Genomic DNA, 53,428 nt, shown 5'->3' with positions numbered 1-53,428 from the left:
CCGACCCGGCCTGCCCGACCCACTGCGCCCGACCCGGCCTGCCCGACCCACTGCGCCCGACCCGGCCTGCCCGACCCACTGCGCCCGACCCGGCCTGCCCGACCCGCTCTGCCCGACCCGCTCTGCCCGACCCGCTCTGCCCGACCCGCTCTGCCCGACCCGCAAGCGGCGCACGTCCGCAACCTGGCACGATTACGACGTGCGCGGCCGGCCTGGCGTCAGCGGCTGGCCGGGGCCTGCGCCGTGTGCTCCGCCGGGGCGTCGTCCGGATCGACGACACGCTCGCCGTGCCAGGAGCGCCACAGGGCGGCGTAGGGACCGTTGGCCGCGACCAGCTCGGCGTGCGAGCCCAGTTCGGTGATGCGGCCGTCCTCGACGACGGCGACACGGTCGGCGTCGTGGGCCGAGAAGAGCCGGTGCGCGATGGCCACCACGGTGCGCCCCTGCAGCACAGCGGCCAGGGAGCGTTCCAGGTCGCGGGCCGCGCGGGGGTCGATCAGCGAGGTGGCCTCGTCGAGCACCAGCGTGTGCGGGTCGGCCAGCACCAGCCGGGCCAGTGCCAGCTGCTGTGCCTGCGCCGCCGACAGCGGATGCCCGCCGACCCCGACCATGGTCTCGAGCGCCTGCGGCAGCGCCTCGGCCCAGTCGAGCGCGTGCACAGCGGCCAGCGCGGCGCGCACCTCGTCGTCGCCGGCGCCCGGCCGCACCATGGCGATGTTGTCGCGCACCGTGCCGATGAAGACGTGGTGCTCCTGCGTCACCAGCGCCACCTCGGTGCGCAGCCGGTCGAGCGGCAGGTCGTGCAGCGGCACGCCACCTACCCGGATGGTGCCGCCGGTCGGCTCGTGCACGCCGGCCAGCAGCCGGCCCAGTGTCGACTTGCCCGCCCCGGACGGGCCGACCACGGCGAGCCGCTCCCCCGGTTCGAGAGTCAGGTCGAGGCCGTGCAGCACCTCGCGACCGGCCACATAGGAGAATCGGACTCCCCGCACCTCGATCCGTGCGCCCACCGGCTCGGCCCCGTGCGGTTCGGGCTCGGCGGCATCGGCCGCGACCCCGAGCAGCCGGGCCAGGGACGCGGCCCCGATCTGCACCTCGTCGAGCCAGCCGAGCAGCCGGTCGAGCGGGTCGATCAGCATCTGCACGTAGATCACCGCGGCCGTCAGCTGCCCCAGCGACACGGAGCCACGCAGGTAGAGCCATCCGCCGACCAGCAGCGTGGCGAACACGGGCAGCACATAGCTGATGTCGATGACGGGGAAATACGCCGTACGCAGGAACAGCGTGTATTTCTCGGCGACCCAGGACCGGCGCAGGTCGGCGTCGGACCGGTCTGTACGTTGCCGGCGGCGGCGCAGCGCGTCGACCGTACGCGCGCCCTCGACCGTCTCGGCGAGCCCGTCGGTCACGGTCGAATAGACCGCGTTCTGCCGCAGGTAGGCCGCCGGCGCCCGGCGCAGATACCACCTCGTGCCGACGACGATGATCGGCACCGCGATCAGCAGCGGGACCGCGAGCACCGGACTGGTGATCACCATCGCCGCGACCACCAGCACGACCGTGATCAGGCCGATCATCGTCTCGGGCACGGCGAGGCGCACCGACCGCGACAGCGCATCGACGTCCCGGGTGGTGCGGGTCAGCAGGTCGCCCGAGCCCGCGCGCTCGACAGTGGAGAGCGGCAGGGTGAGCACCCGGTCGACGAAGTCTTCGCGCAGGCGGGCGAGCACCCGCTCGCCGAGCCGGGCCGAGGCCAGATGGGCGAACCTGGTCAGCACCGCCTGCAGCACCACGAACCCGGCGATGGCAACGGCCAGCCGGTCGACCACCCCGACACCCTCGTCGTGCCGGATGGCCTCGACCAGGTCGCCCAGCAGTTTCGGCCCGACCAGCCCGGCAACGGCTGCCAGCACGTGCAGCCCGAGGGTGATCCCGAGCGCGCGTGGATAGCGCCGGATCAGCTCGCGAGCATAGCGCCGCACCTGGGCGCCGTCGGCCACCGGCAACAGGTTGGTCACTTGTCCTCCTCGCGCAGCACCGTGCGGGCGTAGCCCGGCTCGTTCGTCAGCAGAGCGTGGTGGCTGCCCTCGGCCACCACGCGGCCGTGCTCGACGAAGAGCACGCGGTCGGTGCGGTCGAGCACCAGCGGGCTGGACGTGCAGATCACCGTCGTGCGGCCGGCACGGGCGGTGATCAGCCGGTCAGCGATGCGCGCCTCGGTGTGCGCGTCGACGGCGCTGGTCGGCTCGACCAGGATCAACACATCGGGATCCGTGACCAGCGCCCGCACCAGCCGCAACCGCTGCTGCTGGCCGCCCGAGAACGTGCGGCCCCGCTCGGCGACCTCGCTGTCGAGACCGCCGGGCAGCGCCTCGACGATGTCAGTGGCGGCCGCGGTGTGCAGCGCCGCGGGCAACCGGCCGCTGTCGTACGGGTCGAGGTCGGCCCGCAGCGGACCGGTGAACAGGCGGGCGTCGTTGTCGGCCACCAGCACGCGTTCGCGGACGGTGGTCAGCTCGAACTCGCTCAGCGGCACGCCGCCGACGGTGGCGCCGTCGGCGTAGCGGCCCAACCGGTCGGCGATGACGGCCGCTTCAGCCGGCACGGAGGCGACGATCGCGGTGATCTCGTCGGGCCGGATCGTCACGCCGGACGACGGGTCGGCGAGTTCGCCACGGAACCGCTCGGCCGGGACAGCCACCGCGGGATCGGGCAAATCGGTGGTCACCCGCAGCATGCCCACGACCCGGCGGGCCGAGACATGGCCGCGGGTCAGCTTGTCGATCGCCTCGGTGAGCTGCCGCAGCGGTGTGACCAGGAAGGCCGCGTACGCGTAGAAGGAGACCAACTGACCCACGGTGATCCGGCCGGTGAGCGCGAACCGGGCCCCGAGCCAGGTGACCAGCACCAGGAAGATGCCCGGCAGCAGCACCTGGGCCGCCTCGAGCAGCGACTCGACCCGGGCCGTGCGCACCCCGGCCGCGCGCAGCTTCTGCGACTCGTGCCGGTAGCGCTCGCCCAGTACCGCCTCACCGCCGATGCCGCGGAGCACCCGAAGACCGCCGACCAGGTCGGCCGCCCGCCCGGTGAGAACGCCCTGCTGTTCCCGCGAGGCCGCCTGGCGGCGGTGCAGCGGACGGATCAACAGGCCGACCACCGCCATCAGCAGCGGCACACCGAGCACCACCACGAGGCCGAGCGGCACCGAGGTGGTGAGCAGGACGACCGTCACCGTGACGACCGCGACGAGCGAGCCGGTGCCGCGGGCGGTGATGTCGATCGCGGACCCGATCTGGCGGATGTCGGACGTGCCGATCGCCACGACCTCGCCGGTGTCGAGGCGGCGGGCGAGCGCCGAGCCGAGCCGCCCGGCGTGGCGGACCGTGACCTGCACCGTGGTGAACATGGCGCCCAGGAAATTGACCACCGCGAACCGGTGCCGGGCGATGCCGAACGCGGCCTGCCCGATGCCGGCCGCCAGCAGCGCCAGGCTCCAGATCAGCAGGGCGCGGCGGTCGCGGCCGGTGGCGGCGTCGATCGCCCGGCCGACGATGGCCGGGACCAGGGCCTGGCAGAGCATCCAGAGGACGGCGAGCGCGACGGCCGCGTAGAGCGGCCGCCAGGCACGGCGGATCAGCCATCGCAGGTAGGCGACGGCGGACCGTTCGTCGGGGACGCCGGGGTCGGCGTCGGGGAGATTTCGCATCGTGGCCCCGACGTTACGGGCGGGGTCCGACAGTTTGCGACGGCTTTTCCGCCCGCACGAACGACCTAGCGATCGACCGGTGTGAAGTCCCATACATGGGGCGCGCGGGCGATCAGCTTGGCCGGTGGGGCCGGCAGATCCTGCGGGGTGTTGCGCCACTTCGAGATCACGACGATGCGGTTGTCGGTGGACGAGTAGATGTCGCTCGACACGTGCTGCGGCAGCACCTCGATGCGGGGCACCGCCACGTCGCAGACCCACGCCAGCAGATCGTCGAAGCCGCTGCGCGAGGCCCGTATCTCCCACATCCGAGCGATCATGGGAGTTTCCTACCCCGCCACGCTGACCGCGGTCAATGGCATGGACGAATCGGCCGGCAGATCGAGACGACTCGGGGCGACGCCGGCGGCGACCAGACGAGAACCGAGCGCGGCCACCATCGCGCCGTTGTCGGTGCAGAGCGACGGCCGGGGCACGCGCACCTCGATGCCGTGCTCGGCCGCGCGCTCCCCGGCCAGCACCCGCAGTCGCGAGTTGGCCGCGACGCCACCACCGATCAGCAGCGTCCGGATGCCGTTGGCCCGGCACGCGTCGATCGCCTTGGCCGTGAGCACATCGCACACTGCTTCCTGGAACGAGGCCGAGACGTCGGCGACCGGCACCGGCTCGCCGGCGCGCTCGCGTGCCTCGACCCAGCGGGCGACCGCGGTCTTGAGCCCCGAGAACGAGAAGTCGAACCGGTGGGCGGCGAGGTCTTTCGGCGCGGTGAGGCCACGGGGGAAGACGATTGACCGCCGGTCACCCTCTTCCGCCATACGGTCGATGATCGGACCACCGGGGAAGCCGAGCCCCAGCAGGCGCGCCACCTTGTCGAACGCCTCGCCCGCGGCGTCGTCGATAGTGGCCCCGAGCGGGGTGACGCCGCTGGTGAGGTCGTCGACCAGCAGCAGCGAGGAGTGTCCACCCGAGACGAGCATCGCGATGGCCGGCTCGGGCAGCGGACCGTGCTCGAGGGTGTCGACGGCCACATGGGCGGCGAGGTGATTGACGCCATAGATCGGCTTCTCGGCGGCCAGCGCGTACCCCTTGGCCGCCGCGACCCCGACGAGCAGCGCCCCGGCCAGACCCGGCCCGCTGGTCACCGCGATGGCGTCGACGTCGGCCAGAGTCACTTTCGCCTCAGCCAGGGCGCGCTGCATGGTTGGGACGAGCGCCTCGAGATGGGCGCGGCTGGCCACCTCGGGCACCACGCCGCCGAACCGGGCGTGCTGATCCACACTGGACGCGAGCGCGTCGGCCAGCAGGGTGTGTCCGCGCACGATGCCGACACCGGTCTCGTCGCAGGACGTCTCGATGCCGAGAACGAGGGGTTCGTCAGCCATTGCGCATCATCACCAGGGCGTCGGTGTTGCTGGGTTGGTAATAGCCGCGCCGGACTCCGACGGGCTCGAAATCGTACGTCGCGTAGAGGTGCTGGGCCGGGGCGTTGTCGACCGCGACCTCGAGCAGGGTCTGCTTGATCCCGAGCCGGCCGGCCTCGGCCAGCAGCGCCTCGAGCAGGGCGCGTCCGGTGCCGCGGCGCTGGCCGGTGCGGCGGACGGCGATGTTCTGCACCCAGGCCTCGTCCTGGGTCGCGGCCAGACCGGCGTACCCGAGAAGCTCTTCGCCCTCGGTGGCGACGACGTAGAAGTTTCGCTGCGCCAGTTCGTTCCAGAACATGGCGCCCGACCACTTCTCGTCGCCGAACAGATCCGCCTCCAGCGGCAGCACCTCGGCGATGTGCCACCAGCGGAAACGTTCGATCAGCATCAGGTCAGCACCGGTTTGCGGCCCGCCGGTTCGACCGCGTCGGGCCGGCGCAGATAGAGCGGGGTGAGCAGGTCGCTGGGCGCGGCCGCCCGGATCCGGTCGGCGGCCAGCGCAACGAGAGCGGCGCCGGGCGGGTAGAGCAGGTGCTCCTCGACCGGTACGCCGAAGATCTCGCCGTACTTGAGGACGCCCTCGCCCGCGGCCCGGTCGACCAGCCCGTGGACGTTCGACTCGCGGACCACCGGCTCGCGGCCGGTCACGTCGACACCGTCGTCGCGGGCGGTGGCCTGGCCGATCAGGTTGTCGGCCTCGGCGCGGGCCAGCGCGGCGGCCACCCGGGCGGCGTCGGCGCCGGCCAGTGCCGTGGCGGCCTCGAGGATCTCGGACTCGGCCAGGGCCGCGGCCTCGGTGGCCCGGCGGTTACGGGCACGGCTGGTGGTCGCGGTGCCGGCCCGCACGATCCCCGCGGCCACATCGGCCGGGCGGGCCACGTCGGGACCGAGGACGCGGACGCCGTCGAGGTAGGTGGCGAAGTAGACCTCACGCCGCCGGGCGTCGGTTGCGATCAGCACCCGCCCCGGCCCGGCGGCCCGGCCCAGACCGTCCAGGGAGCAGACGCCGTACGTCGGGATGCCCAGCGCCTGCCCCATGCTCGCCGCCGTGGCCAGTCCGACGCGCAGCCCGGTGTAAGGCCCGGGCCCCAGGCCCGCGACGATGGCGCCGAGGTCGCCCGGGCGCACCCCGGCCTCGGCCAGCGCGCCCTCGATCTCGGGAGCGAGCTTCTCGCCGTGCGCCCGGGGGTCGACGGTACGCCGCTCGGCCACCCCGACCAGCCCGTCAGCAGTCACCTCGACCAGGGCGGCGGTGGAGGCGGGGGTCGCGGTGTCAAGAGCCAGCACAAGCACGCACCGACCCTAACGCGCTGCCACCTCCACCCGACGCACCGACCACCCGGTCAGGGCTGGTAATGGCCCACCTCACCGCGGTCAGCCGGCAGCCGGCTCGGTCCGCGGGTCCCACTCGATGAGCCGGCGGCCACCGTCGGCCAGGGCCTTGTTGGCCGCGCTGAACGGGCGGGAGTCCAGGAAGCCCGCTCGGTTGAGCGGGCTCGGATGGCCGGCCTCCAGCACCACGTGGGCCGGGTTGGTGATCAGCGCGGCCTTCTTCCGGGCGTAGCCGCCCCAGAGCAGGAAGACCACCCGGTCGTCGCGGGCGTTGAGAGCGCGGATCGTGGCGTCGGTGAAGGCCTCCCAGCCCTTGCCGCTGTGCGAGGCCGCCGCCCCGGCCCGGACCGTCAGGACCGCGTTGAGCAGCAGCACGCCCTGCCGGGCCCAGCCTGTGAGATCGCCGGCCTTCGGCGGGGCCACCCCGACGTCCGCGGCCAGCTCCTTGAAGACGTTGCGCAGCGAGGGCGGGATCCGCGTACCCTCGCGCACGCTGAAGCTGAGCCCGTGCGCCTGCCCCGGGCCGTGGTACGGGTCCTGGCCGAGGATCAGCACTCGGGTCTGCTCGGGCGGGCAGAGCCGGTAGGCCGCGAAGAGGTCCTCGATCGGCGGATAGATGGTGTGCTCCGCGTATTCCGCGGCCACGAACTCGCCCAGCGCGGCCGTCGCCTTCTCGTCGAGAAAGCCGGCCAGCTCGGCCCGCCAGTCGGCCGGCAGCATCTCCGCCAGATTCACAGTCTCCCTTTCCGGTGTCGGCCGCGAGCGCACGGCCTTTGTTCCGCCGCGCGAGCGCACGGCGTAGCTGTCTCAGCCGGCTGGGTGTTTCCCGGTGAGCTGCGACAGGCGCGTCGCCCAGTCGCCGCCGTGCGGCACCAGCTCGACCACCCGGGTGTCGTCGTCGAGGCGGTCGATCCGCACCTGCAGGTATTCGTCGTTGAGCTGCTCGACCAGGCCGGCGCCCCACTCGACCACGGTGACCGCGTCGTCGGCCGAGGCGTCCAGATCGAGGTCGTCGATCTCGGCCCGCGGATCGGGGCTGTCGCCCAGCCGGTACGCGTCGGCGTGCACCAGCGGCGTGCGGCCCCGGTGCACCCGGGCGATGACGAACGTCGGCGAGGTGATCGGCCCGGCCACCCCGAGGCCGGCTCCGATGCCCTGCACCATCGCGGTCTTGCCGGCCCCGAGCGGGCCGGTCAGCAGCACCAGGTCGCCCGGGCGCAGGATCGACGCGAGCCGCCGCCCGAACTCACGGGTGTCGTCGACGGTGGGCAGCTTCACGAGATCTTCTCCAGGAACGGCAGCAGCGCGGCGTTGACCTCGTCGGCCTTCTCGAGCATCACCACGTGGCCGCTGTTGTCCACCTTGACCAGTTCGGCCTCGGGCAGGCGCCGGAGGATCTCTTCCGAGTGGGTCACCGGGGTCAGGTAGTCCTTCGTGCCCACGATCACCAGCACCGGCACCCCGCGCAGCGCCGACAGAGCCGGGAAGCGGTTGTGGGTGTAGAGCGTGCGCAGGTATTTCGTCAGCGTCTCGACCGAGGTCTTGGAGTTCATGCTCTCCACGAACGTGACCAACGAGGGACTGGGCTTCGGCTCACCGAACCCGTAGCGCCGGGTCAGCAACCAGGCCAGGTCGGACGACACCACCCGGGCCCGGTCGATCTTGGTGCCGCCCAGGTGGGCCGCCTTGCCCCAGAGCGGGAAGAACGGCGCGCTGGCCCGGGCCACGAGCGTCGGCAGCCCCAGCCTGGTCTTGTCGATCAGACCGGCCGAGGTGGACATGAGCACGACGCCGGTGACCCGCCGGCCGAACCATTCCGGGTACTGCTCGGCGAACGCCATGATCGTCATGCCGCCCATGGAGTGCCCGACGAGGATGATGTGCCCGTCCGGCACCGTCGCGTCGAGCACCGCGGCCAGTGACTTGCCGAGGGCGGCGATGTCGTAGTCGCCGGACTGCAGCCGGCTCGACCGGCCGTGCCCGGGCTGGTCGTAGAAGACCAGGCGGTGGTCGCCCTGCTCGGTGAGCGCCTTGCGCTGGAAATAGAAGGTGCCCATGTCGAGCGCGAAGCCGTGCACGAAGACGATCGTCGGCTGGGGGCCGGGCTGCGTGGGCTCGACGATCTCGACGTGCAGTTCGGTGCCGTCGGCCGCGGTGACGGTCAGCTCGCTGTCGAACGGCTGATCGCCGAACGGCTCGTCGAGGTGCGGGTCGCCGGGCGCGTTGACCGAGCGGCGCACCAGCACCCGCTCGACCGCGAACGCCGTGGCCAGACCGGCCGCGAGCACACCGACGGCGGCGCCGGCGATGCCGACCTGTTTCGCCCGCCGCGACGACCCCGGCGCCGGTTTTTTCGCCGGACTCATGCCGCACCCCCCGGCTCACCGTCGTAGACCCTGGGCACCCGGGTGCTGCCGAAGCGGGTCACGATCTCGTAGTTGATCGTGCCGACCACGCCGGCCCAGTCGTCGGCGGTCGGGCCGCCGTCGTCGCCCGGGCCGAACAGCGTCGCCACATCCCCCGCGGCCACCGGGTCGTCGCCGACATCCAGCACGATCTGGTCCATGCAGACCCGGCCGGCGACCGTGCGGCGCTTGCCGCCGAGCTGCACCGGCCCGGCGTTGGAGGCGGCCCGCGGCACCCCGTCGGCGTAGCCCAGGGGCACCAACGCCAGAGTCGTCTCGCGTTCGGTGACGTAGGTGTGCCCGTAGGAGACACCCTGACCGGCGGGCACCCTTTTGGTCAGGGCGACCCGGGCCCGCGCCGTCATCGCCGGCCGCAGCCCGAACGTCTCGCCCGCGACCGGCGACAGCCCGTAAACCGCGATGCCCGGTCGCACCAGGTCGTAGTGGGAGTCGGGACGGGTCAGCGTGGCCGCCGAGTTGGCGATGTGCCGGTAGCGCGGCGTGATGCCGTAGCGCTCGGCGACCGCCAGCCCGTCGGCGAACGCGGCCAGCTGGTGGTCGACGGTCTCGTGGCCCGGCTCATCGGCGTAGACGAAATGGCTCCAGATGCCGACGACCTCGATGTCGCCGTCGACCTGGGCCTTGGCCGCGGCCTCGAGCAGCGCGGGCCACTCGGCCGCGGTGGCGCCACCCCGGGCCAGGCCGGTGTCGATCTTGAGGTGGACCCGGGCCGTGCGCTCGGCCCGGCGGGCCGCGGCCACCAGTTCGCCGAGCAGCTCGAGGCTGCCCGCGTTGAGATCGATGTCGGCGGCGACGCCCTCGTGCAGCGGCAGACCGGGCGAGTGCAGCCAGGCCAGCACCGGCACCTCGAACCCGGCCCGGCGCAGGGCCAGGCCCTCGTCGAGGGTCGCCACCCCGAGCCAGCTCGCGCCGCCGGCCAGCGCGGCCCGCGCCGACGGCAGCATGCCGTGCCCGTAACCGTCGCCCTTGACCACCGCCATGACCTCGGCGGTGGTGCCGGCGCGCAGCAACGCGACGTTGTCCCGGATGGCGTCCAGATCAACCCGGACCTCGGCCTGCCACATGGTTCCCAGCCTACTGATCGGTATGACGAATTCCGTTACGGCAGTTCGGAGGTGAGATCCCGGACGGTCGGGCGCAGTGCCGCGGCGATGTCGGGTGCGGTCACCGGGCCGTCGGCAGCGGCCCGGCGCCCGGCCAGCCCGTGAACGTACGCCGCGGCGGCCGCCGCCTGCTCGGGCGGCAGACCCGCGGCGAGCAGCGACCCCAGCAAACCGGCCAGCACGTCGCCGCTGCCCGCCGTGGCCAGGGCGGACGTGCCGCTCGGGTTGACCAGCGCCTCGCCGGCCGGGGTAGCCACGATCGTGCGGTCGCCCTTGAGCAGCACCACCGCGTTGGTCCAGGCGGCGAGCTTGAGGGCCGCGCCAACCCGGTCGGAGCCGGGCGCCTCGCCGGCCAGACGCTTGAACTCGCCGTCGTGCGGAGTGAGCACCATCGGGGCGTCCCGGCGCAGGTCTTCGGCGTGCTTGCCGTCGATCAGCATGGTCAGCGCGTCGGCGTCGAGAACCACTGGCAGCGACGTGGCCAGCACGCTGCGCAGGGTGGTGCGCGCCTCGTCGTCGGTGCCCAGACCGGAACCGCACACCCAGGCCTGCACCCGCCCGGTGTCGGCCACCCGGGGCGCGGCGACCACCGACGGGTGAGCGCGGACGACTTCGGCGTGGGCGCTGCCCGCGTAGCGGACCATGCCCACCGGGCCGGCCAGCGCACCGCTGACCCCGAGCAGCGCGGCGCCCGGATAGGTGGCGGAACCGGTGGCGATGCCCACCACGCCGCGGGTGTATTTGTCGGAGTCGGGGCCGGGCTGCGGCCACCACCGCGCGACGTCACCCGAGTCGGGAACGGACAGCGCCGGGTCGATCCGCAGCTCCGGCCCGAGGCCGATGTCGACCAGTTCGACCTGACCGCAGCGCACCGCGGCCGGACCGGCCACATGGGCGGGCTTGAGGCAGCCGAAGGTGACGGTGACATCGGCCGACACCGCCTCGCCGGGCACGTCGCCGGTATCGACGGCCACGCCGCTCGGCACGTCCACGGCGACGACGGCGGCCCGTACGCCCGCCCGGCCGCGCAGATCGCCCAGCCGTCGCACCAGAGCCGCCGCCGGCGGGCGCAGACCACCGCTGGCCCCGATGCCGACGATGCCGTCAAGCACCAGGTCGGCGCGTTCCGGCAGCTCACGCACGGTGAAACCGCCGGCCGCGCGCAACGCCTGCAGGCCGGCCAGATGAACGCGGTCGGGCCGCAGCAGCAGCGCACGCACCTGGGCGCCCCGCCGGGCCAGGGCAGCGCCCGCATAGAGCGCGTCGCCGCCGTTGTCGCCGCTGCCGATCAGCAGCAGCACCCGCGCGCCGTAGACGCCACCGGACTCATCGAGCAGCAGGGCGCACCGCCGCGCCAGCCCGGCCGCCGCCCTCTGCATCAGCGTGCCCTCGGGCAGCGCCGCCATCAGGGTTCGTTCCGCCGCGCGCACATCCGCGACCCGCCATGCCTGCCGCATCGGTCCTCCAGCCTTCTCCGACGAGACGATGCCGACTGTTCTAGCGCACAGGGGCGACATTTTCGCGCCCGCGCAGGTCAGAACGTTGTCAGGATTCCGCGACCACCATCGCCGACGCGATGCCGCCGTCGTGCGACAGCGAGAGGTGCCACCGGTTGATCCCGCGTTCGACGGCCACCGCGGCGACCGTGCCGGAGACCGTGAGCCAGGGCCGCCCGTCCGGATCGGCGACGATCTCGCAGTCGTGCCACAGCATGCCCGCGGGCGCCCCGAGCGCCTTGGCGACCGCTTCCTTGGCCGCGAAGCGGGCGGCCAGCGACTCGGCCGACCGCGGATTTCCGGAGCCGCTCAGCCGCTCGCCCTCGGTGAAGAGCCGCACCGCCAGCGACGGCGTCCGGTCGAGGGCACGGGCGAAGCGCTCCACCAGGACCACATCGATGCCGACAGCCACGATCACGGCCACAACCCTATCGGGCGCCGCCCTTTAGCACGGGGGCGAGCGGCGTACCCGGCCTGTGGACAGCGGGCGGCCGTCGTCCACAGGCCGCCCCGCAGCCGCCTCGCGACCCCTAACGTCGGCGCATCCCATCGCCGGATCCAGGGAGGGCGTCCGATGAACCCCGATCTCGAAGTCGACACCGAAGCGCTGCGACGTGCCGCGTCCGACATGGCCGCCACCGGTGACCGGGTCACCGCCGCGACCGCGGAGGAACCGCCGAACCCGGCCATCCCGCGCTGGGCCGCCGCCGACGCGGCCCAGCAGGCCGCCGAGGCCGCCCGCGCCCAGCTCGCGCTGCTCGGCGCCGACATCGGCGAGACCGCTCGCCGGGTCAGCGAGTCCGCCGCGGCCTACGAGCTGGCCGACGCCCGGGCCGTCACCCGTCTGCGGCTCACCCGATGACCACCGCGGCCGTGCACGCCCGCCTGCGTGTCACCGACCCGGCACGCTGGCGGGCGCTCGCCCTGTCCTGGGAGCGCTGGGCGGCACTCGCGGGCCGGTTGGCCGCCGAGTTCGGCACGCGGGTGACCGCCGTCGGCGGCGTCTGGCGGGGCGCCGCGTCGACGGCAGCGACGCACCGTCTCGGCGAGCTGCGGCGCCGGCTCACCCTGTTCCGGCTGCATTGCTGGCTCGCCGACCAGGCAGCCAGCGAGTTCGCCGCGACCCTGGCCCGGGCCCGGGCGCTGCTCGGCCACGATCGTGCGGCTGCGCTCGCGCTGGCTGCCCGGGCCGACGCCGAGGCCACCGACCGGCTGACGCGGCTGGCCGAGGCGATGCACACCCCGGCCCAGCCACCACCCGCAGCCGGCCGCCCCGACTGCACCACACCGCCGGCCGACGTTCGCCGATGGTGGTCCGCGCTCGCGGCCGGGGAGCGCAACTGGCTGTTGGCGACCGAGGCCGCCTGGCTCTCCGGGCTCGACGGGCTGCCGGCCGCCGACCGCGACATCGCCAACCGGCTCCTGCTGGACGACCGCCGGGCCGAGCTCGACCGCGCGATCGCCGGCGCCACCGGCCACGACCGCGATCGTCTGCGCGAGGTGCGCGACGGGCTGGCCGCGCTGAGCGACCGGCTCAGCGACGAGAACGGCCCCCGGGCCTATCTGCTGAGCCTCGACATCGGCGAGGAGGGCCGGGCGGTGGTGGCGCTCGGCGATCCCGGCCGGGCCACCAACGTGCTCACCCACGTGCCGGGCATGACGGCCGATCTGGCCTCGTTCGGCGGCGAACTGGCCCGCGCCGAGCGGGTCGCCGAGCGCGCCGCCGAGCTGAGCCCCCGGTCGTCGACCAGCGCGGTGCTCTGGCTCGATTACGACGCCCCGGATTTTGTCGGCGAGGCAGCGAGCGCGCGCCGGGCCGAGGCCGCGGCACCCGCGCTGCGGCAGTTCCAGGAGGGGCTGCGGGCCGGTCACGAAGGCCCGCCCGCCCGGCAGGTGGTACTCGGCCACAGCTACGGGTCGCTGGTGGTCGGCCGGGCGGCGGCCGCGGGCGGGTTCGCGGCCGACGGCGTCGTCTTCGTGGGCTCGCCCGGCGTCGGGGCCGGATCGGCCCGGGAACTGCGCATGCCTGACGGCGAGGTGTGGTCGACCACCGCGCGCAGCGACGTCGTCCAGTACGCGGCGGTGGCCCCCGGCGGGCTCGTCCGTGACCTTGTGGTGGCGGCCGGGGTGCCGGTGACCGGGTCGTGGCTGGCCTTCGGGCGGCCCGAGCGCGACCTGTGGTTCGGCACCAACCCGAGCGACCCCGGGTTCGGCGCCCGGGTGTTCGCCAGCGATCCGGGCAGCGGCCACGTCGGCTACTGGGAGAAAGGAACGCCCTCGCTCGACACGATGGCCGCCATCACGCTGGGCACAGCGCGATGACGGCCACGGGGCACGACGGGCTATTCGACGGTGACCGACTTCGCCAGGTTGCGGGGCTGGTCGACGTCGTGGCCGCGAGCAGAGGCGATTTCGCAGGCCAGGATCTGCAGCGGCACGGTGGTCATCAGCGGGGCCAGCAGCGTCGGTGTGGCCGGCACCGGGATCAGGTGGTCGGCGTAGGCGGCGACGCTGTCGTCGCCCTCCTCGGCGATCACGATGGTGCGGGCGCCGCGGGCGCGCACCTCCTGGATGTTCGAGACGACCTTGTCGCGGATGACGCCGCGGCCGGCCGGCGACGGCACCACGCAGACCACCGGCGTGCCCTCGTCGATCAGGGCGATCGGCCCGTGCTTGAGCTCGCCCGCGGCGAAGCCCTCGGCGTGCATGTAGGCGAGCTCCTTGAGCTTGAGCGCGCCCTCCAGCGCCACCGGGTAGCCGACGTGGCGGCCGATGAAGAGCACGGTCGAGGCGCTCTTGAGGTCGCGGCCGAGCGCGCGCACCTCTTCCATCGAGCCGAGCAGGGTGCGCAGGCTGTCCGGCGTGGTCTGCAGCTTCTCGACCACGGCGGCGACCTCGTCGGCGTACATGACGCCGCGGATCTGGGCCAGGTGCAGGCCGATGAGGTAGCAGGCGACCAGCTGCGTGAGGAACGCCTTGGTCGACGCCACTGCGATCTCGGGGCCGCCGTGCGTGTAGAGCACCGCGTCCGACTCGCGCGGGATCGTCGAGCCATTGGTGTTGCAGATGGCCAGCACCCGGGCCTTCTGCTCCTTGGCGTGGCGCAGCGCCATCAGCGTGTCCATCGTCTCGCCGGACTGGCTGATCACGATCACCAGCGTCGAGCGGTCGAGGATCGGGTCGCGGTAGCGGAACTCGCTGGCCAGCTCGACCTCGCACGGGAGGCGCACCCAGTGCTCGATGGCGTACTTGGCGACCATGCCCGCGTTGTAGGACGTGCCGCAGGCGATGATGAAGATCTTGTCGACGTCGCGCAGGTCCTGATCGGTGAGCCGCACCTCGTCGAGGACGATCTCGCCGCGGTCGGAGAGCCGGCCCAGCAGCGTGTCGGCGATGGCCTGCGGCTGCTCGGCGATCTCCTTGAGCATGAAGTAGTCGAAGCCGCCCTTCTCAGCGGCCGAGGCGTCCCAGTCGATGTGGAACTCCTTGCCCTGCTGGGCGGAGCCGTCGAAGCCGGTGATCTCGATGCCGGCCGGCGTGATCAGGACAACCTGGTCCTGGCCCAGCTCGATCGCCTCGCGGGTGTACTCGATGAAGGCCGAGACATCGCTGGCCAGGAAGTTCTCGCCCTCGCCGCGGCCCACGACCAGCGGCGAGTTGCGCCGCGCGGCGGCGACCGCGTCGGGCGTCCGCACGTCGATGGCGAGCAGGGTGAAGGCGCCCTCGAGCCGGCGCACCGTACGGCGCATGCCCTCGGCCAGCAGCTGCGGCCCCTCGGCGTGGCCGGACTCGCGCAGCGCGCGCACCTCGGCCGCGAGCAGGTGGGCGGCGCACTCGGTGTCGGTGTCGCTGGTGAACTCGACGCCGGTCGCCTCGAGCTCGGCGCGCAGGCGGGCGAAGTTCTCGATGATGCCGTTGTGGATGACCGCGACCTGGCCGTCCTGGGAGACGTGCGGGTGCGCGTTGCGGTCGGTCGGGCCGCCGTGCGTCGCCCACCGCGTGTGCCCGATGCCGGTGTTGCCGGCGGCGATGCCGGGCTGGGTCGCCTCGGCGAGCGCCTTCTCGAGGTTGGCGAGCTTGCCCGCCTTCTTCTCGGTCAGAAGCGCGCCGTCGTCGACCACGGCGACACCGGCGGAGTCGTACCCGCGGTATTCCAGCCTGCGCAGTCCGTCAATAACGATGCTGAGCGCCGGACGACCGCCGACGTACCCCACGATGCCACACATGGCGGTGACTCTAGCCGACGACCGCTCACCCGTCATGCGCGAGAGGCACCCTTTCGAGCACACAGGCTGCGCAGAACAGACCGAAAGGCCGACGGCGCCCTCGGACGGCTGGCGTCATTGGCGTACCGTCGGCTACCGCGCCACGACAGCGCGCTCGCTTCGGGAGACATGTTGAGCAATCAGCCCGACAATCGGCAGCCGGACGGCACTTCTGAGCCGGGTGCGTGGCACCCGCCGTCGTTCACGCCTGGATCCGCGCCGCTACCGCAGCCGCCGAATCCCGACTATCCACCGACGTCGGAGTTCCCGGCCACCCCGACGGATCAATTCCCGCCGCCGGCCTACACCGCGCCCGGTTACGCCCAGCCCGGGTACGCGCCGCCGGAGTACGCCCAGCCGGGCTATCCCCCACCGGAGTACGCCCAGCCGGGCTATCCGCCGCCGCAGCCCCACCCGGGCCCGCCCGGGCGCCCGCCGCGCAAGAGCAAGCTGCCGATCGTGGCGGTGCTCGTGGCGATCACGCTCCTGCTCTGCGGCGGCGTCGCCACCGCGGGTGTGCTGATCGCCCGCAACGTGGCCGACCGGGCCGAGAAGGCGATCGAGCCGATCACCAACCTGCCCTCGGCCGCGCCGCAGGTCCCCGACCTGCCGACCGAGCTGCCGGATCTGCCCACCGCGCTGCCCAGCCTGCCGGCCGCGCCCGGCCTCGACGGTCGCCAGATCTCGGTGACGTACGAGGTGAGCGGCGAGGGCAAGGCGTCGCAGATCCTGTACGTGGAGAAGCTCGGCGACACTCCCAAGCGGATCGAGAACGTCGACCTGCCGTGGAAGTTCAGCACCAAGATGGAAACGCCCGCCCTGGTCTCGGTCGTCGCGATGCGGATCGGCACGTCGGAGGGCACGATCAGTTGCCGGGCCCAGGTCGACGGGGCCGAGGTCAAGCAGCGCACCTCCAGCGCGAGCAACGTGGCCACGGCCTCGTGCATCCACTTCGCGATCGACTGAGCGCGACCGGCCGAGCGGGCAGAACAGACAGCAGCCGAGCGGAGACCAAGGCGAGCAGATGACGAGTGACCCACTGGTCGAGCGGATGCGCCCGTTCGGCACCACGATCTTCACCGAGATGTCCGCCCTGGCCACACGCACCGGGTCGATCAACCTGGGCCAGGGCTTCCCCGACACCGACGGCCCGGCCGAGATGCTGGCCGCCGCCGCGCGCGCCCTTCAGGAGGGCGCCAACCAGTACCCGCCCCTGCCCGGCATCCCGGCCCTGCGTGAGGCTATCGCCGAGCACGAGCAGCGCTTCTGGGCCCTTCCGCGCGACCCCGGCTGCGAGGTCGTCGTCACGGCCGGCGCCACCGAGGCGGTTGCCGCCGCCATCCTGTCGCTCTGCGAGCCGGGCGACGAGGTTGTCACGTTCGAGCCGTACTACGACTCCTACGCGGCCTCGATCACGCTGGCCGGCGCGGTCCGGCGGCCGGTGACGCTGCGCCCGGTGGCGAGCGGCCGCTACGGCTTCGACGAGGCCGAGCTGCGGGCGGCATTCGGCCCGCGCACCCGTCTGGTGCTGCTCAACTCGCCGCACAACCCGACCGGCAAGGTGTTCACCCGGTCCGAACTGGGCCTGATCGCCGACTTGTGCCGGCAGCACGACACGTACGCCGTCACCGACGAGGTGTACGAGCACCTGGTCTTCACCGACGCCGCCGAGCCGCACGTGCCCCTGGCCGGCCTGCCGGGCATGCGGGAGCGCACGCTGCGCATCTCGTCGGCCGGCAAGACGTTCTCGTGCACGGGCTGGAAGGTTGGCTGGGCCACCGGGCCGGAGCGCCTGGTCTCCGCGCTGACGCGGGTGAAGCAGTTCCTGACCTTCGTCAACGCGGGCCCGTTGCAGCCGGCCGTGGCGGTGGCGCTGGGCCTCGGCGACGACTATTTCACCGGCTTCCGCGACGAGTTGCAGGCCCGGCGCGACCATCTGACCGCCGGGCTGGCCGAGGCCGGCTTCGCGGTGCAGCCCTCGGACGGCACCTACTTCGTGACGGCCGACATCCGGCCGCTGGGTGGGACGGACGGCATCGAGTTCTGCCGGGAGCTGCCCGAGCGATGCGGCGTGGTCGCCGTGCCCACGCAGGTGTTCTACGACGACCGGGCCGCGGGCCGTCATCTGATCCGCTTCGCCTTCTGCAAGCGCGAATCCGTGATCGACGAGGCCGCTCAGCGCCTCGCCAAGCTGGGCCGCGGATAAGCCCCGCCAAGCTGCGCGGCGGATGAGCATTGCCGAGCCGCGCGGCAGATAAGCATTGCCAAGCCGCGCGGCGGGTAAGCATGCCGAGCGGCGCGGCGGATGAGCGAAACGGGCCGGCCCGCGAAGGACTGGCCCGTGTTCGATGTTGCTGTCAGGCGGGGGATGCCGAACGGACCTCGTCGGCGATGCGCTCGGCGACCTCGCGGGCCTGCTCCTCGGTGGCGGCCTCGACCATCACCCGGACGAGCGGCTCGGTGCCCGACGGGCGCAGCAGCACCCGGCCGGTCTCGCCCAGCTCGTTCTCGGCCAGCGCCACGGCGGCCTGCACGGCCGGGGCCGAGGCGCCCGCGGCCCGGTCACCGACGCGGACGTTGATCAGCACCTGCGGCAACGGGTGCACGACCGACGCCAGGTCGGCCAGCGACTTGCCGGTCGACGCGAGCTGGGCCATCAGGTGCAGGCCGGTCAGCACGCCGTCGCCGGTCGTGGCGTAGGCCGGCATGACGATGTGCCCGCTCTGCTCGCCGCCCAGCGCCAGGCCTTTGGCGGCCAGCTCTTCCAGCACGTAGCGGTCGCCGACCTTGGTCTCGATCAGCTTGATGCCGGACTGCTTCATGGCGATCCGCAGTCCCAGGTTGCTCATCACGGTCGCGACCAGGGTGTCGTCGGTCAGCGTGCCCGCGTCGCGCATGGCCAGGGCCAGGATCGCCATGATCTGGTCACCGTCGACCACGTCGCCCGAGGCGGTCACGGCCAGGCAGCGGTCGGCGTCGCCGTCGTGCGCCAGGCCCAGGTCGGCCCCCTCGGCCAGCACGGCGTCGCGCACCTTGTCGAGGTGGGTGGAGCCGCACTCGTCGTTGATGTTCAGGCCGTCCGGGTCGGCGTGGATCGCGATGACCTCGGCGCCGGCCTCCTCGTAGACCACCGGCGCGACCTCGCTGGCGGCGCCGTTCGCGCAGTCGACGACGACCTTGATGCCCGCGAGGCTGTGCGGGGCCGAGCCGACCAGGTGCTTCACGTAGTGCTCGGCGCCGTCCAGCAGGTCGTGGACCCGCCCGATGCCGGCGCCGGTCGGGCGGCCGATCAGCCCGTGCCCGTCCTTGACCGCCTGCTCGATCCGCTCCTCCAGCTCGTCCGGCAGCTTGGTGCCGCCGGCGGCGAAGAGCTTGATCCCGTTGTCGGGCATCGGGTTGTGCGAGGCCGAGAGCATCACGCCGAGGTCGGCGTTGGTCTGGCCGACCAGGAAGGCCACGGCCGGGGTGGGCAGCACGCCGACCCGCACCACGTTGGCCCCGGCGCTGGTCAGCCCGGCGACCACGGCCGCCTCGAGCATCTCGCCGCTGGCCCGCGGATCACGCCCGACGATCGCCAGCGGCTGGTGGCTGCTGTCGCTCTCGACCAGCACCCGCGCGGCCGCGACGGCGACGCTGAGGGCCAGTTCCGGGGTGAGAAGTTCGCCGTTCGCGAGCCCGCGTACGCCGTCGGTGCCGAACAGACGCCCCATGGAGGCTTCCTTTCGCCGGTTCACCCCTCCAGGGGAGGCGAGCCGGATGCGTTGAGAAGGGGAGGGAACGCAAAACGGCCGGGCCGGCCTCCTGAAGAACACCAGGGGGCGCAACCCGGCCGTGTCAGACTCGGCGCAAAATCAGCGCTTCGAGTACTGCGGAGCCTTGCGGGCCTTCTTGAGACCGTACTTCTTGCTCTCCTTGACGCGGGCGTCACGGGTGAGGAAGCCGGCCTTCTTGAGGGCGGGGCGGTCGTCGGGCTCGTTCGTGATGAGCGCCCGCGCGATGCCGAGACGGAGGGCACCGGCCTGGCCGGTGATGCCGCCGCCGCGCAGGTTCGCGATCACGTCGAACTGCTCGTCCTTCTCAGCGGTGACGAGCGGCTCACGGATGAGCTGCTGGTGCACCTTGCTCGGGAAGTAGGCCTCGAGGTCGCGACCGTTGCAGGTGATCTTGCCGGTGCCGGGCACGAGGCGCACACGGACGATGGCCTCCTTGCGGCGGCCGACGGTCTGGATGGGACGGTCACCGGGACGCGGGGCGCGGACCGGGGCCGGCGCGGGCGTCTCGACCACAACGACCGTCTCAGCGGGCTCCTCGACGGTCTCGACGACCTCGGGCTCGATAACGTCGGACATGCTGCTGCCTTCTCCCGCGCTCACTGCGCGATCTGGGTGATTTCGAACGGCTGGGGCTGCTGCGCCGCGTGCGGGTGCTCAGCGCCCGGGTAGACCTTCAGCTTCTTGATGATCTGCCGCGCGAGCTTGTTGTGCGGGAGCATGCCCTTGACGGCCAGCTCGATCGCCTTCTCGGGGCGCTTGCTCAGCAGCTCCTCGTAGCCGACCTGCTTGAGGCCGCCCGGGTAACCCGAGTGGCGGTAAGCGACCTTGGTCTGCCGCTTGTTGCCGGTCAGGGCGACCTTGCCGGCGTTGATGATCACCACGAAGTCGCCGGTGTCGACATGCGGGGCGAAGGTCGGCTTGTGCTTGCCGCGCAGGAGGGTCGCGGTGTGGGTGGCCAGCCGGCCCAGAACGACGTCAGAAGCGTCGATAATGTGCCACTGACGCTCGATCTCACCCGGCTTCGGGCTGTACGTACGCACAGAATTACCTTGTCTTGTCGTCGGTCTGGGGTCGCGCGCTGGTCGCGGCGAACGCGAGCATCAAGCCTACCCCCGGGGAGTGGGCTCGCAGCTGTCGCACAACAGCAGGCAACAATACCCGGCTGCGCGGCGCGTGGTCAAAACGTGCAACGGAGCAACACGATCGGTGGCCCCGCACACGAACCCCCGGTGGGTACGGACGCGACCTCCAAGAATAACCGTTGCCAAGCATACCCGCTCTCGAGGACGCGCCCGACACCGGGATCGGAGGTTGGGAAGGTCACAGGTCGATACGTCTTAGCAGGCTCGAAACAAACGGGACGCAAGGGCGAAATTCCTCACCGGCACGCTTCCGTCATGGCCAATGGTGCTGACACCTCGACGACGCGGGCCCAGCGTGGCTCGGGCGTGCGCGGAGGACGCACTATGGATAAGCCACCGCCAGGGTTGAGGACGGACCTGACGGTGACCGCCGAACCGGCTTCCCGGTTCGGCGAAGAGGAGTCGTGGCGCGCGCCGGCCGGAGGTATGGCGGAGAACGCAGGCGTGACATGGGAGCGGGTCGACGCTGAGGACGGCGTACTCCGAGCGTGCCCTTCGGTGGACCGGACGGCCGCGCCACGACTTCTGATACTGGAAAAAGAGCCCCGATGACGGAGCGGACGGTCATCACGGCGGCCGCCCTGTCCGAGCCGGCGGCGTCGCTCTCCGGCTTCACGGTCGGCGTCACCGCCGACCGCCGCCGCGACGAGCTGGCCCACCTGCTCGAGAGCCGCGGCGCCCGGGTGGTGATCGCTCCCGCCCTGCGGATCGTCCCGATCGCCGACGACGCCGAGCTCAAGGCGGCCACCCGGGCCTGCCTCGACACCCCGCCCGACATCGTGCTGGTCAACACGGGCATCGGCATGCGCGGCTGGCTCGAGGCGGCCGAGGGCTGGGGCCTGGCCGAGCCGCTGCGGGCCGTGCTCGCCGGAGCGTATCTGGTGGCTCGCGGCCCCAAGGCCCGTGCCGCTGTCCGGGCGGCCGGGCTGCACGACCAGTGGTCGCCCGAGGGCGAGAGCTACGAGGAGGTCGCCGACCACCTGCGGTCACGCGGCATCAGCGGCCTTACCGTGGCCATGCAGCTGCACGGCGAGAGCCAGCCCGAATACACCGAGGCTCTGGAGCAGGCGGGCGCCCGGGTGATCGAGGTGCCGGTCTATCGCTGGGCGGCGCCCACCGACCCCGCGCCGCTGCACCGCCTGGTCGACCTGATCACCGCCCGGCTGGTCGACGCGGTCACGTTCACCGCCGCCCCGGCCGTTCAAGCCCTGCTGCGCACGGCCGGCCCCGGCTCCGACGCCGTGCTGGAGGCCCTGCGCGGCGACGTCCTGGCCGCCTGCGTGGGCCCGGTCACGGCCGCACCGCTGCGCCGCCACAACGTGCCGGTGGTCACGCCGACCCGGGCCCGGCTGAGCTCGCTGGTCCGCACTATCGTCGACGAGCTGCCTCGGCGCGCGCTCTCGCTGGAGGTGGCCGGCCACTCGCTGACCCTGCGCGGCCACGCCGCCATCGTCGACGGCGAGCTGCGCCCCTTGGCGCCCGCGCCCATGGCTGTGCTGCGCGCCCTGGCCGCCGTTCCCGGCCGCGTCCTTTCCCGGGCTGCGCTGCTGCACGCCCTTCCCCGGGGCGCCGACGAACACGCCGTCGAAATGGCCGTCGCCCGCCTACGCGCCGGCCTGAGCGCCCCCGGCGTCATCCAGACAGTAGTCAAACGCGGCTACCGCCTACCCGTCTGACAGCTCCGGCCGTCATTCCCGGAACCACAGTGAACGTCCCGGCACGGGTTTTCCGAAGTTGGCGCAACCACTCACGCACGTCGCCGTGGTGGGGTGAGCGTTATGGGCGCGCCAGCGCCCAGCTCACCCCGCCGCGGCCCTCGGCGGGAGCAGCGGTCTGCACCCACCACCCGGCTACGACATCTGGCCTTTGACCCTGAAAACAAGAGGTGGCGGGGGCAGCATTCACCCCCGCCACGACACTTGCTTTTGATCTTGTGTGGGGAACGAGCCTCAGCCGACCGGCGTCCGGTATCCGCCGCTCTGCTCGGCAACCAATGTCGCCATCGCGTGCTCCACAACCCCCACCAGCACCTGCTTCACCGAATCGCGGTGGCGGGCGTCGCACATGACCAGCGGCACGTGGGCCGGGATGGCCAGCGCCTCCCGCACCTCGTCCGGCTCGTAACGGGGCGCGCCGTCGAAGCAGTTCAGCGCGACCAGATAGGGCAGATGACGGTTCTCGAAGTAGTCGAGCGGGGCGAACGCGTCGGCGATGCGCCGCGTGTCGACCAGCACGGCCGCGCCGACCGCACCGCGGATCAGCTCGTCCCACATGAACCAGAAACGGGTCTGTCCGGGGGTGCCGAAAAGGTAGAGGATCAGGTCGTCGGCCATCGTGATGCGGCCGAAGTCCATCGCCACCGTGGTGGTCCCCTTGCCGGGCACCTTGGACGCGTCGTCGATCCCCTGCCCGGCCGAGGTCATCACGGCCTCGGTGGTCAGCGGCTCGATCTCGGAGACCGCTCCGACCAACGTCGTCTTCCCCACGCCGAAACCTCCGGCGACGACGATCTTCGCCGAAGTGATCTCTTTGGGTTGCGCCCCCGCCCGCTCAGAGCTTGCGAAGTCCACTCAACACCCTTTCCAGCAGATCCATCCGCTCCGTGAACCCAGTCTTGGGAGCGGCGCTGTGCAACGACAGCAGCCCGTCGGCCACCATGTCCGCGACCAGCACCCGAGCCACACCCAGCGGAAGCCGGGTCAGCGCCGAGAGCTCGGCCAGCGATTGCGCCTTCGCCTCGCACAGCACGGCGATGCGGTATTTGTCATGCCCGGCGAACCGGGCTTCCTGCAGACCGGCCTGGCTGGCCACCAGAACGGCCTCGATCGGGATGTCCCGACGCGGCTCCGTCCGTCCGCGGGTGACCGCGTACGGGCGCACCAGGTTGCCTCTCGGGTCCTGTGGCTGGCCCACGCGCGTTCACCCCCTTCCGTCGAGCCGGCGACTAATGACTGACTGCTTCGCGTGCCACCGGCGACAGCGAGGCGCCGACCCGCTCGACCAGCAGCGCCATCTCGTAGCCGACCTGGCCGACGTCACAGCTGCGGGCGGCCAGCACGGCCATCGAGGAGCCGTCGCTGATCGACATGAGGAACAGGTATCCGCTGTCCATCTCGATGATCGTCTGGTTGACCGCGCCCGCGTTGAACATGCGGGAGGCGCCGTCGGTCAGGCTGACCACGCCGGAGGTGATGGCGGCGAGCTGGTCGGCGCGGTCGGCCGGCAGGTCGCGCGACGCCGCCAGCAGCAGTCCGTCGGCGGACACCGCCACGACGTGGGCGATGCCGGCGACGCTGTTGGCGAAGTTGTTGAGCAGCCAGCCCATGTCCTGCATGGTGGGGGGCCTGGTCACCGTTAGATCTCCTTAGCCTGGGTGGCGGACTCGGCGGAACCGTCCGTCCGTCCACGTTGCACACCCCGGTGGTATGCGGAGAGCAGACCACGAACCTCGTCGGGACTGCGCTTGTTCTGGTTGCTCGGCCCGGGCTGTACGCCGCCGGGCACCAGCTGCGCCTGGGGAACTCGCTTGGGGAGGCCGGACCGCGTGGTGCCGGCGTCGACGGGTTCCGCCGCTGCCATTGCCCTCTGCCACCCCTCGTCGGCCGATGTCCTCCACCGGTCCTCGGCCGCGGGGCGCGGCTTCGGCACGGACGGTCCATTGTGCCCGGTGCCCGTCGGTGCGGCCGCCGGGGCCGCTGCGGCGGGCGGTGCGGGCGGCGGTGAGACCGGCGGCGACACGGGCGCGGGCGCGGGTTCCGCCCTCTCCGTGGCCGGGGCCGGGGCCGCAGCCGGGTTCGCCTGACCCGACGAGCTGTTCGGTGGCGGGGCGTAGCCGGCGGTCGGCATCCCCCACTCCTCCTGGCTCGCCGCGTCGTGATCGCGGAACCAGCTCTGCTGCATCTTCACGAAGATCGGAGCGTCGTTGCGCTCGTCCGGCGTCGGGGCGGCCGTCGGCGCGGGCACCGGCGGCATCGCGGCCAGCGCGGCGCCCCAGGAGCTGCCGGTCGGCGGAGGCGGCGGCGACACCGGTTCGGGTGCGACCGGCGCCGGTGCGGGCACGGTGGAGGCGGCGGCGAAGCCGTTCATGGTCGTCGAGGTGGATGTGGCGTCGATGGTCTTGGTGACGCGGGTCGGCAGCGGCGGACGGTTCGGGGTCGGCTGCACGTCCGGGTCGGACGGGGGCCGCTGCGAGGGGAACATCGGCAGCTGCGGGTGCGCGGTGTGCGGCTGCGGGGTCGGCTCGCGCCACGGCTCGGGGGCGATCGTCGGCAGCGTCGCCGTGGCGGCCCGCCCGGCCTGCGCGTCCCAGCTGCCGCCACCGTACGGCGAGGTGCCCAGCTCCTGCGGCCGGGCCGGCGGGTCGAGGCGCCGGCTGGGCAGCACGACGATGGAGCTCGGCAGGGTGACCTGGGCGACCGTGCCGCCCTCGATGTTGGCCCGCAGCTCGACGCGGATGCCGTAGCGCGAGGCGAGCCGGCCGACCACGGCCAGACCCATCAGCCGGAACGCGGCCACATCGACGCTCGGCGGTTCGGCCAGGCGGCGGTTGAGCTGGTCCATCTGTTCCTCGGACATGCCGAGGCCGCGGTCCTCCACCTGGATCACCACGTAGTCGCGGATGCGCCGGCCGTCGGCCACCACGATGGTGTTGGGCGGGGAGAACCGGGTGGCGTTGTCGAGCAGCTCGGCGACCAGGCGCACCACGTCGTTGACGGCGAGCGCGGCGATCGAGATGTCGGTGTCGACGGTGCCGAACTCGATGCGGTTGTAGAGCTCCACCTCGGACTGGGCGGCACGCAGCGCGTCGACCAGCAGCGCGTCCTCACGGCGGGGTGCGCTGGAGTCGGCGCCCGCCAGCACCAGCAGGTTCTCGTCGTTGCGGCGCATCCGGGTGGCCAGGTGATCGAGCTCGAAGAGCTGCGCGAGCCGCTTCGGGTCCTCCTCGGTGCGCTCGATCTGGTCAAGCTCGCCGATCATCCGGTCGACCAGCGACTGACTGCGCCGGGCCAGGTTGAGGAACATCGTCGAGACGCTGGTGCGCAGGGCGGCCTGCTCGGCCGCGATGCGGACGGCCTCGCGGTGGACCACGTTGAACGCCTGGGCGACCTGGCCGATCTCGTCACGGTTGGGCAGCTTGATGGGGTCGCGGACCTGACGGACGATGTCGTCGGCGCCGCCCTCACCGAGGTTGCGGGCGTCGCGCAGCCGGGCCACGGCGTCGGGCAGGTCGCGGTTGGCTACAGCCAGCGCGCCTTCGCGCAGCCGGCGCAGCGACAGGTTGAGCGAACGGGCCAGGATGACCGCGAGCGCGACGGCCACGATCAGCACGAGCACGACCAGCGCCGACTCGATCGCGGCCTGGCGGACGACGCCGTCGCGGTCGGACGAGGCCTGGTCGACGACGTCGGCCTCGAGCTCCTGCTCGGCCCAGCGCATGAGGTCGACCACCGCGCCGAAGGACTGGATGATCTCGGCCGCCTCGACCGAGCCGCCGCCGACCCGGCTGAGCCGGCTGGCCACGCCGTCGACCAGGTTGACGGCGTCGCCGCTGACCACGTTGTCGACGAGGGAGCGCTGGCCCGGATCGGCGACCAGCGAGAAGGCGAGCAGCGCCTCCTGCTGACTGGTCTGGCTGGCAATGAACGCGGTGCGCTGCTCGGCGCTGAGGTCGTTCGTGATCCGGGCGGCGTACGAGACTGCTTCCTGGTCGGCGGTGCCGGCTTTGGCCCGGGCGAACGCCGAGATCGCGCGCAGCCGGTCGGCCACCTCGCCGTCGCCGGCGTACTGGCTGACGGCCTCGCCGTAGGCGACCAGGTCGGTGATCACCACGCTGTAGCGGGACACCGCCTCGGCGACGGCGATGCCGTTGCGGTCGCCGACCGCCGTGCGTGTGGCGTCCATGGTGTTCAGGTGGTCGTCGATGCGGGCGAGGCGGTCGCGTACGGCGCCCGGCGGGTCTTCGATGTCGGCCCGGTGCGCGCGGTAGACCTGGATCTGGGCGTCGCTCGCGCCGACGGCCGCCTGGTAGCTGCCCGGCTGGCTGCGCGGGTTGCCCACGTAGGCGGCGGCGGCCATGCGCTCGACGTGCAGCAGCTGGGTGAGCCCCGAGATGTCGGTCTCCAGCTTGGTCAGTTCCTCGACCGTGCCCGCCTCGGAGGCGCGCTGTCCGACGTCGACCAGACGGGCGGTGGCAAGTGCGATGACAGCGACCAGAGGAACGACCAGGATCAGAGCCAGCTTGGCGCGGATGCGGGCGTCTCTCAGACGAGGAAAGACACCACGACGCGCCACCTGGGTCGAGGATCCGGTGCTCAAGACTTCTCCTCCGTGGTCTTCCCCATGGCTTTTCGCCCGCAGGACGTCGCGCGGCCCGGGAATTTCATCAGAACGGCCGTCCCTTTGGGAAGTCTGGAAACACCCGGAAACGAACTTCGTGTCCGACTGCAAGCAATCTCGACAGTTCTACTCTCGACACGCATGGCGCTTTGACGTGCGCGAATATATCGACCACGACATTCAGTGACGAGCCGGTCACCGCACACCCTTCATATTTCTACCAGTATGTGAGACAAGCGTCTCGCGCCATCGATGGAGCCCCGCTTGACCAGGGGCCTTCACGTTGGCAAGGTTTGGCGCGATCGAACGGACACGCTGTCCGTGTCGGCGGGCACGCCGCCGGACCACGATGCTGCCGTCCCCTTCGCCTTCCGCCCCTCTAGGAGGGACTCCCGTGCGGCTCCACCGCATCACGGCGGCTACTGCCGTGGCATCGATGCTTCTCGCCGGCGCGGCCGGCTGCACTTCCGACGACGACGCCGCCGCGAGCGGTAACACCGTCGTGATCGCGGCGGACCTCAACAACTCGTCGGCGGTCGACACCGCGTACGCCCGCGCCCTCCAGCTGCGGATCGAGCAGATCAACGCCTCGGGCCAGCTGGGCGACCGCAAGCTGGAACTGCGCACGCAGGACAACCGGAACGACCCGACGTCCTCGCTGCGCAACATCAGCACGTTCGCCGACAACCCGGCCGTCGCCGCGATCGTCACCGGCACCTGCGACCAGTGCGTTGTCGGCGCCGCGAAGACGATCAACGACAAGACGATCCCGACGATCGCGCTGGCCGCCGCGGACGAGATCACCAACCCGGTCGCCGAACGGCAGTACGTCTTCAAGCTCGGCCCCAACTCGGGCGACAGCGCCGCCGCGCTGGTCACCGAGTTCACCCGCGCCGGCCACAAGAAGATCGCCGTGCTGCACACCAACGATCTCTACGGCCGGGGCGCCGACGCGGCGCTGACCGGCGCGCTGCGGGGCACCACCGTCACAAGGACGGCGACCCGCTCGGTCAAGCCGGCGGCCAGCGACATCGCCCAGTCGGTGGGCACCCTGACCGACACCGAACCGGACGCGCTGGTCGTGCTCACCCCGCCCGATCTGGCTCAACAGGCCGCCACCGACGCCCGGGCCGCGGGCTTCGGGGGCCGCATCTACTTCGACTCGGCCGCGGCCGGCGACCTGTTCATCCCGCGCAGCGCCGCGAGCGCGACGAACAACGCGACGATGGTGTTCACCCAGATCCTGGCGATCGACGACGTGATCGCGACGACCCCGGCCAAGTCCTCCCGCAAGCAGTGGTTCCGCGACTACACGTCCCGGTACGGCAGCTACTCGGGCGTGGCCTCGTTCGCCGCCGACGCGGCCGACCTGATCGCCGACGCGGTGGCCCGGGTCGGCGCCGACCGCCCGCGGATCCGCGAGATCCTCGAGACCTCGCAGATCGACGGGCTCTCCGGCCCGATCCGTCTCACGCCGGACAACCACTCCGGTCTGATGCCGCAGGCGCTGACCCTGCTGGTGGCGCGCAGCGGTCGCTGGCGGCTCGCGTCATGATCCGGGTCGACCAGGTGTCCCGCACGTTCAGCGGGCGCTCGGGCACGGTCGAGGCGCTGCGCGACGTCAGCCTCGAGGTCGCCGACGGCGAGTTCGTGGCCGTGGTGGGCCGCTCCGGCTGCGGCAAGTCGACGCTGCTACGGATGATCGCGGGCCTGCTGCCGCCGACCGCCGGCCGCGTCGACGTGGGCGGCGAGAAGGTGGTCAAGCCGCGGCGGGACGTGTCCATGATGTTCCAGCGACCGGCTCTGCTGCCCTGGCGTTCGGTGCTCGACAACGTTCTGCTGCCGGTGCAGATCTTCGGCTGGCGCAAGGCGCAGTACCGCGACCGTGCGCACGAGCTGCTGGCCCTGACCGGCCTGACCGGCTTCGAGAAGCGGCTGCCGCACGAGCTCTCGGGCGGCATGCAACAGCGGGTGGCGCTGTGCCGCGCGCTGATCGGGAAGCCTCAGGTGATGCTGATGGACGAGCCGTTCTCGGCGCTCGACCCGCTGATCCGCGAGGAGCTCTCGATCGAGTTGCAGCGCATCCACATGGAGCAGGAAGCGACCACCGTCTTCGTGACCCACTCGATCGACGAGGCGGTGCTGCTGGCCGACCGGGTCGTCGTGCTCAGCCCGCGGCCGGGCCGGGTCCGCGAGATCGTCGACGTGCGCATCCCCCGCCCCCGCACCCTGGGGCGTACGGCGCACTCCGACGAGGTGGCGCGTTCCAGCGCCCTGCTCCACGACCTCCTGATGGCCTGACTCACAACTCACTCTCCGTATAAATACCTAAGCGGGATTTTAAGAATCGACCCCCGCTGTTGAGCGCGTAGGCGAGGAAACCGTAACGTGCCGGGCATGGCTTTTCGCACCTGGGCGAAGTTGGTGGGAACCGCATTCGGCGCCGCTGCGCTGGTTGGGGCCGGACAGCTCGGCCTCGCCTACGGGCTGGGCGTGCTGAGCTTCTCCCGTGTTGTCGAGGTCACCACGCGTGACGCATGGACCACCCAGCTGGCCTGGGTCTCGTGGTTCGCACTGACCGCGGCCGCGGCCGGCGGGCTGGCCGCCCGGTCGCACCTCACCTCGAAGGCAGGCGCCGGCACCAGGCTGATCGGCGGCATCGCGGCAGGTCTGGGCGCGGCCGCGATCGTCCCGCTCACCATGCAACCGGCGCGCAGCGCGCAGGTCGCCGGCGTGGACGCGGTCTTCGTGATCGGCGCCTGCGCGGTGCTCGGCGCGGCGGCCGGCATCTTCGCCGCCTGGGCTGCCCTGGGCCGCAACGCCGCCCGCTGGAGCCTGCTGACGATGAGCGCAGTGGCCTGGCTGTTCGCGATCGTGTCGGTGGCGCCGTCGCTGCGGTCGGGCGAGCAGGTTCCCGCCGTACGGCTGGGAGTGCTCGACGCCGGCTTCGTGCCCGACGGCCTGGCCGAGCAGGCCTCGCTGCTCACCATGCCCGCGCTGGCCCTGATCGCCGGCGTCGCGGTGGGCCTGATCGCCCGCCGCCGGCAGCTGTCCACAGTGGCCATCGCGCTGGCCGGCCTGCCCGGTCCGGCGCTGTTCACCGTCGCCTACCTGATCGCCGGCCCCGGTTCGACCCGGGCGCAGGAACTGCCGTACTGGGCTGCCATGACCGCCACCGGCGCCGGCGTCCTCGGCTCCGTGCTCGCCGCCGTGCTGGGCCGCGGCCCGGAAACCGACCGCCCCCGCCCGCCCGCTGCCGCCGAGCCCGCTCCCGACCGCCCGCCGTTGCCGCAGCGCGACGCCCAGCCCGAGTCGGCGATCGCCAAGGCGGCCACCAAGGCCGGTCCGGGCCTGCCCGGCGCCGGCACGCCCCCAGCAGCCACCGGACGCGCGACGGTGGCCCCGAGGGCCGCCGTCGCCGCCCGTGCCGCGGTGGCCGCCCAGCGCACCGACGACGAGCTGCGCCCGTCCGACACGGGCGTCATCACGATGCCCCCGTTCGACGGCTTCACCCCGCCTCAGCCGCAGAAGCCGGACGGCGAGATCTCGGACTGGGTCAGCGGCCTGGGCCGTTGACCGGGGTCACCGGCACATAGACCTTGCTCCCGCCCGCCACGAACTCGGCGGACTTCAGGCCCATGCCCTGCGCCTTGAGGTCGTGGCTGATCTTCATGGAGCAGAACTTCGGGCCGCACATCGAGCAGAAGTGGGCCGTCTTCGCGGGCTCGGCCGGCAGCGTCTCGTCGTGGTACGCGCGGGCCGTCCCCGGGTCCAGCGCCAGCTCGAACTGATCCTCCCAGCGGAATTCGAACCGGGCCTTCGACAGGGCGTCGTCCCAGGCCTGTGCGCCCGGGTGCCCCTTGGCCAGGTCGGCCGCGTGCGCCGCGATCTTGTAGGCGATCATCCCGGCCTTCACGTCGTCCTTGCCGGGCAGGCCGAGGTGTTCCTTGGGAGTCACGTAGCAGAGCATCGCGGTGCCGAACATGCCGATCATCGCGGCGCCGATGGCCGACGTGATGTGGTCGTAGGCCGGGGCGATGTCGGTGGTCAGCGGCCCGAGCGTGTAGAACGGGGCGCCGCCGCACAGCTCGACCTGCAGGTCCACGTTTTCTTTGATCTTGTGCATCGGCACGTGGCCCGGGCCCTCGACCATCACCTGCACGTCGTGTTCCCAGGCCAGGTGGGTCAGTTCGCCGAGCGTACGAAGTTCGGCGAACTGGGCCTCGTCGTTGGCATCGGCAATGGAGCCGGGGCGCAGGCCGTCGCCGAGGGAGAACGTGATGTCGTACGCCGCGAAGATCTCGCACAGCTCGGCGAAGTTCGTGTAGAGGAAATTCTCCTCGTGGTGGGCCAGGCACCAGGCCGCCATGATCGAGCCACCGCGCGAGACGATGCCGGTGACACGGTCCGCGGCCAGCGGCACGTGCGGCAGCAGCACGCCGGCGTGGATCGTCATGTAGTCGACGCCCTGCTCGGCCTGTTCGAGGATGGTCTGCTTGAACAGCGGCCAGGTCAGCTTCACCGGGTCGCCCTTGACCTTCTCGAGCGCCTGATAGATCGGTACGGTCCCGATCGGCACCGGCGAGTTGCGGATGATCGCCTCGCGCGTCTCGTGAATGCGCGGCCCGGTCGACAGGTCCATCACCGTGTCGGCGCCCCACCGCGTGGCCCAGGTCAGCTTCTCGACCTCCTCGGCCACCGACGATGTCACCGCCGACGTGCCGATGTTCGCGTTGACCTTCACCAGGAACCGCGACCCGATGATCATCGGCTCCGACTCCGGGTGGTTGCGGTTGACCGGCAGCACGGCCCGGCCCGCCGCGATCTCCGAGCGCACCAGTTCGACCGGCACGTTCTCGCGGACCGCCACGAACTCCATCTCGGGGGTCACCTCGCCGGCCCGGGCCGCCGCCAGCTGGGTACGACCGCTCGCCCACGGCTTGCGGAGCGGCGGCAGCCCGACCTCGGGATCGCTGCCCGGACCGGACGTGTCGTAGAGCCGGACGGGCTCGTTCCCGCCGCTCAGCTCGACCTCCACGAACGGCACCCGGATGTCGGACCGCGGTCCCTCGACGTACGTCTTGCGCCTCATGATTCCTCCCCTATAGGTACAAACCAGACAGCGTTCGGGCGTACGAAGCCCCGGCGCCGCCTCTTGCCGACTCCCTAGAAAACGAAGTGGTCCAGCGGCCCGGGCCCGTCGCCCAGCCGCCAGTCGCGCCCACCGAGGAGCGCTGCGGTCACATAGGACTTGGCATTCCGTACGGCCGTCGGCACCGGATCACCGGCGGCCAGCCGCACCGCGATCGCCGACGAGAAGGTGCAGCCCGATCCGTGGTTGTTCTCCGTGCGCACCGGCTCCCCCCGCAAAACCTCGGTCGTCCCGTCGAAGCGCAGAACGTCGACCGCGCCCTCGCTACCGGTCACCACCACCGCCCGCGCGCCCCGCCCGACCAGCTCGTCCGCCGCGACGGCCATCTCCTCGGCCGTCTCGATCACCCTTCCGACCAGGGCGGCGGCTTCGTGCCGGTTCGGGGTCAACAGGCACGGGTACGCCACCAGGGGCGCCACCGAGGCGGTCTCGGCCAGCCGTGCTCCCGACGTGGCCACCAGCACCGGATCGACCACCAGGTTGGGCAGCCGGTCGGCCCGGTCCAGGATCAGCTCGGCCACCGCCGGGTCGCCGATCATGCCGACCTTGACCGCCGCCAGCGGGAAGTCGTCGAGCACCGCGTCCAACTGAGCTGCCACCACGTCGATCGGAATCGGGTGGATGGCGGTGACGCCGAGCGTGTTCTGCGCCGTCACTGCGGTGATCACCGAGACGCCGAAGGCACCGAGCGCCGCGAAAGTCTTGAGGTCGGCCTGGATCCCCGCTCCCCCACCGGAATCCGACCCGGCGATCGTCAACACCACCGGCGGCGTCATGCCGGCCTCACCGGCCGCCAGCGTGCTGCGCCTGTGGACAACGGGCACCACTCAACCGGAAGGCCGGCAGCGCCATACGCCTTGCGGCCAGCGTGAATCCTCAGTTCGCCCTCGAAGTCCGGCTCGTCGGCGACCCGCCCGCTGGACGTCGTCACGACCACGTCACCGCCCGCCGCTCAGACATGCCTGTGGATAACTCGAGCCGCTTCTCGGCGTGCTCCGATAGGCTGCCCACCCTGGGTGGGGCGGCGGCGGTAGCGGTGAACGCTTCGGTCAACTCGGCCGCCGTCCGTTCCGGATCGGCGGATCGCATGATCGCGCCCAGCACAGCGACCCCGGCCGCCCCCACCGCCGCGCATTCCGCGGCCCGGGCCGCCGAGTCGATCCCCCCGAGAGCCAGCCACGGCACATCCCCCGCCAGCCGAGCCGCTGCGGCCGGCCCCAGCGCCGGGCCGTACCCCGGTTTCGTTTCCGTCAGCCAGATCGGCGAGAGCGTCGCATAGTCCTCATCGGACAGGCGTCCGTGCCGCGAACGCCCGGCCAACCGCACGTCGCCGATCGGCAGCGGGTCGCGCTCGGCCAGATGAACCGCGTCACCGCCCAGCGGGTCAGGCCCGGCGACGATCAACCGCCCGGCCGGAACAACGTCGCGCAGCTCCGTCGCGAGCCGCAGCCGGGACTCGTACGGCAGGTCCCTTTCGCGCAGGATGACCCACGACGCGCCCCCGCGTACCGCGGCCCGCACCACCTCGACGACAGACCCGGCCGCGAGCCGCCGATCGGTGAGCACCACGAGCCCGCCCGGCGTCACCACGGCGCCGGCCCTTCGACCGAATCGGTCAGCACCACGGGCCCGCGAGGCGTCACCACTGGGCCAGCCCGTCGTCCGAAGTGGACGCCAGAGCGTGGAACCGTCGCGGGATCCGTCCCGCCGTGAAGGCCAGCCGGCCCGCGATCACCGCGTGCCGCATGGCCTCGGCCATCGCTCCGGGGTCGTCGGAGCGGGTGATCGCGCTCGCGACCAGCACCGCGTCGCAGCCCAGTTCCATCGCGAGCGCCGCGTCCGAGGCCGTGCCGATACCCGCGTCAAGCACCACCGGAACGTCCACGCTCTGCCGGATCAGGCGGATGTGGTGCGGGTTCGAGATGCCCAGCCCGGAGCCGATCGGCGAACCGGCCGGCATCACCGCCGCGCAGCCCACGTCGGCCAGGCGGCGGGCCAGGATCGGGTCGTCGCTGGTGTACGGCAGCACCGTGAAGCCGTCGCCCACCAGCTGTTCCGCGGCCCGCAGCAGCTCGATCCCGTCGGGCAGCAGGGTCCGCTCGTCGCCGATCACCTCTAGCTTGATCAGGTCGGTCTCGAAGGCGTCCCGGGCCAGGTGGGCGGTCTTCACCGCGTCGCCCGCCGTGTAGCAGCCGGCCGTGTTGGGGAGCACCCGCACGCCGAGCCGGTCGAGCATCGGCAGCAGTCCGGGGCCGGCCGCGTCGACCCTGCGGAGCGCCACCGTCACCAGGTCGGTTCCGGAGGCGACGATCGCCTGCTCCAGCGCGGCCAGACTGTTCGCCCCGCCGGTCCCCAGGATCAGTCGTGACTTGCCGAACAGCATCGTCAGCCTCCCTGCGCCGCGGTGAGCACTTCGACCGAGTCGCCCTCGGCCAGGGCCGTGGCCTCCCACGTCGAGCGGGGCACCACCTCGCCGTTGACCGCGACCGCCACGCCGCGCCGCGCCTCGGTGATCGTCTCGACGAGTTCCCGTACGGACAGATCGCGCACAAAACCGTCGGAGCTGCGCCCGTTCACCGTCAGCCGCATCAGAACCTCCGGGGTGAGAAGTCGGCCAGCGTGGGATCGGCCTCGCCAGTGAGCACCAGGTCGGCGATGAGCTCGGCGGTGACCGGCGTCAGCAGGATGCCGTTTCGGAAGTGCCCGGCGGCCACGATCACGCGCTCGTCCAGGCGGCCCAGCAGGGGCGCGTTGTCGGGGCTGCCGGGCCGGTGCCCGACCGTGGTCTCGGTCAGCTCGAACTCGGCCAGCGCCGGCACCAGGTCGAGGGCGGCGCGCAGCAGCTCGTGGACGCCACCCGCGGTGATCAGCCGGTCGGTGCGCTCCTCCTGGGTCGCGCCGACCACGATCTCGCCGTCCGCGCGCGGCACGAGGTAGACCTCGCGACCGTCGACCGCCGCGTCCAGCACATGCCGCAGCAGGCCGGGCTCACCCCGTAACCGCAGCACCTGACCCTTCACCGGCCGCACGGGCAACCCGGTGAGCGGGGCGGTGCCGCAGCCGGCCGCCACGACCACCGTCCGTGCCTCTATATCGGACAGCGAGTCGACCCGCTTGGCGACGATCCGCGAGCCGAGGCGGTCGCGGAGGGCCGCCACCACCTTGCGCGGGTCGACCTGGCGCTCGGCCCGGGCGAGGGCCCCCAGGCGTACGCGGGGGGAAAGCGCCGGTTCCAACTCGCGCAGCTGGGACGGGCGCAGCAGGGGCAATTGCTGCCCGGTCCAGAGGCGCGACCGCTCGGCCACGTCGTCGGCCGTCATGGCGAGGCCGAGCGTGCCGGTGTCGTCGTAGCCGACGTCGACGCCCAGCCCGGCCGCGAAGCCGGGCCACAGCTCGGCCGACCGTTCGAACAGCCGGATCAGCCGCGGATCCTCGTGCTCGGACTCGCCGCCGGGCGCGAGCATGCCGGCCGCGACGTGCCAGGCGCCCTCGTCGCCGCCGTCGAACACCGTCACGTCGGCGCCCCGGTCGACCAGCCGCGAGGCGATGGCCAGCCCGATGACGCCGCCCCCGACGATCGCGATGTCACTCATCGGACGCCAGCGCCTTCAGGAACTCCGCTGTCACGCCCGCGGGATCCACGGCGACCGCCGAGATCGCGGCCACGCCGTAGCAGTCGAGCTGGGCCACCCGTTCCGGCGTGATGCCCGCGATCGCGATCACCGGCGTTCCCGGCACGGCCCGCGTTATCGCCGCGACCCCCGCGGGACCGATCGGATCGGGCAGCCCGCTCTTGCTCGTCGTCGTGAACGTCGGCCCCACGCCGAGATACGACGCGCCGTCCGCGACGGCGGCGCGGGCGGCGGAGGGGTTGCGGCAGGTCGCACCGAGGATCGCGTGCTGCCCGAGCACTCGCCGGGCGGCGGCCACCGGCAGGTCGTCGGCGCCCACGTGGACCCCGTCGGCGCCGGCCGCCAGCGCCACCCCGACCCGGTCGTCGACCAGGCAGAGCGCCCCGGCCGGGCGGCACAGCTCGAGGGCGGCGACCGTCAGGGCGTACGCCGCGCGGTCGTTGGTCTTGACTCTGATCTGGACGGCCACCGGGCCGTGCCCGAGCACGCCCCGGACGACGTCGAGCGAGTCGGTGACGATATGCAAACGCGGAAACGACAACGGACGCTCCTCCCTGCGCCGGCATGATCCGGATCAGGTTCGACGGTCGGGGGCCGCGTCAGCCCCCCTCTCAGCCCGGTGCACCGGACTCCCGTGGGGTTGTGTTGCCTCGGACCATAACCCGGCCCGAGGACAAAAAACTAGCGCACGTCCCAAACTGGTTCGGGGGTCTCGACGACCTCGCCGTCGCTCTGAAACAGCACGAAGCGGTCGAACGAGCGGGTGAACCAGCGGTCGTGAGTGACCGCGATCACGGTCCCCTCGAACAGACGCAGCCCCTCCTCCAAGGCTTCGGCCGAGGCCAGGTCGAGGTTGTCCGTCGGCTCGTCGAGCAGCAGCACGGTCGCCCCCGACAGCTCCAGCAGCAGCACCAGGAAACGCGCCTGCTGACCGCCCGAGAGCGTGCCGAACCGCTGGTCACCCTGCTGTGACAGCTCGTACCGGTTGAGCGCCTTCATGGCCCCCGCCCGGTCCATTCCGGACCGGTGGTCGTCACCGCGCCACAGGATCTCGACCAGCGTGCGTCCGAGCAGTTCGGGCCGGTCGTGGGTCTGCGAGAAGTGCCCCGGCCGGACGCGGGCGCCGAGCCGGGCGACGCCGTTGTGCGCCACGTGGGACAGCGGGGCGCCGTCGACCGGTTTGTTCTCGGCCTCGGGGTCGCTGCCGCCGGCCGCCAGCAGGCGGAGGAAGTGCGACTTGCCGGTGCCGTTGGCGCCCAGCACCGCCACCCGGTCGCCGTACCAGATCTCCAGGTCGAACGGGAACGTCAGGTTCTCCATCTCGAGCTGCTCGCAGATCACCGCCCGTTTGGCCGTACGCCCGCCGCGCAGATTCATCCGCAGCGACTGCTCCTTGGGCGGGGTCGGCGGCGGACCGGCCTCCTCGAACTTGCGCAGGCGAGTCTGGGCCGCCTGGTAGCGCGAGGCCAGCCCGTCGTTGAAGGTCGCCTTCTGCTTGAGCGTGAACACCAGGTCCTTGAGTTTCTGGTGCTCCTCGTCCCAGCGGCGGCGGTTCTCCTCCATCCGGTCGTGGCGGTGCACCCGCGCCTCGTGCCACGACGCGAAGCCACCCGGATGCGTCCACGCGCTGCCACCCTCGACGGCGACCACACGGTCGGCCGTCTGGGCCAGCAACTCCCGGTCGTGCGAGACGTAGAGCACGGATTTCGGTGACTCGTGCAGCCGCGCCTCGAGCCACCGCTTTCCCGGTACGTCGAGAAAGTTGTCAGGCTCGTCGAGCAGGAGCACCTCGTCGTCGCCGCGCAGCAGCAGGTCGAGCGCGAACCGCTTCTGCTGCCCGCCCGAGAGTGTCCGCACCGGACGGTGCCGCACCTCGTCCCACGGCTTGCCCAGGATCGCGACGGCTACGACGTCGAAGAGCACCTCGACGTCGTAGCCCCCGGCCTCACCCCAGTGGGCCAAAGCATTCGCGTACGCCAACTGGCTGCGCTCGGTGTCGTCGAGCGCCGCCGCGGCCTTCGCGAGCCGTTCGCCGGCCGCGCCGAGCTCGGGTTTCACCAGCGACAGGGCCAGATCTTCGAGCGTACGGTCGTCGCCGATCATGCCGATGAACTGGCGCATCACGCCGAGCCCACCGGACCGCGCGATCGTGCCCTCGGGCAGCGCGAGGTCGCCCGCCACCATGCGCAGCAGCGTCGTCTTGCCCGCGCCGTTCGGCCCGACCAGCGCGACCTTGGCTCCCTCACCGACCCGGAACGCGACGTCGGCGAAGAGCCGGCGCCCGTCGGGCAGCACAAATCCGGCCCCAGCGACATCCACGTAACCCATGGCCGCAATCATCCCTGCGGCGACGACGAACGTCAGTTGGTTTTTCGCGTCACTTTCAGCACCCGGAAGCCCCGCTGGCTGGCGATACGCTCTACCGCCCAGCCGGTGTCGGCCAGCCAGGCGTGAAGCGAGTCACCACCGAGATTTCGGTTGATCACCAGCCAGGCCACCCCGTCCGGCGCGAGCCGCGGCAACCAGCGCTCCATCAGCGCCCGCAACTCGGCCTTGCCCACGTGGGTCGGCGGGTTGCTCCAGATCTGGTCGAACGTCACGTCGGCCGGCACGTCGTCGGGCGCGGCCACCCGCACCCGGTCGGCCAGGCCCAGCACCCCGGCGTTCAGCGCGGTCAGCTCGCGGGCGCGCGAGTTCACGTCGACCGCGTGCACCACGGCCCGCGGCGCCTCGGACGCAAGCACACATGCGATCGGCCCGTAGCCGCAGCCGAGGTCGAGGAACGTGCCGGCGATCGCGGCAGTCGGCAGGTCACCCTTGCGCAGCAGCACGGCGGTGCCCGGGTCGAGCCGGCTCGCGCTGAACACGCCGGCCGCGACGGTCAGCCGGTAGTCGCGGCCCGCGACGTTGAACACGATCTCACTGCGCACCTCGGGCGCGGTGGGCTCGGCGCTGAAGTAATGGTCTGCGGTCACCGCACCAGTCTGCCGCCGGATAACGCGCGGACGTTCGGCGGGGTGCCGCACATTCTGTGCGTTCATCGATCACGGTGCGCTTCTAGCCTGGTCGCCATGCGGTACGGCACCCCTCCTCGTCCAGCCCACCGCGCGACCGCCGACGGCGGCCTGGTGCTCCTGGTCCGCGGCATCGGATCGGGTGGCCAGCACCGGCCGCCGCCGGCGCCACCCCATTCGAGCCTCCTGCGGGTGGCGCTGCCCCAGCTGCGCGGCCGGCGGGTGGTGGCGCCACCCCCGCGCAAGCGGCGGGTTGCGTCGCCGCGGCCGCGGGTTCGGCGCACCACCACCCGGCGCCGGTCCGCCGTCGAACCGCAGCGGGCGGTGCTCTGGCTCACCCAGGGCATCGCCGGCGTGATCCTGCTCGGCCTCGCGCTGACCATCGGCTTCCTGGTGCTCGCCTCGGACCGGCATCAGCGGCAGTCGGTGACCCCGATGGCGCCGGCCACGCCGGCTCGCGGGGAGGTCTTCCCGGGTGACGAACTCCGACCGGCGGGCGCCACGGGGGCCTACCGGATCGAGGTGCGCCACCTCGACGCCGACTGCCGCACGGCCACCACCGGAAAGCTCGGTGCGGTGCTCGTGGGGCGCGGCTGCAGCGAGGTGGTACGGGCCGGCATCACCGCGCCGTACGGCGACTACCGGGTCACCGCCGGGGTGTTCACCCTGTCCGACGCGGCCGGCGCCGCCGAGGTCGACGACCTGGTGCGCGGGCTGGTCGAGAGCGGGGACGGCGGGTTCACCTCGATCCCGGCCGTCCCCGGCGACTCGTCGACCGCGCAGGTCGGCTGGCGGACCCGCGGCAACTTCCTGCTGTACTGCGTGATCACCCGGCCCGGCGGGCAGGTCGTGCCGGCCGACGATCCGTACGCGGCCCGGATCACCGCCGAGCTCGTCGACACCCACCTCGGCGGTTCGGTGCTGGGCCACCAGGCGGCTCCCCCACAGCCGCCCGGCGTGCTCGCCGCCTCCTGAACCCTTTCTCAGGCCCGGAGGCGTCGGGTGGCTTCGGCCCGTACGGCGTAGTCGCTCTCGTCCGGGTAGCCGACCGCGATCAGCGTGAGGCCGTGCGCCGGCGCCACCGTGACCGCGCTGGAGCGTTCCGACAGGGTGAGCAGCGTCGACGGCCACCCCGGGTCGCGCCGCCCGTCGCCCACGGCCAGCAACGCCCCGACCAGGCTGCGCACCATCGACTGGCAGAACGCGTCGGCCTGCACGGTGGCCACCACGACCCCGTCCGGATCACGCCGCCAGTCGAGGCTGGTGATCGCCCGGACGGTCGTCGCGTGCTCCTTGCGCTTGCAGTACGCCGCATAGTCGTGTTCCCCGGTCAGCCCGTACGAGGCGGCGCTGAGCCGATCCACGTCGAGCGGCCGCACCCAGTGGATCGTGTCGTGCCGCCGCAACGGCTCCGGCCCCCACACGGTGTCCGCCACCCGGTATTCGTACCGGCGATACGTGGCCGAGAACCGAGCGTCAAACGTGGACGGCACCGGGGTGATCGACTTCACCCGGGCGTCCGGCGGCATCAACGCGGCCAGCCTCCGCAGCAGCGACGCCTCGAGCGTTGTCCAGACGTCATCCGCCAGGTCCACATGGCACACCTGGCCTGACGCGTGAACCCCCGCGTCCGTACGACCGGCGACCGTCAATCCGAAGGCGGTGTCCACGCCCGCCAGCCGCCCGAGCGCCTCGAGAAGCACGCCGGCCACCGTGCGCCGGCCGGGTTGGACCGCCCACCCTGAGAAGTCCGCGCCGTCGTACGAGACGTCCAGTCGCAAGCGCATGGATTTCATAAGCCGCCGCACCCCTCCTCGGCCCGAACCACCAACGGCGCCGGGGACCACTCCGCCAAATTTGTGTACGCCAGAACTCGTACATGAAAAGAGCCCGACACCAACGGGTGCCGGGCTCAATTCGCGAAACTACTTGGCGTCGGTGTCTTCGCCTTCGGCCTTGTCGCCGGGGCCCTCGGCACCCTTGTCGCCGGAAGCGCTCACCGGCGGCTCGGCGTCCTGGTCCGTGGTGGCCTCGGTGCCCACCGCGGTCGAGGTCGAAGCCGTAACCTCGTCCTCGCGGGCCAGCGCCTCCACCTTGTCCTGCTGCGCGGTCGCCTTACGAGCGACCTTCTTAGCAGGAGCAGTCGTCGCAGCGACCTGCAGCTCCTCAACAAGCTCGATGACAGCCATAGGAGCCGCATCCCCCTTGCGCGGGCCGGTCTTGGTGATGCGGGTGTAGCCACCCGGCCGGTTGCCGTAACGCGGAGCGATCTGCTCGAACAGGGCGTACACGACGTCCTTGTCCTTCACCGTGGCCAGCACCCGGCGACGGTTGTGCAGGTCGCCACGCTTGGCCTTGGTGATGAGCTGCTCAGCCAGGGGGCGCAGCCGGCGCGCCTTGGCCTCGGTGGTCTTGATCTTCCCGTGCCGGAAAAGCTCGGTGGCCAGGTTGGCCAGGATGAGCTTCTCGTGCGCCGGGCTGCCGCCGAGGCGGGCTCCCTTGGTGGGCGTGGGCATTTCTTAATGCTCCTTGTTAAGGCGGGGCGGCCGGGCTCTTAGAGCTGCTCGGTCTCGCGGTAATCGTCGGTGTCGTAATCCACGTCGCCGAACGAGTCCACGACGTGCGCGGGGTCGAAGGACGGCGCGCTGTCCTTGAGGCCCAGGCCCATACCGGCGAGCTTCATCTTGACCTCGTCGATGCTCTTCTGACCGAAATTCCTTATATCCAGAAGGTCGGCCTCCGTCCGCCCGATGAGTTCACCCACGGCGTTGATGCCCTCGCGCTTGAGGCAGTTGTACGACCGGACGGTGAGGTCCAGCTCCTCGATCGGCAGGGCCAGGTCGGCAGCGAGCTGCGCGTCCTGCGGCGACGGGCCGATGTCGATGCCCTCGGCGGTCTCGTCCAGCTCGCGGCAGAGGCCGAACAGCTCGACCAGCGTGGAGCCGGCCGAGGCCAGCGCGGTGCGCGGCGAGATGGAAGCCTTGGACTCGACGTCGATGATCAGACGGTCGAAGTCGGTGCGCTGCTCGACACGGGTCGCCTCGACGCGGTAGGTCACCTTCATGACCGGCGAGTAGATCGAGTCGACCGGGATGCGGCCGATCTCGGCGCCGGCGCTCTTGTTCTGCGCCGCCGTGACGTAGCCACGGCCCCGCTCGACGGTGAGCTCCATGTCGAGCCGGCCCTTGCTGTTGAGCGTGGCCAGCTTGAGGTCGGGGTTGTGCACGGACACGCCGGCCGGGGGCTGGATGTCACCGGCGGTGACGTCGCCCGGGCCCTGCTTGCGCAGGTACATGCTGACCGGCTCGTCGTGCTCGGAGCTGACGGTCAGCTCCTTGACGTTCATGACCAGCTCGACCACGTCCTCCTTGACACCGGGGATCGTGGTGAACTCGTGCAGGACGCCGTCGATCTTGATGCTGGTGACCGCCGCGCCCGGGATGGACGACAGCAGGGTCCGCCGCAGCGAGTTGCCGAGGGTGTAACCGAAGCCCGGCTCCAGAGGTTCGATGGTGAACCGGGAGCGGGTCTCGCTGATCGACTCCTCGGAGAGGGACGGCCGCTGGCTGATGAGCACGCTGTTCTTCTTTCTGTCGGGCCATCCGCTATTTGACGGCCTTCCGGTTGAGGTTTGTTCGCGACCTGCCTCGACCCTCAGCGTCCGTAAGCCGAGGAACCGTGGTCTCCACCGTCGCGAACAAACCTCACTGCACCGGGGGCGCCCGACGGCGCCCCCGGCAGAGCGCTACTTGGAGTAGAGCTCGACGATCAGCTGCTCCTGGACCTGGGTGTCGATGACAGCCCGGGCCGGGAGCGAGTGAACGAGAACCTTCATCTCGCTCGGGATGGGCTCGAGCCACGCCGGCACGGGACGCTGCCCGGCCTGAGCCTGGGAGACGACGAAGGGGGTCATCTCCTTCGACTTCTCGCGCGTGGTCACGATGTCGTGCTCCTTGACGCGGTACGACGGGATGTCGACCTTCACGCCGTTGACCAGGAAGTGGCCGTGCTTGACCAGCTGGCGGGCCATGTCCCGGGACTGCGCGAGGCCGGCCCGGTAGACGACGTTGTCGAGACGCGACTCGAGGATCTGCAGCAGCACCTCACCGGTCTTGCCGGGCTTGGTGACAGCCTCCTCGTAGTAACCGCGGAACTGCTTCTCGAGCACTCCGTAGACGCGGCGAGCCTTCTGCTTCTCGCGCATCTGGAGCAGGTACTCGGTCTCCTTGGTCCGGCCACGGCCGTGTTGGCCGGGCGGGAAGGGACGCGACTCGAACGGGCACTTGGGCCCGTCGCACTTGCTGCCCTTGAGGAACAGCTTCATCTTCTCGCGGCGGCAGCGCTTGCAGTCCGCCCCTGTGTAACGAGCCATGCTTCTTGTCTCTCCCTTAGACCCGGCGGCGCTTCGGCGGACGGCAACCGTTGTGCGGCTGCGGCGTGACGTCACTGATCTGCCCGACCTCGAGGCCGGCGGCCTGCAGCGAGCGGATCGCGGTCTCACGGCCGGAGCCGGGACCCTTCACGAAGACGTCGACCTTGCGCATGCCGTGCTCCATCGCCCGGCGAGCGGCGGCCTCGGCAGCCAGCTGCGCGGCGAACGGGGTCGACTTGCGGGAGCCCTTGAAGCCCACCTGGCCGGACGAGGCCCAGGAGATGACCGCACCAGTCGGGTCGGTGATCGACACGATGGTGTTGTTGAAGGTGCTCTTGATGTGCGCCTGCCCGTGGGCGACGTTCTTGCGTTCCTTGCGCCGGACCTTCTTGACGGCGGCCCCAGCGCGTGCCTTCGGTGGCATAAGTCAGTGCGCTCCTATTACTTCCGACCCGGCTTCTTCTTACCTGCAACCGTGCGCTTCGGGCCCTTGCGCGTACGCGCGTTGGTCCGGGTGCGCTGACCCCGCACGGGGAGACCCCGGCGGTGGCGGATGCCGGCGTAAGAGCCGATCTCGACCTTGCGGCGAATGTCCGCGGCGACCTCGCGGCGAAGGTCACCCTCAACCTTGAAATTGCCCTCGATGTAGTCGCGGAGCTGAACCAGCTCCTCGTCCGTGAGGTCCTTGGCGCGCTTGTTCAGGTCAATCCCGGTGGCGGTCAGTGCTTCGACAGCGCGGGTGCGACCGATTCCGTAGACGTAGGTGAGCGCGATCTCCATCCGCTTTTCACGGGGAAGATCGACGCCGACGAGACGTGCCATAAGCGGGCGTGCTCCTCAGAATCGTTCGGAGGTCTGTGCCCCTCCCACCCCGTCTGCCCGGACGGGCCCCGGCCTCCGCGCCGGGGGTGTGCCACTTGCGTGGCTGGGACGAGCTTGTTCGTGATGCCGGATCTGGCAGCGTTGCGGGACTCAGCCCTGGCGCTGCTTGTGGCGCGCGTCGGTCTTGCAGATGACCATGACGCGGCCATGCCGCCGGATGACCCGGCAGTTGTTGCAGATCCGCTTGACGCTCGGCTTGACCTTCACGGTTTGCCTTAACTCTCAGTCGGACGGGTTCACTGGATCCTTCCCGTCCCCCGGTTACTTGTAGCGGTAGACGATTCGCCCACGGGTGAGGTCGTACGGCGAAAGCTCGACGACGACTCTGTCCTCGGGAAGGATGCGGATGTAGTGCTGCCGCATCTTGCCTGAGATGTGTGCAAGGACCTTGTGACCATTGGCGAGCTCAACGCGGAACATAGCGTTCGGCAGGGGCTCGATCACGCGGCCCTCGATCTCGATGGCTCCGTCTTTCTTAGGCATGTCCTCCGCTACCTGACACTGGGGTTCGGGGTTAGCTGCACAACGTCTTACCCGGGTCGTCACCGACCCGGACCAGCCGCGGCTCCCACTCGCCCTCGAAGCGCTGAGGACATGCGGGAGTGGACGCTGCGCGCCAGCTAGCCAGTGTACGCGCGCCTGCACGGCGACACCAAACCGAGGTCGCCGTTACCCGTGGTCGGGTGTGTCGCTGCCCGGAAAACCAGACATATGGCTTTATTGCGGTCGTCGGGGCTTCGGCGGCAGGTCGCCGCGGGCCACTGCCTCGGCGATGAACGCCTTGCGCTGCTCCTTGGTCGGCTTGTCGGGCAGCTCGCCGGCCGCGATGGCCCGGGAGTAGAGCGCCTTGCGGTCCCGCTTGTGCTCCCGCAGCCGGCGGCGGTGTTCCGCCTCGGCTGCGTGCTTGCGGGGCTCGCCCGAGGCCAGGCCGCCGATCGTGCGGAACACCAGCACGACGCCCCACGGCCCGACGATCCAGACCGGCCAGTAGAAGATGGGCTCGGAGCTCGCCAGCGCGGCGACGCCCCAGATCAGGGTGAAGAACACCGCAGCCTTGGCCCACGCTCCCCAGACGTGCCCCAGCCAGGCCGAGCGCAGGCCCTCGGACGCCGGCACGGCCACCGCGGCCGGCTGGGCCGGTACGAGCGGAGCGGTGTTCGGCAGGTCGGTCAGCAGCCGGTCGAGTTCGGCGTACGTCTTGGCCGCGTACGCACCCTGGATGCGCTCGTCGTACTCGGTGAGGTCGAGGCGACCCTCCTCGAGCGCGAGGCGCAACTGGTCGGCGACCTGCCGGCGGTCGTCGTCGGCGGCGCGCATCTGCTCCCGGCTCACATCAGCCATGGTGGCACTCCCGATCCAGTCAGCGCTCGCGGCCGCCGCCGTGCCGCTGACCGAAGAAGCCGAGGATCAGCGGGATCAGCATCCAGACCGGCCAGAAATACAGCAGCTCCCCCGACGCGATGCTGGTCACCAACCAGATCAGCGTGCAGACGAGCACCACGCCCGCGTAGGGGCCCACCCAGTGCTGGTTCTGCCGGCCCGGGCCGGCGCCCTTGGCGGCCGCCGGCGAGGGCGCCGAGGTGGCCGGCTGGACCTGCGCGCGCTGCACCGGGATCGTGCCGGGCAGGTCGTCGAGCAGGCCGTCGAGGTCGCCGTAGGTCTTGGCCGCATAGGTGCGCTGCAGACGCTCGTCGTACTCGTGCAGGTCGAGACGGCCCTCGTCGAGCGCGGTCTTGAGCTGTTCCGCGACTGCCTTGCGGTCGCCGTCACCGGCACGCATGTCATCCCGACCCATGCGTCCCAGCATGCCCGAGAGAACCATCCCCCGGTAGTCAGGACTGACGTGCGGTGACCAGATCGCCGAGCCGGGCCCGGCCGCCGTCGACCGCGGTGGTCACCCAGACGCCGTCCTCCAGCAGGCACATCGTGTGCTCGACGTGGGCCGCGATCGAGTTGTCGCGGGTGACCACGGTCCAGCCGTCGGCCAGTTCGGCCGTCCGCGGCGACCCTAGCGTGATCATCGGCTCGATGGCCAGGCACAGGCCGGGCGCCAGGCGCGGGCCCTTGCCGGGCTTGCCGTGGTTGAGCACGTGCGGGTCCTGGTGCATCTCGGTGCCGATGCCGTGCCCGCCGTAGCCGTCGACGATGCCGTACCGGCCCGCCTTGCGGACCGTCTTCTCGACGTTGAACGAGATGTCGGTGAGCCTGCCCCGGCCGTTGGCCGAACCGCGGGCCGCGGCGGCGATGCCGGCCCACATCGCCTCTTCGGCGACCTCGGCCATCTTGAGCAGTGCCGGGTCGGTCGCGCCGACGCCGACGGTGATCGCCGAGTCGCCGTGCCAGCCGTCGAGGATCGCGCCGCAGTCGATCGAGATCAGGTCGCCCTCGCGCAGCACCTGCGCGGCGCTGGGGATGCCGTGCACGACCTGCTCGTTGACCGAGGCGCAGATCGAGGCCGGGAAGCCGTGGTAGCCCTTGAACGACGGAACCGCACCGGCGTCGCGGATCACCTTCTCGGCGATCGCGTCGAGGTCGGCGGTCGAGACACCGGGGGCCACGACCTCACGCATGGCCTGCAGCGCGGCGGCGACGACGAGGCCGGCGCCGCGCATCTTCCCGATCTGTTCCGGAGTCTTCAGCTGAATGTCCAGCTGGGGACGGCGCACGTCAGCCCCCGTAGGACCGCAGGGCGTCGATGGCGCGCACCGTGACGTCCTCGACCGGTCCGGTCGCGTCGATCCCCACCAGCTTGCCCTGAGCGCCGAAGAAGTCGACCAGCGGAGCGGTCTTGTCGGCGTACTCGACCAGACGGTTGGCGATCGTCTCGGCCTTGTCGTCGTCCCGCTGGAACAGCTCCGACCCGCAACGGTCGCAGATGTTCTCCTTGCTGGTCGGGTCGAACTCGACGTGCCAGATCTTGCCGCAGCCACGGCAGGTGCGGCGGCCCGACAGCCGCCGGATGACCTCGTCGTCGTCGACCACGAGCTCCATCACCAGGTCGAGCGCGGTGCCCAGGTCGGCCAGCAACTTGTCGAGGGCCGAGGCCTGGGGCACCGTCCGCGGGAAGCCGTCGAGCAGGAAGCCGTCGCCGGCGTCGGGCTCGGCCAGCCTGTCCCGGACCATGTTGATGGTCACTTCGTCCGGGACAAGCTGACCCGCGTCCATGTAGCGCTTCGCCTCTACTCCCAGGGGCGTGCCCTGGGAGACGTTGGCCCGGAAGATGTCACCGGTCGAGATCTTCGGTACGGCGAGATGGGCGGCGATGAACTCAGCCTGGGTCCCCTTGCCGGCCCCCGGAGGGCCCACCAGAACCAGCCGCACCTACATCGCCTCGCTTAGGTGAGTTGTTGACATCGCCGACGCAAGAGCCCCCCGGCTCCGCGCCGCCACTACCGCAGGAACCCTTCATAGTTGCGCTGCATCAGCTGGCTCTCGATCTGCTTCACCGTCTCCAGACCCACACCCACCATGATCAGCACTGCCGTACCACCGAACGGGAAGTTCTGGTACTGCTGCGCGTCCAGCCAGATGAAGAAGAAGTTCGGCAAAACCGAGATCAGACCAAGGTACAGCGCACCGGGGAGGGTGATCCGGCTGAGGATGAAGTCCAGATAATCCGCGGTGGGCTTGCCCGGGCGGATACCCGGCACGAAGCCACCGTACTTCTTCATGTTGTCTGCGACCTCGGTCGGGTTGAACGTGATCGAGACGTAGAAGTACGTGAAGAAGATGATCATCAGGAAGTAGACCCCGATGTACAGCTCACTCGTCGGGTCGGCCAGCCACTTCTGGATCCAGACCTGGTAACCCTGGAGGTTGTTCGGGTCGAAGAACTGCAAGTAGAGCTGCGGCAGGTAGAGCAACGACGACGCGAAGATGACCGGGACGACACCCGCCTGGTTGACCTTGAGCGGGATGTACGTCGAGGTGCCGCCGTACATGCGCCGGCCGATCATGCGCTTGGCGTACTGCACGGGGATGCGTCGCTGCGCCTGCTCGATGAACACCACGAGGCCGATGATCACCAGTACCAGCACGATCACCAGAACGAACTTGCCGACACCGCTCGACTCCTTGATCGTCCAGCCCTCGCCGGGAAGGCGGGCAGCGATCGAGGTGAAGATCAGGACGGACATGCCGTTACCGACGCCACGGTCGGTGATCAGCTCACCGAGCCACATCACCATTCCCGTGCCGGCCGTCATGGTCAGCACCAGGATCGAGAGCGTGAGCCACATCGGCAGCCCGGTGTTCTCCGGGATGATCTGGAGCGTCGGATCGTTCTGGTCGCACGCGTTGCCGAACAGCTGCCCCGTCCGGGCCAGGGCGACGAACGCCGAGGACTGGAGGACGGCGAGGCCGAGCGTCAGGTACCGGGTGTACTGGGTGATCTTGGCTTGGCCGGACTGGCCTTCCTTGCGCAGCTGTTCGAGGCGGGGAATGACCACGGTCAGCAGCTGCAAGATGATGGAGGCCGTGATGTACGGCATGATGCCCAGCGCGAACACCGACAACTGGAGCAGCGCGCCACCTGAGAAGAGGTTCAGCAGGTTGAGCACGCCACCGTCGGCGTTCGATGAGTTCACGATGTCGAGACAGCGCCGCACGTTGGTGTAAGAGACACCGGGGCTGGGCAAGGTGGCGCCGAGCCGGTACAACGCAATGATGAAGACCGTGAACAGCAGCTTCTTGCGCAGGTCAGGCGTCCGGAACGCACTGGTAAAGGCGGAGAGCAACTTCTTCCTCCTGCGCGAGGTTACCGCCGCAATCGGCGGGTGGGGGAAGGCATCGGTCCGGACGACCGATATCCCTAGCTGGGAACGGACTCTAACAGTCTTATTGGAGCGCGGTGTGTCACGGTAGCCTGCACCGCGCGTAGGCATTTGGCCTGCCGACAAAAGGCCAGGTCAGACGCCACAAAGGGGATGACTGCCCGAGCGACGCATTTTGCACCGCCCGGGCAGGCATCCCCGCAAGCCTCACAGCTCGGTGGTGGAACCACCGGCTGCAGCGATCTTCTCCTTGGCCGACTCGCTGAACGCGTGCGCCTTGATCGTGAGCGACACGCTGCCCAGCTCGCCCGAGCCCAGGACCTTCACCGGCTGGTTCTTGCGAACCGCCCCGGCCTCGAACAGCTCGTCCGGTCCGACCTCGCCGCCGTTCGGGAACAGCTCGGCGAGACGGTCCAGGTTCACGACCTGGAAGACGACCTTGTTGCGGGGCCGGTTCTTGAGCCCCTTGATCTTCGGCAGGCGCATGTGGATGGGCATCTGCCCACCCTCGAACGCCGCCGGGGTGTTCTTGCGGGCGCCGGTGCCCTTGGTGCCGCGGCCGGCGGTCTTGCCCTTGGAGCCCTCACCACGACCCACGCGGGTCTTGGCAGTCTTGGCACCGGGCGCCGGGCGCAGGTGGTGGACCTTGATCGCCATTACTCGACCTCCTCAACAGTCACGAGGTGGCTCACGGCGAAGATCATGCCCCGAATCTCGGGGCGGTCCTCCTTGACCACCACATCATTGATCCGCTTCAGGCCCAGCGACCGCAGAGAGTTCCGCTGGTTCTGCTTGCGGCCGATGTGGGACCGGATCTGGGTGACCTTCAAGCGTGCCATCAGCGCACCGCCGCTTCCGCGCGCGCCGCCAGCATGGCCGCCGGCGCCACATCCTCGACCGGCAGGCCACGGCGAGCCGCGACCGCCTCCGGCGACTCGAGGCCCTTCAGAGCGGCCACGGTCGCGTGCACGATGTTGATCGGGTTCGACGAACCCAGGCTCTTCGACAGGATGTCGTGGATGCCCGCGCACTCCAGCACGGCACGCACCGGGCCACCGGCGATGACGCCGGTACCGGCGGAGGCCGGCTTGAGGAGCACGACACCCGCGGCAGCCTCGCCGATGATCGGGTGCGGAATCGTCGCGGCGATCCGCGGAACCTTGAAGAAGTGCTTCTTGGCCTCCTCGACGCCCTTGGCGATGGCCGCGGGCACCTCCTTGGCCTTTCCGTAGCCGATGCCGACCGTGCCGTCGCCGTCGCCCACGATCACCAGGGCGGTGAAGCTGAAGCGACGACCACCCTTGACGACCTTGGCGACACGGTTGATGGCGACGACCCGCTCGAGATGCGGGGTCTTGTCGACGGGCGCGTTGCCGCGGCCGCCCTCACGGCGGTTGTCCCGGCGGTTGCCACCCTCGGTGTTACCGCCGGACCCGCCGCCTCGGCGCTGCTGACCAGGCATTGGTCAATTCCTCCTAGAACTCGAGTCCGGCTTCGCGCGCGGCAGTCGCAAGCGAGGCGATACGTCCCGCGTACTTGTTGCCACCGCGGTCGAATACGACCTTGGACACGCCCGCGGCCTTGGCCCGCTCGGCGAGGAGAGCGCCGACCTTGCCGGCCTGGGCGCTCTTGTCACCCTCGCCACCCCGCAGGGAGGTGTCGAGCGTGGAAGCCGAGGCCAGCGTGTGGCCCTTGAGGTCGTCGATGATCTGCGCGGTGATGTGCCGCGACGACCGGGTGACGACCAGGCGGGGACGTTCGGCGGTGCCGCGGACGTTCCGACGGACCCGGAAGTGCCGACGCGCCTTTCCGACAGCCCGCTTGGCGGAGACACCCGCGCCATTGCGACGCTTGAGCAGCGTGGCGGTCACTTCTTACCTGCCTTTCCGGCCTTACGACGGATTACCTCGCCCTGGTACTTGACGCCCTTGCCCTTGTAGGGCTCCGGCGGGCGGATCTTCCGGATGTTGGCGGCTACCTCGCCGACGAGCTGCTTGTCGATGCCCGCGACCGTGAACTGCGTCGGCCGCTCGACCGAGAACGTGATGCCGTTGGGCGGCACGACGTTCACCGGGTGCGAGAAGCCGAGGGCGAACTCGAGGTCCTTGCCCTTGGCCGTGACCCGGTAACCGGTGCCGTTGATCTCCAGCGTCTTCTTGTAGCCCTCGGTGACGCCGACGATCATGTTGGCGACCAGGGTACGGGAGAGGCCGTGGAGCTCCTTGGCCCTACGCTCGTCGTTGGGGCGGTTGACGTGCAGCTCGCCACCCTCCTGCTCGACCGTGATCGGCTCGGAGACGGTGTGCGAGAGCTCGCCCTTGGGGCCCTTGACCTTGACGGTCTGGCCCGTGATGGTGACATCGACGCCGGCCGGGACCGGGATCGACTTACGTCCGATTCGCGACATGGTTTCTCAGTCTCCAGTTACCAGACGAAGGCGAGGACTTCCCCGCCAACGCTCCGCTTGCGGGCCTGCCGGTCGGTCAGCAGTCCCTGGGACGTCGAAATAATCGCGACACCGAGGCCGCCGAGCACCCGCGGGAGCTCGTCGGACTTGGCGTAAACCCGGAGGCCGGGCTTCGAGACGCGCTTGATGCCGGCGAGGCTGCGCTCGCGACTCTGGCCGTACTTGAGCTCTACGACCAGACGCTTGCCGACAGCGCCTTCCTCGGGCTCCTCGGCCGACCAGGAGGCGATGTAACCCTCAGCCTTGAGGACCTCGGCGATGTTCGCCTTGATCTTCGAGAAGGGCATGGTCACCTTGTCGTGGTACGCCTGGTTGGCGTTGCGCAGACGCGTCAGCATGTCTGCGATCGGGTCCGTCATCGTCATGGGTGTTCGTCAACCTTTCTCGCCGGGGTTCCCACTACGGGCGGGCCTACGGCGAAGCGGTGTATCAACCCAGCCTTTAGTCCGCTTTTGGGCGGCGGGTGGGGCGGTTGGATGGGGTTACCAGGAGGCCTTGGACACGCCGGGCAGCTCACCACGGTGAGCCATGTCCCGCAGGCAAACGCGGCACAGGCCGAACTTGCGGTAGACCGAGTGCGGGCGACCGCACTTCTGGCAGCGGGTGTAGGCGCGCACGGCGAACTTCGGCTTCGCGGCCGCCTTGATGATCAGCGCCTTCTTAGCCATGCTCAGTTCTCCTTGAACGGGAAGCCCAGGAGCTTGAGAAGCGCCCGGCCCTCGTCGTCGGTGTCGGCGGTCGTGACCACCGTGATGTCCATGCCCCGCGTGCGATCGATCCGGTCCTGGTCGATCTCGTGGAACACCGACTGCTCGGTCAGACCGAACGTGTAGTTCCCGTGCCCGTCGAGCTTGCGCCCGTCGAGGCCGCGGAAGTCACGGATACGGGGCAGCGCGATCGACAGCAGCCGGTCGAGGAACTCCCACATCCGGTCGTTGCGCAGGGTCACCTTCGCGCCGATCGGCATGCCCTCACGCAGCTTGAACTGCGCGATGGACTTGGTCGCCCGCCGCACGAGCGGCTTCTGACCGGTGATCGTGGTCAGGTCGCGCACGGCGCCGTCGATCAGCTTGGCGTCGCGGGCGGCCTCGCCCACACCCATGTTCACGACGACCTTGACCAGGCCGGGAACCTGCATGGGGTTGCCGTACTTGTACTGCTCCTGAAGCGCGGCGATGACCTCGCTGCGGTACTTCTGCTTCAGGCGCGGCAGCGTCTTCGTCTCGGTGGCGGCAGTCATCAGAGTTCCTTACCGGTCGTACGAGCGATACGGACCTTGTTGCCGTTCTCGTCGACCTTGTAACCGATGCGCGTCGGCTTGCCCTGGTCGTCCACGATCTGCACATTCGAGATGTGGATCGCGGCTTCCTGGGTGACGATGCCACCGGTCTTCGAACCACGCTGGGTGGTGCGGATGCGTTCGTGCTTCTTGACGCGGTTGACGCCCTCGACCAGGACCTTGTCACGCGTCGGGTAGGCCGCGATGACCTTGCCCTTGGCGCCCTTGTCCTTGCCGGCGATGACGACGACCGTGTCGCCCTTCTTGATCTTCACGGTCAGAGCACCTCCGGCGCCAGGCTGATGATCTTCATGAACCGCTTGTCGCGCAGCTCGCGCCCGACCGGGCCGAAGATGCGGGTACCGCGGGGGTCCCCGCCGTCCTTGATGATGACGGCGGCGTTCTCGTCGAAGCGGATGTACGAGCCGTCGGGACGGCGACGCTCCTTGGCGGTGCGGACGATGACCGCCTTGACGACGTCACCCTTCTTCACACCGGCGCCCGGAATGGCGTCCTTGACCGTGGCCACGATGACGTCACCGATGCTCGCGTAACGGCGACCGGAGCCACCGAGCACGCGGATGCACAGAATCTCCCGGGCACCCGTGTTGTCAGCGACGCGCAGTCGCGACTCCTGCTGAATCACGTCTGTCTCCTATGTCTGCCAGTTCTCCGCCTGGTTCGCGAAGCTTGGCGGAACGTGGGTCCGCCTTTAGGCCTTTTTAGGGGAGGGGGGCGGGGTGGTTGGAGGGGGGCGGGGGCGGGCGGGGGCCGGCCCCCCCCCCCCCCGGGGGGGGGTGGGGGGGGGCCCCCCCCCCCCCCCCCGGGGGGGGGGGGGGGCCCCCCCCCCCCCCCCCC

At 71.0% G+C, this 53,428-nt stretch carries 61 protein-coding genes and 1 riboswitch; of the genes, 9 read left to right on the top strand and 52 right to left on the bottom strand.

Annotated elements, in window-relative coordinates:
* Window positions 1-218: 218 nt before the first annotated feature.
* The 12 genes from LXN57_RS19940 to LXN57_RS19885 form a co-directional block, all read right to left on the bottom strand.
* Window positions 219-2,018: an ABC transporter ATP-binding protein gene (locus LXN57_RS19940; RefSeq protein WP_251799670.1), complete on the bottom strand. Its 1,800-nt coding sequence runs from the start codon at window positions 2,016-2,018 to the stop codon at window positions 219-221.
* Window positions 2,015-3,706 (bottom strand): ABC transporter ATP-binding protein, encoded by a 1,692-nt coding sequence (locus tag LXN57_RS19935; protein WP_251799669.1) that lies wholly within the window; start codon window positions 3,704-3,706, stop codon window positions 2,015-2,017. The genes LXN57_RS19940 and LXN57_RS19935 overlap by 4 nt, the downstream gene beginning before the upstream one ends.
* A gap of 65 nt (window positions 3,707-3,771) precedes the next feature.
* A complete protein-coding gene (locus LXN57_RS19930) occupies window positions 3,772-4,026 on the bottom strand; it encodes a hypothetical protein (RefSeq protein ID WP_221376813.1) in 255 nt (84 codons plus the stop codon).
* A gap of 9 nt (window positions 4,027-4,035) precedes the next feature.
* Window positions 4,036-5,088, bottom strand: a complete 1,053-nt coding sequence (tsaD, locus tag LXN57_RS19925) for a tRNA (adenosine(37)-N6)-threonylcarbamoyltransferase complex transferase subunit TsaD (protein ID WP_251799668.1) — start codon at window positions 5,086-5,088, stop codon at window positions 4,036-4,038.
* On the bottom strand, window positions 5,081-5,515 hold the full coding sequence (rimI, locus tag LXN57_RS19920) for a ribosomal protein S18-alanine N-acetyltransferase (RefSeq protein ID WP_251799667.1): 435 nt from the start codon (window positions 5,513-5,515) through the stop codon (window positions 5,081-5,083). The genes tsaD and rimI overlap by 8 nt, the downstream gene beginning before the upstream one ends.
* Complete coding sequence (gene tsaB / locus LXN57_RS19915) at window positions 5,515-6,420, bottom strand: tRNA (adenosine(37)-N6)-threonylcarbamoyltransferase complex dimerization subunit type 1 TsaB (protein ID WP_251799666.1); 906 nt, start codon at window positions 6,418-6,420, stop codon at window positions 5,515-5,517. Before tsaB ends, rimI begins: the two co-directional genes overlap by 1 nt.
* An 81-nt stretch (window positions 6,421-6,501) precedes the next feature.
* Window positions 6,502-7,194 carry a uracil-DNA glycosylase gene (locus LXN57_RS19910; protein WP_285904645.1) on the bottom strand — a complete coding sequence of 231 codons (693 nt, stop codon included), beginning with the start codon at window positions 7,192-7,194 and terminating at the stop codon, window positions 6,502-6,504.
* Between the two features lie 72 nt (window positions 7,195-7,266).
* Window positions 7,267-7,737 carry a tRNA (adenosine(37)-N6)-threonylcarbamoyltransferase complex ATPase subunit type 1 TsaE gene (gene tsaE / locus LXN57_RS19905; RefSeq protein ID WP_251799665.1) on the bottom strand — a complete coding sequence of 157 codons (471 nt, stop codon included), beginning with the start codon at window positions 7,735-7,737 and terminating at the stop codon, window positions 7,267-7,269.
* Window positions 7,734-8,825 (bottom strand): alpha/beta fold hydrolase, encoded by a 1,092-nt coding sequence (locus tag LXN57_RS19900; protein WP_251799664.1) that lies wholly within the window; start codon window positions 8,823-8,825, stop codon window positions 7,734-7,736. Before LXN57_RS19900 ends, tsaE begins: the two co-directional genes overlap by 4 nt.
* Window positions 8,822-9,949, bottom strand: a complete 1,128-nt coding sequence (gene alr / locus LXN57_RS19895; RefSeq protein WP_251799663.1) for an alanine racemase — start codon at window positions 9,947-9,949, stop codon at window positions 8,822-8,824. Before alr ends, LXN57_RS19900 begins: the two co-directional genes overlap by 4 nt.
* 35 nt (window positions 9,950-9,984) lie before the next feature.
* Entirely contained in the window at window positions 9,985-11,445 is a 1,461-nt protein-coding gene (locus tag LXN57_RS19890; RefSeq protein ID WP_251799662.1) for an NAD(P)H-hydrate dehydratase, read from the bottom strand.
* A gap of 88 nt (window positions 11,446-11,533) precedes the next feature.
* A complete protein-coding gene (locus LXN57_RS19885) occupies window positions 11,534-11,902 on the bottom strand; it encodes a holo-ACP synthase (RefSeq protein ID WP_221376821.1) in 369 nt (122 codons plus the stop codon).
* Window positions 11,903-12,058: 156 nt separating this feature from the next.
* On the opposite strand from LXN57_RS19885, the gene LXN57_RS19880 reads away from it, so the two are divergent.
* Both LXN57_RS19880 and LXN57_RS19875 read left to right on the top strand, forming a co-directional pair.
* Entirely contained in the window at window positions 12,059-12,346 is a 288-nt protein-coding gene (locus LXN57_RS19880; protein ID WP_251799661.1) for a hypothetical protein, read from the top strand.
* The gene (locus LXN57_RS19875) at window positions 12,343-13,806 is read left to right on the top strand and encodes an alpha/beta hydrolase (protein WP_251799660.1); all 1,464 of its coding nucleotides are present in this window, start codon (window positions 12,343-12,345) and stop codon (window positions 13,804-13,806) included. The genes LXN57_RS19880 and LXN57_RS19875 overlap by 4 nt, the downstream gene beginning before the upstream one ends.
* A 20-nt stretch (window positions 13,807-13,826) precedes the next feature.
* Here LXN57_RS19875 and glmS read toward each other — a convergent pair whose 3' ends face one another.
* Window positions 13,827-15,710, bottom strand: coding sequence for a glutamine--fructose-6-phosphate transaminase (isomerizing) (gene glmS / locus LXN57_RS19870; RefSeq protein ID WP_251799659.1), 1,884 nt, complete (start codon window positions 15,708-15,710; stop codon window positions 13,827-13,829).
* Window positions 15,711-15,878: 168 nt separating this feature from the next.
* Here glmS and LXN57_RS19865 point away from each other — a divergent pair, with 168 nt between their 5' ends.
* Complete coding sequence (locus tag LXN57_RS19865; RefSeq protein WP_251799658.1) at window positions 15,879-16,715, top strand: MmpS family transport accessory protein; 837 nt, start codon at window positions 15,879-15,881, stop codon at window positions 16,713-16,715.
* A 58-nt stretch (window positions 16,716-16,773) separates the two neighbouring features.
* On the top strand, window positions 16,774-17,955 hold the full coding sequence (locus LXN57_RS19860) for a pyridoxal phosphate-dependent aminotransferase (RefSeq protein WP_251799657.1): 1,182 nt from the start codon (window positions 16,774-16,776) through the stop codon (window positions 17,953-17,955).
* A gap of 151 nt (window positions 17,956-18,106) precedes the next feature.
* Here LXN57_RS19860 and glmM read toward each other — a convergent pair whose 3' ends face one another.
* The 3 genes from glmM to rplM form a co-directional block, all read right to left on the bottom strand.
* Window positions 18,107-19,459, bottom strand: a complete 1,353-nt coding sequence (gene glmM / locus LXN57_RS19855) for a phosphoglucosamine mutase (protein WP_251799656.1) — start codon at window positions 19,457-19,459, stop codon at window positions 18,107-18,109.
* A gap of 141 nt (window positions 19,460-19,600) precedes the next feature.
* On the bottom strand, window positions 19,601-20,098 hold the full coding sequence (gene rpsI / locus LXN57_RS19850; RefSeq protein WP_251799655.1) for a 30S ribosomal protein S9: 498 nt from the start codon (window positions 20,096-20,098) through the stop codon (window positions 19,601-19,603).
* 20 nt (window positions 20,099-20,118) lie between these two features.
* Entirely contained in the window at window positions 20,119-20,562 is a 444-nt protein-coding gene (gene rplM / locus LXN57_RS19845) for a 50S ribosomal protein L13 (RefSeq protein WP_215792927.1), read from the bottom strand.
* Window positions 20,563-21,212: 650 nt separating this feature from the next.
* Between rplM and LXN57_RS19840 the strand changes: the two genes are divergently transcribed.
* Entirely contained in the window at window positions 21,213-22,340 is a 1,128-nt protein-coding gene (locus LXN57_RS19840) for a uroporphyrinogen-III synthase (protein WP_251799654.1), read from the top strand.
* 273 nt (window positions 22,341-22,613) lie between these two features.
* On the opposite strand, the gene LXN57_RS19835 is transcribed toward LXN57_RS19840, so the two are convergent.
* Genes LXN57_RS19835 through LXN57_RS19820 form a run of 4 tightly spaced genes read right to left on the bottom strand, consistent with a single transcriptional unit; the run spans window position 22,614 to window position 26,979 of the window.
* Window positions 22,614-23,234: a GTP-binding protein gene (locus LXN57_RS19835; RefSeq protein ID WP_221376829.1), complete on the bottom strand. Its 621-nt coding sequence runs from the start codon at window positions 23,232-23,234 to the stop codon at window positions 22,614-22,616.
* Window positions 23,215-23,577, bottom strand: a complete 363-nt coding sequence (locus LXN57_RS19830) for a DUF742 domain-containing protein (RefSeq protein WP_127499757.1) — start codon at window positions 23,575-23,577, stop codon at window positions 23,215-23,217. Before LXN57_RS19830 ends, LXN57_RS19835 begins: the two co-directional genes overlap by 20 nt.
* 31 nt (window positions 23,578-23,608) lie before the next feature.
* Complete coding sequence (locus LXN57_RS19825) at window positions 23,609-24,016, bottom strand: roadblock/LC7 domain-containing protein (RefSeq protein WP_221376830.1); 408 nt, start codon at window positions 24,014-24,016, stop codon at window positions 23,609-23,611.
* A gap of 2 nt (window positions 24,017-24,018) precedes the next feature.
* Entirely contained in the window at window positions 24,019-26,979 is a 2,961-nt protein-coding gene (locus LXN57_RS19820) for a sensor histidine kinase (RefSeq protein WP_251799653.1), read from the bottom strand.
* 415 nt (window positions 26,980-27,394) lie between these two features.
* Here LXN57_RS19820 and LXN57_RS19815 point away from each other — a divergent pair, with 415 nt between their 5' ends.
* From LXN57_RS19815 to LXN57_RS19805, 3 genes are all read left to right on the top strand, one after another.
* Complete coding sequence (locus LXN57_RS19815; RefSeq protein ID WP_251799652.1) at window positions 27,395-28,555, top strand: ABC transporter substrate-binding protein; 1,161 nt, start codon at window positions 27,395-27,397, stop codon at window positions 28,553-28,555.
* Window positions 28,552-29,301 carry an ABC transporter ATP-binding protein gene (locus tag LXN57_RS19810; RefSeq protein ID WP_251799651.1) on the top strand — a complete coding sequence of 250 codons (750 nt, stop codon included), beginning with the start codon at window positions 28,552-28,554 and terminating at the stop codon, window positions 29,299-29,301. Before LXN57_RS19815 ends, LXN57_RS19810 begins: the two co-directional genes overlap by 4 nt.
* Window positions 29,302-29,397: 96 nt before the next feature.
* A complete protein-coding gene (locus LXN57_RS19805; RefSeq protein WP_251799650.1) occupies window positions 29,398-30,576 on the top strand; it encodes a hypothetical protein in 1,179 nt (392 codons plus the stop codon).
* Here the strand turns inward: LXN57_RS19805 and thiC are convergent.
* From thiC to LXN57_RS19760, 9 genes are all read right to left on the bottom strand, one after another.
* The gene (gene thiC / locus LXN57_RS19800) at window positions 30,557-32,092 is read right to left on the bottom strand and encodes a phosphomethylpyrimidine synthase ThiC (RefSeq protein WP_251799649.1); all 1,536 of its coding nucleotides are present in this window, start codon (window positions 32,090-32,092) and stop codon (window positions 30,557-30,559) included. The genes LXN57_RS19805 and thiC overlap by 20 nt on opposite strands.
* 74 nt (window positions 32,093-32,166) lie before the next feature.
* The gene (gene thiD / locus LXN57_RS19795; protein WP_251799673.1) at window positions 32,167-32,928 is read right to left on the bottom strand and encodes a bifunctional hydroxymethylpyrimidine kinase/phosphomethylpyrimidine kinase; all 762 of its coding nucleotides are present in this window, start codon (window positions 32,926-32,928) and stop codon (window positions 32,167-32,169) included.
* A 151-nt stretch (window positions 32,929-33,079) separates the two neighbouring features.
* A complete protein-coding gene (locus tag LXN57_RS19790) occupies window positions 33,080-33,742 on the bottom strand; it encodes a thiamine phosphate synthase (protein WP_251799648.1) in 663 nt (220 codons plus the stop codon).
* A gap of 49 nt (window positions 33,743-33,791) precedes the next feature.
* Window positions 33,792-34,535, bottom strand: a complete 744-nt coding sequence (locus LXN57_RS19785) for a thiazole synthase (protein WP_251799647.1) — start codon at window positions 34,533-34,535, stop codon at window positions 33,792-33,794.
* A 2-nt stretch (window positions 34,536-34,537) separates the two neighbouring features.
* Complete coding sequence (gene thiS / locus LXN57_RS19780; RefSeq protein WP_251799646.1) at window positions 34,538-34,741, bottom strand: sulfur carrier protein ThiS; 204 nt, start codon at window positions 34,739-34,741, stop codon at window positions 34,538-34,540.
* Complete coding sequence (thiO, locus tag LXN57_RS19775) at window positions 34,741-35,745, bottom strand: glycine oxidase ThiO (protein WP_251799645.1); 1,005 nt, start codon at window positions 35,743-35,745, stop codon at window positions 34,741-34,743. Before thiO ends, thiS begins: the two co-directional genes overlap by 1 nt.
* On the bottom strand, window positions 35,738-36,310 hold the full coding sequence (locus LXN57_RS19770) for a thiamine phosphate synthase (protein ID WP_285904646.1): 573 nt from the start codon (window positions 36,308-36,310) through the stop codon (window positions 35,738-35,740). Before LXN57_RS19770 ends, thiO begins: the two co-directional genes overlap by 8 nt.
* 8 nt (window positions 36,311-36,318) lie before the next feature.
* A riboswitch (TPP riboswitch) is annotated at window positions 36,319-36,430 on the bottom strand.
* Window positions 36,431-36,465: 35 nt separating this feature from the next.
* Window positions 36,466-38,112, bottom strand: coding sequence for an ABC-F family ATP-binding cassette domain-containing protein (locus LXN57_RS19765; protein WP_251799644.1), 1,647 nt, complete (start codon window positions 38,110-38,112; stop codon window positions 36,466-36,468).
* 32 nt (window positions 38,113-38,144) lie between these two features.
* Entirely contained in the window at window positions 38,145-38,759 is a 615-nt protein-coding gene (locus tag LXN57_RS19760) for a class I SAM-dependent methyltransferase (protein WP_251799643.1), read from the bottom strand.
* Between the two features lie 96 nt (window positions 38,760-38,855).
* Between LXN57_RS19760 and LXN57_RS19755 the strand changes: the two genes are divergently transcribed.
* On the top strand, window positions 38,856-39,773 hold the full coding sequence (locus LXN57_RS19755) for a hypothetical protein (RefSeq protein WP_251799642.1): 918 nt from the start codon (window positions 38,856-38,858) through the stop codon (window positions 39,771-39,773).
* An 8-nt stretch (window positions 39,774-39,781) separates the two neighbouring features.
* Here the strand turns inward: LXN57_RS19755 and truA are convergent, their stop codons facing one another.
* The 23 genes from truA to rplN all read right to left on the bottom strand — a co-directional run bounded on the left by truA (window position 39,782) and on the right by rplN (window position 53,216).
* Window positions 39,782-40,585 (bottom strand): tRNA pseudouridine(38-40) synthase TruA, encoded by an 804-nt coding sequence (gene truA / locus LXN57_RS19750; RefSeq protein WP_251799641.1) that lies wholly within the window; start codon window positions 40,583-40,585, stop codon window positions 39,782-39,784.
* A gap of 138 nt (window positions 40,586-40,723) precedes the next feature.
* Entirely contained in the window at window positions 40,724-41,314 is a 591-nt protein-coding gene (gene rplQ / locus LXN57_RS19745; RefSeq protein ID WP_251799640.1) for a 50S ribosomal protein L17, read from the bottom strand.
* A gap of 38 nt (window positions 41,315-41,352) precedes the next feature.
* Window positions 41,353-42,375, bottom strand: a complete 1,023-nt coding sequence (locus LXN57_RS19740; RefSeq protein WP_221376847.1) for a DNA-directed RNA polymerase subunit alpha — start codon at window positions 42,373-42,375, stop codon at window positions 41,353-41,355.
* 168 nt (window positions 42,376-42,543) lie between these two features.
* Entirely contained in the window at window positions 42,544-43,170 is a 627-nt protein-coding gene (gene rpsD, locus LXN57_RS19735; RefSeq protein ID WP_221376848.1) for a 30S ribosomal protein S4, read from the bottom strand.
* Between the two features lie 16 nt (window positions 43,171-43,186).
* Window positions 43,187-43,594 (bottom strand): 30S ribosomal protein S11, encoded by a 408-nt coding sequence (gene rpsK, locus LXN57_RS19730; RefSeq protein WP_014440747.1) that lies wholly within the window; start codon window positions 43,592-43,594, stop codon window positions 43,187-43,189.
* Window positions 43,595-43,611: 17 nt separating this feature from the next.
* Entirely contained in the window at window positions 43,612-43,992 is a 381-nt protein-coding gene (gene rpsM / locus LXN57_RS19725) for a 30S ribosomal protein S13 (protein ID WP_221376849.1), read from the bottom strand.
* A gap of 150 nt (window positions 43,993-44,142) precedes the next feature.
* Window positions 44,143-44,259: a 50S ribosomal protein L36 gene (gene rpmJ / locus LXN57_RS19720; RefSeq protein ID WP_015619018.1), complete on the bottom strand. Its 117-nt coding sequence runs from the start codon at window positions 44,257-44,259 to the stop codon at window positions 44,143-44,145.
* Window positions 44,260-44,313: 54 nt separating this feature from the next.
* On the bottom strand, window positions 44,314-44,535 hold the full coding sequence (infA, locus tag LXN57_RS19715) for a translation initiation factor IF-1 (RefSeq protein ID WP_007073013.1): 222 nt from the start codon (window positions 44,533-44,535) through the stop codon (window positions 44,314-44,316).
* Window positions 44,536-44,769: 234 nt separating this feature from the next.
* Window positions 44,770-45,393 carry a DUF1707 SHOCT-like domain-containing protein gene (locus LXN57_RS19710; protein WP_251799639.1) on the bottom strand — a complete coding sequence of 208 codons (624 nt, stop codon included), beginning with the start codon at window positions 45,391-45,393 and terminating at the stop codon, window positions 44,770-44,772.
* 19 nt (window positions 45,394-45,412) lie between these two features.
* The gene (locus tag LXN57_RS19705; RefSeq protein WP_251799638.1) at window positions 45,413-45,847 is read right to left on the bottom strand and encodes a DUF1707 SHOCT-like domain-containing protein; all 435 of its coding nucleotides are present in this window, start codon (window positions 45,845-45,847) and stop codon (window positions 45,413-45,415) included.
* Between the two features lie 37 nt (window positions 45,848-45,884).
* Window positions 45,885-46,718, bottom strand: a complete 834-nt coding sequence (gene map / locus LXN57_RS19700; RefSeq protein WP_251799637.1) for a type I methionyl aminopeptidase — start codon at window positions 46,716-46,718, stop codon at window positions 45,885-45,887.
* 1 nt (window position 46,719) lies between these two features.
* A complete protein-coding gene (locus tag LXN57_RS19695; protein ID WP_221376851.1) occupies window positions 46,720-47,373 on the bottom strand; it encodes an adenylate kinase in 654 nt (217 codons plus the stop codon).
* Between the two features lie 68 nt (window positions 47,374-47,441).
* On the bottom strand, window positions 47,442-48,788 hold the full coding sequence (secY, locus tag LXN57_RS19690) for a preprotein translocase subunit SecY (protein ID WP_251799671.1): 1,347 nt from the start codon (window positions 48,786-48,788) through the stop codon (window positions 47,442-47,444).
* Between the two features lie 243 nt (window positions 48,789-49,031).
* Window positions 49,032-49,481, bottom strand: a complete 450-nt coding sequence (rplO, locus tag LXN57_RS19685) for a 50S ribosomal protein L15 (RefSeq protein ID WP_221376852.1) — start codon at window positions 49,479-49,481, stop codon at window positions 49,032-49,034.
* On the bottom strand, window positions 49,481-49,663 hold the full coding sequence (rpmD, locus tag LXN57_RS19680; protein ID WP_221376853.1) for a 50S ribosomal protein L30: 183 nt from the start codon (window positions 49,661-49,663) through the stop codon (window positions 49,481-49,483). The genes rplO and rpmD overlap by 1 nt, the downstream gene beginning before the upstream one ends.
* Window positions 49,663-50,286 (bottom strand): 30S ribosomal protein S5, encoded by a 624-nt coding sequence (rpsE, locus tag LXN57_RS19675; protein WP_221376854.1) that lies wholly within the window; start codon window positions 50,284-50,286, stop codon window positions 49,663-49,665. The genes rpmD and rpsE overlap by 1 nt, the downstream gene beginning before the upstream one ends.
* A 13-nt stretch (window positions 50,287-50,299) precedes the next feature.
* Window positions 50,300-50,695: a 50S ribosomal protein L18 gene (gene rplR / locus LXN57_RS19670; RefSeq protein ID WP_438862184.1), complete on the bottom strand. Its 396-nt coding sequence runs from the start codon at window positions 50,693-50,695 to the stop codon at window positions 50,300-50,302.
* Entirely contained in the window at window positions 50,692-51,231 is a 540-nt protein-coding gene (gene rplF, locus LXN57_RS19665) for a 50S ribosomal protein L6 (RefSeq protein ID WP_251799636.1), read from the bottom strand. Before rplF ends, rplR begins: the two co-directional genes overlap by 4 nt.
* Before the next feature lie 17 nt (window positions 51,232-51,248).
* Window positions 51,249-51,656 (bottom strand): 30S ribosomal protein S8, encoded by a 408-nt coding sequence (rpsH, locus tag LXN57_RS19660; protein ID WP_127499781.1) that lies wholly within the window; start codon window positions 51,654-51,656, stop codon window positions 51,249-51,251.
* Between the two features lie 117 nt (window positions 51,657-51,773).
* Window positions 51,774-51,959: a type Z 30S ribosomal protein S14 gene (locus LXN57_RS19655; protein WP_023358191.1), complete on the bottom strand. Its 186-nt coding sequence runs from the start codon at window positions 51,957-51,959 to the stop codon at window positions 51,774-51,776.
* Between the two features lie 2 nt (window positions 51,960-51,961).
* Window positions 51,962-52,531: a 50S ribosomal protein L5 gene (gene rplE / locus LXN57_RS19650; protein WP_221376856.1), complete on the bottom strand. Its 570-nt coding sequence runs from the start codon at window positions 52,529-52,531 to the stop codon at window positions 51,962-51,964.
* Window positions 52,531-52,851 (bottom strand): 50S ribosomal protein L24, encoded by a 321-nt coding sequence (gene rplX / locus LXN57_RS19645; RefSeq protein WP_203730306.1) that lies wholly within the window; start codon window positions 52,849-52,851, stop codon window positions 52,531-52,533. Before rplX ends, rplE begins: the two co-directional genes overlap by 1 nt.
* Complete coding sequence (rplN, locus tag LXN57_RS19640) at window positions 52,848-53,216, bottom strand: 50S ribosomal protein L14 (RefSeq protein WP_023358185.1); 369 nt, start codon at window positions 53,214-53,216, stop codon at window positions 52,848-52,850. The genes rplX and rplN overlap by 4 nt, the downstream gene beginning before the upstream one ends.
* Between the last annotated feature and the right edge of the window lie 212 nt (window positions 53,217-53,428).

The organism is Paractinoplanes hotanensis (assembly GCF_023717965.1).
Classification (GTDB): Bacteria; Actinomycetota; Actinomycetes; order Mycobacteriales; family Micromonosporaceae; genus Actinoplanes; species Actinoplanes polyasparticus.
This window is presented reverse-complemented; position numbering and strand designations above follow the sequence as displayed.

Coding starts and splice junctions, on each gene's coding strand:
- LXN57_RS19860 (WP_251799657.1), top strand. CDS start 16,774: ATGACGAGTGACCCACTGGTCGAGCGGATGCGCCCGTTCGGCACCACG.
- alr (WP_251799663.1), bottom strand. CDS start 9,949: ATGTGGCAGGCCGAGGTCCGGGTTGATCTGGACGCCATCCGGGACAAC.
- LXN57_RS19930 (WP_221376813.1), bottom strand. CDS start 4,026: ATGATCGCTCGGATGTGGGAGATACGGGCCTCGCGCAGCGGCTTCGAC.
- rpsH (WP_127499781.1), bottom strand. CDS start 51,656: ATGACGATGACGGACCCGATCGCAGACATGCTGACGCGTCTGCGCAAC.
- LXN57_RS19810 (WP_251799651.1), top strand. CDS start 28,552: ATGATCCGGGTCGACCAGGTGTCCCGCACGTTCAGCGGGCGCTCGGGC.
- rpmD (WP_221376853.1), bottom strand. CDS start 49,663: ATGGCACGCTTGAAGGTCACCCAGATCCGGTCCCACATCGGCCGCAAG.
- LXN57_RS19890 (WP_251799662.1), bottom strand. CDS start 11,445: ATGCGGCAGGCATGGCGGGTCGCGGATGTGCGCGCGGCGGAACGAACC.
- LXN57_RS19880 (WP_251799661.1), top strand. CDS start 12,059: ATGAACCCCGATCTCGAAGTCGACACCGAAGCGCTGCGACGTGCCGCG.
- thiS (WP_251799646.1), bottom strand. CDS start 34,741: ATGCGGCTGACGGTGAACGGGCGCAGCTCCGACGGTTTTGTGCGCGAT.
- LXN57_RS19865 (WP_251799658.1), top strand. CDS start 15,879: ATGTTGAGCAATCAGCCCGACAATCGGCAGCCGGACGGCACTTCTGAG.
- LXN57_RS19755 (WP_251799642.1), top strand. CDS start 38,856: ATGCGGTACGGCACCCCTCCTCGTCCAGCCCACCGCGCGACCGCCGAC.
- rimI (WP_251799667.1), bottom strand. CDS start 5,515: ATGCTGATCGAACGTTTCCGCTGGTGGCACATCGCCGAGGTGCTGCCG.
- rplE (WP_221376856.1), bottom strand. CDS start 52,531: ATGACTGCCGCCACCGAGACGAAGACGCTGCCGCGCCTGAAGCAGAAG.
- glmS (WP_251799659.1), bottom strand. CDS start 15,710: ATGTGTGGCATCGTGGGGTACGTCGGCGGTCGTCCGGCGCTCAGCATC.
- infA (WP_007073013.1), bottom strand. CDS start 44,535: ATGCCTAAGAAAGACGGAGCCATCGAGATCGAGGGCCGCGTGATCGAG.
- glmM (WP_251799656.1), bottom strand. CDS start 19,459: ATGGGGCGTCTGTTCGGCACCGACGGCGTACGCGGGCTCGCGAACGGC.
- LXN57_RS19900 (WP_251799664.1), bottom strand. CDS start 8,825: ATGAGTCCGGCGAAAAAACCGGCGCCGGGGTCGTCGCGGCGGGCGAAA.
- rplF (WP_251799636.1), bottom strand. CDS start 51,231: ATGTCGCGAATCGGACGTAAGTCGATCCCGGTCCCGGCCGGCGTCGAT.
- truA (WP_251799641.1), bottom strand. CDS start 40,585: ATGCGCTTGCGACTGGACGTCTCGTACGACGGCGCGGACTTCTCAGGG.
- rpsE (WP_221376854.1), bottom strand. CDS start 50,286: ATGCCTGGTCAGCAGCGCCGAGGCGGCGGGTCCGGCGGTAACACCGAG.
- rpsK (WP_014440747.1), bottom strand. CDS start 43,594: ATGCCACCGAAGGCACGCGCTGGGGCCGCCGTCAAGAAGGTCCGGCGC.
- LXN57_RS19655 (WP_023358191.1), bottom strand. CDS start 51,959: ATGGCTAAGAAGGCGCTGATCATCAAGGCGGCCGCGAAGCCGAAGTTC.
- LXN57_RS19805 (WP_251799650.1), top strand. CDS start 29,398: ATGGCTTTTCGCACCTGGGCGAAGTTGGTGGGAACCGCATTCGGCGCC.
- rpsM (WP_221376849.1), bottom strand. CDS start 43,992: ATGGCACGTCTCGTCGGCGTCGATCTTCCCCGTGAAAAGCGGATGGAG.
- tsaD (WP_251799668.1), bottom strand. CDS start 5,088: ATGGCTGACGAACCCCTCGTTCTCGGCATCGAGACGTCCTGCGACGAG.
- LXN57_RS19765 (WP_251799644.1), bottom strand. CDS start 38,112: ATGGGTTACGTGGATGTCGCTGGGGCCGGATTTGTGCTGCCCGACGGG.
- LXN57_RS19785 (WP_251799647.1), bottom strand. CDS start 34,535: ATGCTGTTCGGCAAGTCACGACTGATCCTGGGGACCGGCGGGGCGAAC.
- thiC (WP_251799649.1), bottom strand. CDS start 32,092: ATGAGGCGCAAGACGTACGTCGAGGGACCGCGGTCCGACATCCGGGTG.
- rplO (WP_221376852.1), bottom strand. CDS start 49,481: ATGGCGATCAAGGTCCACCACCTGCGCCCGGCGCCCGGTGCCAAGACT.
- rpsI (WP_251799655.1), bottom strand. CDS start 20,098: ATGTCCGACGTTATCGAGCCCGAGGTCGTCGAGACCGTCGAGGAGCCC.
- rplQ (WP_251799640.1), bottom strand. CDS start 41,314: ATGCCCACGCCCACCAAGGGAGCCCGCCTCGGCGGCAGCCCGGCGCAC.
- thiO (WP_251799645.1), bottom strand. CDS start 35,745: ATGAGTGACATCGCGATCGTCGGGGGCGGCGTCATCGGGCTGGCCATC.
- LXN57_RS19935 (WP_251799669.1), bottom strand. CDS start 3,706: ATGCGAAATCTCCCCGACGCCGACCCCGGCGTCCCCGACGAACGGTCC.
- LXN57_RS19875 (WP_251799660.1), top strand. CDS start 12,343: ATGACCACCGCGGCCGTGCACGCCCGCCTGCGTGTCACCGACCCGGCA.
- LXN57_RS19710 (WP_251799639.1), bottom strand. CDS start 45,393: ATGGCTGATGTGAGCCGGGAGCAGATGCGCGCCGCCGACGACGACCGC.
- rpsD (WP_221376848.1), bottom strand. CDS start 43,170: ATGGCTCGTTACACAGGGGCGGACTGCAAGCGCTGCCGCCGCGAGAAG.
- thiD (WP_251799673.1), bottom strand. CDS start 32,928: ATGACGCCGCCGGTGGTGTTGACGATCGCCGGGTCGGATTCCGGTGGG.
- LXN57_RS19840 (WP_251799654.1), top strand. CDS start 21,213: ATGACGGAGCGGACGGTCATCACGGCGGCCGCCCTGTCCGAGCCGGCG.
- LXN57_RS19705 (WP_251799638.1), bottom strand. CDS start 45,847: ATGGGTCGGGATGACATGCGTGCCGGTGACGGCGACCGCAAGGCAGTC.